This is a genomic window from Streptomyces tateyamensis (assembly GCF_003205575.1).
In the GTDB taxonomy this organism is placed as follows: Bacteria; Actinomycetota; Actinomycetes; order Streptomycetales; family Streptomycetaceae; genus Kitasatospora; species Kitasatospora tateyamensis.
Genome location: NZ_PYBW01000018.1, coordinates 1 through 53,481, shown reverse-complemented (window position 1 = coordinate 53,481; position 53,481 = coordinate 1). Strand labels below are relative to the sequence as shown.

49 protein-coding genes are annotated in these 53,481 nt (G+C 72.1%); 32 read left to right on the top strand and 17 right to left on the bottom strand.

Annotation, left to right across the window (positions count from 1 at the left end; translation table 11 throughout):
- Nucleotides 1-23 precede the first annotated feature (23 nt).
- Nucleotides 24-470: a hypothetical protein gene (locus C7C46_RS05485; RefSeq protein WP_110666277.1), complete on the bottom strand. Its 447-nt coding sequence runs from the start codon at nt 468-470 to the stop codon at nt 24-26.
- A gap of 71 nt (nt 471-541) precedes the next feature.
- A complete protein-coding gene (locus tag C7C46_RS05480; RefSeq protein WP_110666275.1) occupies nt 542-943 on the bottom strand; it encodes an HAD family hydrolase in 402 nt (133 codons plus the stop codon).
- Nucleotides 944-1,443: 500 nt separating this feature from the next.
- On the opposite strand from C7C46_RS05480, the gene C7C46_RS05475 reads away from it, so the two are divergent.
- From C7C46_RS05475 to C7C46_RS05455, 5 genes are all read left to right on the top strand, one after another.
- Entirely contained in the window at nt 1,444-2,772 is a 1,329-nt protein-coding gene (locus C7C46_RS05475) for a nucleotidyltransferase family protein (RefSeq protein ID WP_110666273.1), read from the top strand.
- 50 nt (nt 2,773-2,822) lie between these two features.
- Nucleotides 2,823-3,521, top strand: a complete 699-nt coding sequence (locus C7C46_RS05470; protein ID WP_110666271.1) for an NAD(P)H-binding protein — start codon at nt 2,823-2,825, stop codon at nt 3,519-3,521.
- A 141-nt stretch (nt 3,522-3,662) separates the two neighbouring features.
- On the top strand, nt 3,663-5,813 hold the full coding sequence (gene glgX / locus C7C46_RS05465; protein ID WP_110666269.1) for a glycogen debranching protein GlgX: 2,151 nt from the start codon (nt 3,663-3,665) through the stop codon (nt 5,811-5,813).
- Nucleotides 5,810-7,972 (top strand): AGE family epimerase/isomerase, encoded by a 2,163-nt coding sequence (locus tag C7C46_RS05460; protein ID WP_110666267.1) that lies wholly within the window; start codon nt 5,810-5,812, stop codon nt 7,970-7,972. Before glgX ends, C7C46_RS05460 begins: the two co-directional genes overlap by 4 nt.
- 73 nt (nt 7,973-8,045) lie before the next feature.
- Nucleotides 8,046-9,380, top strand: a complete 1,335-nt coding sequence (locus C7C46_RS05455) for an IS701 family transposase (RefSeq protein WP_281278522.1) — start codon at nt 8,046-8,048, stop codon at nt 9,378-9,380.
- Between the two features lie 256 nt (nt 9,381-9,636).
- On the opposite strand, the gene C7C46_RS05450 is transcribed toward C7C46_RS05455, so the two are convergent.
- The 3 genes from C7C46_RS05450 to C7C46_RS05440 are packed head-to-tail and all read right to left on the bottom strand — an operon-like array spanning nt 9,637 to nt 12,031.
- Complete coding sequence (locus C7C46_RS05450; RefSeq protein WP_110666266.1) at nt 9,637-10,065, bottom strand: VOC family protein; 429 nt, start codon at nt 10,063-10,065, stop codon at nt 9,637-9,639.
- Entirely contained in the window at nt 10,058-11,641 is a 1,584-nt protein-coding gene (locus tag C7C46_RS05445) for a GMC family oxidoreductase (protein ID WP_110666264.1), read from the bottom strand. Before C7C46_RS05445 ends, C7C46_RS05450 begins: the two co-directional genes overlap by 8 nt.
- A gap of 18 nt (nt 11,642-11,659) precedes the next feature.
- Nucleotides 11,660-12,031, bottom strand: coding sequence for a nuclear transport factor 2 family protein (locus C7C46_RS05440; RefSeq protein ID WP_110666263.1), 372 nt, complete (start codon nt 12,029-12,031; stop codon nt 11,660-11,662).
- Between the two features lie 313 nt (nt 12,032-12,344).
- Here C7C46_RS05440 and C7C46_RS05435 point away from each other — a divergent pair, with 313 nt between their 5' ends.
- Nucleotides 12,345-12,791: a nuclear transport factor 2 family protein gene (locus C7C46_RS05435; protein WP_110666261.1), complete on the top strand. Its 447-nt coding sequence runs from the start codon at nt 12,345-12,347 to the stop codon at nt 12,789-12,791.
- Nucleotides 12,792-12,861: 70 nt separating this feature from the next.
- On the opposite strand, the gene C7C46_RS05430 is transcribed toward C7C46_RS05435, so the two are convergent.
- Nucleotides 12,862-14,109 carry a low temperature requirement protein A gene (locus tag C7C46_RS05430; RefSeq protein WP_110666259.1) on the bottom strand — a complete coding sequence of 416 codons (1,248 nt, stop codon included), beginning with the start codon at nt 14,107-14,109 and terminating at the stop codon, nt 12,862-12,864.
- A gap of 414 nt (nt 14,110-14,523) precedes the next feature.
- Here C7C46_RS05430 and C7C46_RS05425 point away from each other — a divergent pair, with 414 nt between their 5' ends.
- From C7C46_RS05425 to C7C46_RS05395, 7 genes are all read left to right on the top strand, one after another.
- A complete protein-coding gene (locus C7C46_RS05425; RefSeq protein WP_245984196.1) occupies nt 14,524-15,363 on the top strand; it encodes a type 1 glutamine amidotransferase domain-containing protein in 840 nt (279 codons plus the stop codon).
- 117 nt (nt 15,364-15,480) lie between these two features.
- Nucleotides 15,481-17,157 (top strand): thiamine pyrophosphate-binding protein, encoded by a 1,677-nt coding sequence (locus C7C46_RS05420; protein ID WP_110666255.1) that lies wholly within the window; start codon nt 15,481-15,483, stop codon nt 17,155-17,157.
- Nucleotides 17,158-17,191: 34 nt separating this feature from the next.
- On the top strand, nt 17,192-17,788 hold the full coding sequence (locus tag C7C46_RS05415) for a DJ-1/PfpI family protein (RefSeq protein ID WP_110666253.1): 597 nt from the start codon (nt 17,192-17,194) through the stop codon (nt 17,786-17,788).
- A gap of 23 nt (nt 17,789-17,811) precedes the next feature.
- Nucleotides 17,812-19,827: an alpha-1,4-glucan--maltose-1-phosphate maltosyltransferase gene (locus tag C7C46_RS05410; protein ID WP_110666251.1), complete on the top strand. Its 2,016-nt coding sequence runs from the start codon at nt 17,812-17,814 to the stop codon at nt 19,825-19,827.
- Between the two features lies 1 nt (nt 19,828).
- Complete coding sequence (locus C7C46_RS36240; protein ID WP_110666249.1) at nt 19,829-21,334, top strand: maltokinase N-terminal cap-like domain-containing protein; 1,506 nt, start codon at nt 19,829-19,831, stop codon at nt 21,332-21,334.
- Between the two features lie 47 nt (nt 21,335-21,381).
- Entirely contained in the window at nt 21,382-23,658 is a 2,277-nt protein-coding gene (gene glgB / locus C7C46_RS05400) for a 1,4-alpha-glucan branching protein GlgB (protein ID WP_110666247.1), read from the top strand.
- Nucleotides 23,648-25,006, top strand: a complete 1,359-nt coding sequence (locus tag C7C46_RS05395; RefSeq protein WP_110666245.1) for a phosphomannomutase/phosphoglucomutase — start codon at nt 23,648-23,650, stop codon at nt 25,004-25,006. Before glgB ends, C7C46_RS05395 begins: the two co-directional genes overlap by 11 nt.
- 58 nt (nt 25,007-25,064) lie before the next feature.
- Here the strand turns inward: C7C46_RS05395 and C7C46_RS05390 are convergent, their stop codons facing one another.
- Nucleotides 25,065-26,423: a helix-turn-helix domain-containing protein gene (locus C7C46_RS05390; protein ID WP_110666244.1), complete on the bottom strand. Its 1,359-nt coding sequence runs from the start codon at nt 26,421-26,423 to the stop codon at nt 25,065-25,067.
- Nucleotides 26,424-26,707: 284 nt separating this feature from the next.
- Here C7C46_RS05390 and C7C46_RS34815 point away from each other — a divergent pair, with 284 nt between their 5' ends.
- Complete coding sequence (locus C7C46_RS34815; protein WP_181442206.1) at nt 26,708-26,881, top strand: hypothetical protein; 174 nt, start codon at nt 26,708-26,710, stop codon at nt 26,879-26,881.
- A 41-nt stretch (nt 26,882-26,922) separates the two neighbouring features.
- The gene (gene glgA, locus C7C46_RS05385) at nt 26,923-28,107 is read left to right on the top strand and encodes a glycogen synthase (protein WP_110666242.1); all 1,185 of its coding nucleotides are present in this window, start codon (nt 26,923-26,925) and stop codon (nt 28,105-28,107) included.
- Between the two features lie 62 nt (nt 28,108-28,169).
- Here the strand turns inward: glgA and C7C46_RS05380 are convergent, their stop codons facing one another.
- Complete coding sequence (locus C7C46_RS05380) at nt 28,170-29,465, bottom strand: cation:proton antiporter (protein WP_181442205.1); 1,296 nt, start codon at nt 29,463-29,465, stop codon at nt 28,170-28,172.
- A gap of 367 nt (nt 29,466-29,832) precedes the next feature.
- On the opposite strand from C7C46_RS05380, the gene proC reads away from it, so the two are divergent.
- The 7 genes from proC to C7C46_RS05345 all read left to right on the top strand — a co-directional run bounded on the left by proC (nt 29,833) and on the right by C7C46_RS05345 (nt 36,054).
- Nucleotides 29,833-30,660 (top strand): pyrroline-5-carboxylate reductase, encoded by an 828-nt coding sequence (gene proC, locus C7C46_RS05375; protein ID WP_110666238.1) that lies wholly within the window; start codon nt 29,833-29,835, stop codon nt 30,658-30,660.
- 128 nt (nt 30,661-30,788) lie between these two features.
- Complete coding sequence (locus C7C46_RS05370; RefSeq protein WP_110666236.1) at nt 30,789-31,997, top strand: MFS transporter; 1,209 nt, start codon at nt 30,789-30,791, stop codon at nt 31,995-31,997.
- A complete protein-coding gene (locus tag C7C46_RS05365) occupies nt 31,978-33,177 on the top strand; it encodes an acetoin utilization protein AcuC (protein ID WP_110666234.1) in 1,200 nt (399 codons plus the stop codon). The genes C7C46_RS05370 and C7C46_RS05365 overlap by 20 nt, the downstream gene beginning before the upstream one ends.
- Before the next feature lie 213 nt (nt 33,178-33,390).
- Nucleotides 33,391-33,600 carry a helix-turn-helix domain-containing protein gene (locus tag C7C46_RS05360; RefSeq protein ID WP_035847941.1) on the top strand — a complete coding sequence of 70 codons (210 nt, stop codon included), beginning with the start codon at nt 33,391-33,393 and terminating at the stop codon, nt 33,598-33,600.
- Nucleotides 33,601-33,720: 120 nt separating this feature from the next.
- Entirely contained in the window at nt 33,721-33,819 is a 99-nt protein-coding gene (locus C7C46_RS05355; protein ID WP_003948845.1) for a 30S ribosomal protein bS22, read from the top strand.
- A 172-nt stretch (nt 33,820-33,991) separates the two neighbouring features.
- Nucleotides 33,992-35,059: an NAD-dependent epimerase/dehydratase family protein gene (locus C7C46_RS05350; RefSeq protein ID WP_110666232.1), complete on the top strand. Its 1,068-nt coding sequence runs from the start codon at nt 33,992-33,994 to the stop codon at nt 35,057-35,059.
- Nucleotides 35,059-36,054 carry a lysophospholipid acyltransferase family protein gene (locus tag C7C46_RS05345; RefSeq protein ID WP_181442204.1) on the top strand — a complete coding sequence of 332 codons (996 nt, stop codon included), beginning with the start codon at nt 35,059-35,061 and terminating at the stop codon, nt 36,052-36,054. Before C7C46_RS05350 ends, C7C46_RS05345 begins: the two co-directional genes overlap by 1 nt.
- Nucleotides 36,055-36,098: 44 nt before the next feature.
- Here the strand turns inward: C7C46_RS05345 and C7C46_RS05340 are convergent, their stop codons facing one another.
- The 3 genes from C7C46_RS05340 to C7C46_RS05330 form a co-directional block, all read right to left on the bottom strand.
- Nucleotides 36,099-37,307: a DUF5667 domain-containing protein gene (locus C7C46_RS05340; protein WP_146258994.1), complete on the bottom strand. Its 1,209-nt coding sequence runs from the start codon at nt 37,305-37,307 to the stop codon at nt 36,099-36,101.
- A gap of 279 nt (nt 37,308-37,586) precedes the next feature.
- Nucleotides 37,587-38,375, bottom strand: a complete 789-nt coding sequence (locus C7C46_RS05335) for an ECF subfamily RNA polymerase sigma factor, BldN family (RefSeq protein ID WP_245984195.1) — start codon at nt 38,373-38,375, stop codon at nt 37,587-37,589.
- Nucleotides 38,376-38,861: 486 nt separating this feature from the next.
- Complete coding sequence (locus tag C7C46_RS05330; protein WP_110666228.1) at nt 38,862-39,791, bottom strand: HAD family hydrolase; 930 nt, start codon at nt 39,789-39,791, stop codon at nt 38,862-38,864.
- A gap of 62 nt (nt 39,792-39,853) precedes the next feature.
- Between C7C46_RS05330 and C7C46_RS05325 the strand changes: the two genes are divergently transcribed.
- The 7 genes from C7C46_RS05325 (at nt 39,854) to hemB (ending at nt 47,002) form a co-directional block, all read left to right on the top strand.
- On the top strand, nt 39,854-40,132 hold the full coding sequence (locus tag C7C46_RS05325) for a glutaredoxin family protein (RefSeq protein ID WP_110666226.1): 279 nt from the start codon (nt 39,854-39,856) through the stop codon (nt 40,130-40,132).
- Between the two features lie 93 nt (nt 40,133-40,225).
- Nucleotides 40,226-40,855, top strand: a complete 630-nt coding sequence (locus C7C46_RS05320; RefSeq protein ID WP_110666224.1) for a 3'-5' exonuclease — start codon at nt 40,226-40,228, stop codon at nt 40,853-40,855.
- A gap of 161 nt (nt 40,856-41,016) precedes the next feature.
- The gene (locus C7C46_RS05315; protein ID WP_110666222.1) at nt 41,017-41,832 is read left to right on the top strand and encodes a redox-sensing transcriptional repressor Rex; all 816 of its coding nucleotides are present in this window, start codon (nt 41,017-41,019) and stop codon (nt 41,830-41,832) included.
- Nucleotides 41,833-41,932: 100 nt separating this feature from the next.
- Nucleotides 41,933-43,297, top strand: coding sequence for a glutamyl-tRNA reductase (locus tag C7C46_RS05310; protein WP_110666220.1), 1,365 nt, complete (start codon nt 41,933-41,935; stop codon nt 43,295-43,297).
- Nucleotides 43,298-43,371: 74 nt separating this feature from the next.
- Entirely contained in the window at nt 43,372-44,343 is a 972-nt protein-coding gene (gene hemC, locus C7C46_RS05305) for a hydroxymethylbilane synthase (protein ID WP_281278521.1), read from the top strand.
- Entirely contained in the window at nt 44,343-45,998 is a 1,656-nt protein-coding gene (locus C7C46_RS05300; RefSeq protein WP_110666217.1) for a bifunctional uroporphyrinogen-III C-methyltransferase/uroporphyrinogen-III synthase, read from the top strand. The genes hemC and C7C46_RS05300 overlap by 1 nt, the downstream gene beginning before the upstream one ends.
- 32 nt (nt 45,999-46,030) lie before the next feature.
- Nucleotides 46,031-47,002, top strand: coding sequence for a porphobilinogen synthase (gene hemB / locus C7C46_RS05295; RefSeq protein WP_281278520.1), 972 nt, complete (start codon nt 46,031-46,033; stop codon nt 47,000-47,002).
- Between the two features lie 59 nt (nt 47,003-47,061).
- Here hemB and C7C46_RS05290 read toward each other — a convergent pair whose 3' ends face one another.
- From C7C46_RS05290 to C7C46_RS05280, 3 genes are all read right to left on the bottom strand, one after another.
- Complete coding sequence (locus tag C7C46_RS05290) at nt 47,062-47,343, bottom strand: hypothetical protein (RefSeq protein ID WP_110666214.1); 282 nt, start codon at nt 47,341-47,343, stop codon at nt 47,062-47,064.
- A 253-nt stretch (nt 47,344-47,596) separates the two neighbouring features.
- A complete protein-coding gene (locus C7C46_RS05285; protein ID WP_110666213.1) occupies nt 47,597-47,935 on the bottom strand; it encodes a rodlet layer protein in 339 nt (112 codons plus the stop codon).
- A gap of 55 nt (nt 47,936-47,990) precedes the next feature.
- Nucleotides 47,991-48,329 carry a rodlet layer protein gene (locus tag C7C46_RS05280; RefSeq protein ID WP_110666211.1) on the bottom strand — a complete coding sequence of 113 codons (339 nt, stop codon included), beginning with the start codon at nt 48,327-48,329 and terminating at the stop codon, nt 47,991-47,993.
- A gap of 406 nt (nt 48,330-48,735) precedes the next feature.
- Between C7C46_RS05280 and C7C46_RS05275 the strand changes: the two genes are divergently transcribed.
- Entirely contained in the window at nt 48,736-49,404 is a 669-nt protein-coding gene (locus tag C7C46_RS05275; protein ID WP_110666209.1) for a hypothetical protein, read from the top strand.
- A gap of 99 nt (nt 49,405-49,503) precedes the next feature.
- Here C7C46_RS05275 and C7C46_RS05270 read toward each other — a convergent pair whose 3' ends face one another.
- The 3 genes from C7C46_RS05270 to C7C46_RS05260 all read right to left on the bottom strand — a co-directional run bounded on the left by C7C46_RS05270 (nt 49,504) and on the right by C7C46_RS05260 (nt 50,521).
- The gene (locus C7C46_RS05270; RefSeq protein ID WP_110666207.1) at nt 49,504-49,875 is read right to left on the bottom strand and encodes a hypothetical protein; all 372 of its coding nucleotides are present in this window, start codon (nt 49,873-49,875) and stop codon (nt 49,504-49,506) included.
- A gap of 87 nt (nt 49,876-49,962) precedes the next feature.
- Entirely contained in the window at nt 49,963-50,235 is a 273-nt protein-coding gene (locus tag C7C46_RS05265) for a chaplin (RefSeq protein ID WP_110666205.1), read from the bottom strand.
- Between the two features lie 43 nt (nt 50,236-50,278).
- Nucleotides 50,279-50,521: a chaplin gene (locus C7C46_RS05260; RefSeq protein WP_110666203.1), complete on the bottom strand. Its 243-nt coding sequence runs from the start codon at nt 50,519-50,521 to the stop codon at nt 50,279-50,281.
- Between the two features lie 344 nt (nt 50,522-50,865).
- Between C7C46_RS05260 and C7C46_RS05255 the strand changes: the two genes are divergently transcribed.
- Nucleotides 50,866-51,105 (top strand): chaplin, encoded by a 240-nt coding sequence (locus C7C46_RS05255; protein WP_110666201.1) that lies wholly within the window; start codon nt 50,866-50,868, stop codon nt 51,103-51,105.
- Nucleotides 51,106-51,330: 225 nt separating this feature from the next.
- Entirely contained in the window at nt 51,331-52,974 is a 1,644-nt protein-coding gene (locus C7C46_RS05250; protein WP_245984193.1) for an RICIN domain-containing protein, read from the top strand.
- Nucleotides 52,975-53,481 lie beyond the last annotated feature (507 nt).

Genomic DNA, 53,481 nt, shown 5'->3' with positions numbered 1-53,481 from the left:
ACGTCTATAGGAGCATCCCGCATTCAGCGGCGCCGGGCGGCCTTGACCGAGCCGACCACGCCGGCCACCAGCAGCAGCATCCCGGCCGGCAGCAGCGAGAAGAAGACCGCGCCGAACAGGCCCCAGCCGCCCAGCAGGGTCAGTGCCAGGGTGTTGAGGACCAGCAGCGCGCCGCTCGCCGGGAGGGCGGACTGCCAGGGGTGGGCGTCGGCCCAGCGGCGCAGCCGGCGGTCGCCGGTGTCCTTGCGCAACTGCCCGCCGACGGTGCCGACCAGGAAGAAGAAGAACAGTGCCCAGCCGGCCGGTCCGGCCAGGATCGAGGTGGACCAGTGGCCGGTGACCAGGTCCACACCCAGGGCGGCGGCGCCGACCACCGCGCCCACGCCCGCGGCGGTCCGCCACGGGCCCGCGGTGGCGTTGGCGACGGCCAGTTGGCTGTTCTCGCGTCGCGTCAGATCTCCGTGTTCCATGCCTCCACGGTGCTCCTCGGCGGGCTCCGGGGCCAGGGGCGGCGCCCCTGAGTTTTCCCTGCCGCCGCCCCCTACGGGGCGGGGGGCACCCGGGTGCAGGAGTCCAGGATCGGCCAGCCCCGCTGGCCGGCCTCCGCGGTGAGCCGGGAGTCGTCGCCGACCACCCGCGGGTTGCCGACCACGGTGAGGGTGCGCAGCCCGTCGGCGTGGTCGGCGTAGCCGAAGCAGCGGGCCGGGTCCAGGCCGAGCCGGCAGATCGCCTCGACCACGGTGACCGGTGGCGACTCGCTGCGGTCCTCGGGGGCCTCCAGCACCAGGACCACGTCCGGGCCGATCTGCATGGGGTCCCGGTCGACCTGCCGCTGCGGCCGATCTTCGGCGCCGGGTCTGGATTCGCTGACCACCAGCACCAGCAGGTCGCCGACCGAGCGGTGGTTGTCCGCCCGCTCCAGGAGTGCGGTGTGATACTCCACCGCCCGACTGATTCCGTGGAGATCGAAGAATGCCGCGCGCATGGGCTCAACCATGATCCCGCCGTTCCCCCTTACGACACCCGCTGCAAGGTCCGAACATATCTGCTTTCCCGCGCGAGTCTGGAAGCGGCCGTAAGTAATTGCGGTCACGGCTACCGCCCGTCACGTGCTGCAGGCCTTTCCGCGACGGAAGGTGACTGTCCGTCAGTCTGACGGCCCGTCTGATCGCACCAATGGCCCGAATCGCGCCGAGCGGGGGACTTGGGGGCCATCGTCCCGGGATCGAGGCATTCGAGACGCGCGTTTCAGGACGCTGTGTCACTTTTTTCATTGACGCGGACATGTCCCAAGCTCTGGCGCCGGTGTTCGAGGACCTGACGACAAGCCGAGCCCTCCAATCGCAGATTTGACTGGACCGTTGACAGGTTGTGACTCATGTTGTTGAGTCATTCTGGAGAAGGTCGCCAAGGTTGTGGTGAAGAGGGATGGGTGGCTCAGACATGGGGACCGTGGGGATCATCCTGGCGGGGGGACGCGGCGAGCGAGCCAAGCCGATCACTCTGGAATCCGCCGACTACATCAGAAGCAAGGCGCTGATCCCGTTCGTCGGCCGCAGGCTCATCGAATGGGTCGTCGACGCCTGCCGTGAACAGGGCATCCACAAGTTCTACGTGGTGGCGCAGGGCCTGGAGAACCGCAGCCAGATCATGCTCCTGCTGGGCCACGGGGAGCGGTACGGGGTCGAGGTGCGCTACTCCCGGCCCAGTTTCGACCGGTACAACGTCGGGTCCGGCGCCGCCACGCTGCACAACCTGGAGGAGTGGGACCTGCGCGAGCAGGCCCTGGTGCTCCCGGTCGACTCGATCTTCGACTTCTCCCTGCCCGAGCTGGAGGCGACCCACAGGGCCAACAAGGCGGTGGTCACGGTGGCGGCGGTGGCCCGCACCCCGGCCGAGGTGGCCGGCAAGTACGGCGCGATGCAGACCGACGCCCAGGGTTTGGTGAACGGCTTCGTCGAGAAGCCGGGGCTGGACCGGATCCACGATCTCTTCCCCGAGGTGCGGCACGACAACTGCGCGATGATCCCCACCAACGCGGGGATGTACCTGGTGGACTGCGACCGGCTGCGCCAGGCGGCGCGCGAGCCGGAGCTGATGCGCAAGGCGCAGCAGCGACTCGACTGGGGCGGCGACCTGCTGCCCGAACTGGTGGCCCGCGGGCTGCCGGTGGGTGCCCACCACATCGCCAGGCTCGGCGACCTGGGCAACGTCGAGGACTACCTGATCACCCTGAAGGACGTGCTGGCGGGCGACTACCCGCTGATGAACCAGCTGATGACGGAGCCGGCCAGCGCTTCGCCGCGGTACTGGATCCACGAGAGCTCGCTGGCCACCCGGGACGACATCACCGGCACCACGCTGGCCGACAAGATCGAGGACGGCAGCGTGGTGATCGGCCCCGGCGTGCGGATCGGCCGGCACGTCGCGGTCGGCAGCGACGTGCACCTGGAGTACACCGACGTCGGCGACGGCGCGGAGCTGCGCGCCGGAGCCCGGCTGAGCCGCAGCTCCTGCGGCGACGCCTCGGTGATCGGTTCCTACGCCGACATCAGCGACACCTATGTCGGCCCGATGGTCGAGATCCAGTCGGACCGGCAGAACCCGGTCCGGCTGGAGGGCTACACGGCGATCGGGGACGGCGTACAGCTCTGGCCGGGCTCGCGCCTGTCGGGGGTCAGCATCTACCCCCGGCTGCGCGTCCCGGCGATCGCAAATCTTCCGTCGGGCACCAGGCTGACCAGCTCGGACGACATCCTGCGCTGGATCTGACGGTTCCTGAGCCACGCACCACAGCAGCTGACGCTTAAGGAGACGAAGCGATGGAGAGTCCGGTGGTGGTGGTCGGAGGCGCAGGACGCGTCGGTCGGATCATCGTGCAACGCCTGCTCGAACGGCGGGAGAGTGTGCGCGTCATCGGCCGCAGTGTCCAGCACGCCCGCCGGCACCTCGCCCCGGGCGCGGTGTTCAGCCAGGGCGACGTCCGGGTGCCCCAGACCCTGGCGACGCCGCTGGCCGGCTGCGCGGCGGTGGTCTACTGCGTCGAGCCGGGCACCGACGACCGGGGCCCGGACCGGCCGGAGACCACGCTGCACCAGGGCGTGCGCAACGTGCTGGCAGCGGCCACCGCGGGCGGCAACCGTCCGCAGGTGGTGCTGGTCAGCCAGTTGCACGCGACCCACCAGGGTCACCCGCTGAACGCCTACGGCCGCATGCTGGTCTGGCGCTTCGCGGGCGAGGAACTGCTGCGCGAGTCGGGCCTGCCGTACACCGTGGTGCGGCCCGGCTGGCTGGTCGACGACCGCACCGCGGGCGAGCGGGTCAGGTTCGAGCAGGGCGACCAGGGCACCGGCTGGGTGTCCCGGGACGACGTGGCCGAGGCCTGCGTCCAGGCCCTGTACATACCGGCGGCGCGGGGCGTCACCTTCGAGATCTTCAACGAGCCGGGCCCGGCGATCCCGTCCTGGAGCGAGGCCTACGGGTCGCTGGTCTGGGACCGGACCCCGGTGGGTCTGACGTAGTAAGCCACACACGGTCCGCCGCCCGCACCCGTGCGCGCGTCTGCGTCGGCGGAAGACCCGGTCGGGCAAATTCCGGGGAGCCGGAAACCGGCCGGAATCATCCATTCCGGGTGCAGTATGGGTTGGGAGTTGACTGGCGACATGACTCAGAGTAAGACGGAGGCGACCGTAGTAGTCGGAGCCGACATCCTCGCGAGAGCAGAGGTCACCGCGGGACGCCCGCAGCCACTGGGCGCGACGCTGGACGACACCGGCGTGAACTTCTCGCTGTTCGCCGAGCGAGCGAGCCAGGTGGAGTTGCTGTTGTTCGACACCTTCGACGCCCTGGCGCCGACCCGGGTGATCCAGCTCGACAAGGAGCAGCACCGCAGTTACCACTTCTGGCACTGCCATGTCTCCGGGCTGAAGTCCGGCCAGGTGTACGCGTACCGGGTGGGCGGCCACCCCGACCCCAAGGGCGTCGGGACCCGGTTCAACGAGCGCAAGGTGCTGCTGGACCCGTACTCGCGGGCCAACGTGAACACCCTGTGGGACCGGTCGCGCGCGGTCGGGCCCGAGGACAACTGTGCCTACTCGATGCGCAGCATGGTCGTCGACCTGGAGCGCTACGACTGGGAGGACGACCGCCCGCTGCGCACTCCGCTGGCGGACACCGTCATCTACGAGATGCACGTGAGCGGCATGACCTCCTCGCCGACCTCGGGAGTGGCCCACCCGGGCACCTTCGCCGGCGTGATCGAGAAGATCCCGTACCTCAAGGAGCTCGGCGTCACCGCGGTCGAGCTGCTGCCCGTCTTCGACTTCGACGAGCGCGAGGTGCTGCGGACCGGCCCGAACGGGGAGCCGCTGCGCAACTACTGGGGCTACGACCCGTTCAGCTTCTTCGCCCCGCACAGTGCCTACTGCGTGGACGCCTGCGGCTGCAAGCACATCTCCGAGTTCCGGGACATGGTCAAGGCGCTGCACCAGGCCGGGATCGAGGTGATCCTGGACGTGGTCTTCAACCACACCTCGGAGGGCAACGAGCACGGCCCGACGATCAGTTTCCGCGGCCAGGCCAACGAGGTCTACTACCACCTGTGGCCGCAGGACCGCCGGCACTACATGGACTTCACCGGCTGCGGCAACGCGATCAACGCCAACCACCCGGCGGTGGCGAAGTTCATCATCGAGTGCCTGGAGTACTGGGTCACCGAGATGCACGTGGACGGCTTCCGGTTCGACCTCGCCTCCGAACTCTCCCGGGGCGCCGAGGGCTACGAGATGGACACGCCGCCGCTGCTGTGGGCGATCGAGCTGTCCGGGATCCTCTCCGAGACGAAGATCATCGCCGAGCCGTGGGACGGCGGCGGCCTGTACCAGGTCGGCCGGTTCCCCGGGCGGCGCTGGGCGCAGTGGAACGGCCCGTTCCGGGACGACGTGCGGCGGTTCGTCCGCGGCGACGGCGGCCTGGTCGGCACCCTGGCCACCCGGATCGGCGGCTCCCGCGACCTGTTCGGGCGGACCGGCGAACTGCCCACCAACAGCATCAACTTCCTCACCTGCCACGACGGGTTCACGCTCAACGACCTGGTCAGCTACAACGGCAAGCACAACGACGCCAACGGTGAGGGCAACGCCGACGGCAGCCACGAGAACTACAGCTGGAACTGCGGCTTCGAGGGGCCCAGCGACGCGGACGACGTCGAGCGGCTGCGGGTCCGTCAGATCAAGAACTTCGCCGCCATCCTGATGCTCTCGCGCGGGGTGCCGATGATCCTGGCCGGCGACGAGTTCCGGAACACCCAGTTCGGCAACAACAACGCCTACTGCCAGGACAACGAGATCTCCTGGCTGAACTGGGACCAGGCGGCGAAGGAGAGCGAGGTCCGGGAGTTCTTCCGGGGCATGATCGCCCTGCGCAAGGAGCACCCGGCGGTGCGCCGGCCGCGGTTCTTCGACGGCCGCACCAACGAGCGCAACATGCCCGAGGTGACCTGGCACGGGGTCAAGTTGGAGCAGCCCGGCTGGGAGGACACCAATGCCCGGGTCCTCTCGTTCACGCTGGCCGGCTTCGACGGCGACCCTGACCTGCACGTGATCCTCAACATGTACCACCTCGGCCTGGACTTCGAGCTGCCGCACGTGGCCGACCGCCAGTGGCACCGGCTGGTCGACACCGCCCAGGGCAGCGGGGCCGACCTGCTGCCGACCGACCGGGCGGAGCTCGTACCGGACTACCAATTCCACGCCCACGGGCGCAGCGTCGTCGTCCTGGCGGCGCTGCCCGAAAACGGAGGCAGCACCCGATGAGCGCATCCGAGGTCCGGCGGACCTACTCGGACAGCATCGCCGGCTACATCACCTCGTACGACCCGTCGAACGACCGGTTCGGTCTGCGGACCACCGACGGGCGCGAGTTCACCATCCACCTGGACGGCCTGCTCGGCTCCGAGATCGTCCGCAACCTGGGCGACAAGGACCGCCGGGACACCAGCGGGTCCACCCGGGACATGCTGGCCGAAGGCCGGTACGTCTTCGTCTACGGCCTGTTCCACCAGTGGGCCGGCGGCGAGCGGATCGACGCCCGCCAGATCGTCTTCGCGGAGCAGCGCCGCGGCGCGTACGTCTTCGAGCAGCCCAACTGGTGGGTGCAGCAGGCGGCCGAGATCGCCGACTTCTACCTGCGCGGCCACTTCCCCGACGGGGTCTACGACTGGCGCGGCTTCCGCACCCGGCTGACCCTGCACGGCTCCCACGTGGCCGACCACCAGGCGCAGGACCTGCGCCAGGAGACGGACACCATCTCCCGCCTGGTCTACGGCCTCGCCACCGCCTTCATGCTGACCGGCGAGGAGCGCTTCCTGGCCGCGGCCGAGTCCGGCACCGAGTACCTGCGCGAGCACATGCGGGTCTCGGACGAGCGCGAGGGCGTCGCCTACTGGTACCACGCGATCGACATCACCCCCGGTGCCCAGCGCAAGGTCTTCGCCTCGGAGTTCGGCGACGACTACAACGCGATCCCGATGTACGAGCAGATCTACGCGCTGGCCGGTCCGACCCAGACCTACCGGATCACCGGCGACCCGCGGATCCTGGACGACATCGACAAGACCGTCGCCCTCTTCCACAAGTACTTCAAGGACGAGGAGCGCGGCGGGTTCTTCTCGCACATCGACCCGATCACCATGGACCCGCGGGCCGACTCGCTGGGCCACAACCGGGCCCGGAAGAACTGGAACTCGGTCGGCGACCACGCTCCGGCGTACCTGATCAACGCCTACCTGGCCACCGGCCGGGAGGACTTCGGCGAGCTGCTGGAGCTGACCGCCGACACCATCGCCCGGTACTTCCCGGACGAGCCCGGCAGCCCGTTCGTGCAGGAGCGGTTCCACGAGGACTGGAGCCCGGACCGCACCTGGGGCTGGCAGCAGAACCGCGCGGTGGTCGGCCACAACCTCAAGATCGCCTGGAACCTGACCCGGATCCGGGCGCTCAAGGACAAGGCGGAGTACTCGACCCTGGCCGAGCGGATCGCCGAGATCATGCCGCCGGTCGGCAGCGACCAGCAGCGCGGTGGCTGGTACGACGTGGTGGAGCGGGTCGCCGACCCGGACAGCGGTGCGCACCGGCTGGTCTGGCACGACCGCAAGGCCTGGTGGCAGCAGGAGCAGTCGATCCTGGCCTACCTGATCCTGGCCGGCGTCACCGGCGACCCGGAGCACCGGCGGCTGGCCCGCGAGGCGGCGGCGTTCTACAACGCCTTCTTCCTCGACTACGACGACGGCGGCGTGTACTTCAACGTGCTGGCCAACGGCATCCCGTACCTGCTCGGCACCGAGCGGCTCAAGGGCAGCCACTCGATGGCCGGCTACCACGCGCTGGAGCTCTGCTACCTGGCGGCGACCTACACCAACCTGCTGCTCACCTCGCAGCAGCTCACCCTGCACTTCCGGCCGCGTCCCGACGCGTTCCCGGACCGGGTGCTGCGGGTCTCCCCGGACCTGCTGCCGGCCGGGTCGATCCAGATCGACCAGGTGACCGTCAACGACCAGCCGTACCACGACTTCGACGCCAAGGCGCTGACCGTCAACCTGCCGGAGAGCGACGAGCCGCTGCGGGTCAAGGTCGTGGTGGAGCCGGCCGACATGCGGCTGCGGATCAACAGCGAGTTCGACGGCGAGACCGCGCACATACACCTGGAGGGGATCCTCGACCTCCAGGAGCTGGAGAACTTCCAGCGCGGCCTGCGCGAGGCCCTGTCGGTCAACCCCCGCCGGGTCGAGTTCCACCTCTGCAAGGTCACCGACATCAGCCGTCCGGTGATCAACGAGCTGCTGTTCCAGCGCACCAAGATCGGCGCCGACGTCGACTTCGTGATCGTCGGCTCGGTCGAGCCCGAAATCGCCTCGATGCTCGTGGCGACCGACGCCTTCGTACTCGACATGGACCGCGCCTGCACCGACGAGTGACCCCGCTCGGCCGTGCACCGGCCCCGTTCCGACGGGGCCGGTGCTCGGCCCTCCGATAGTCGAAGGACCTGCTGTGGCTAAGGTTTCGCACCTCCGTGATTCGTACACCGGGGATCGGCAGGACGGAATCTCCGATTACTGCCGAGACCTCTTCTCCAGCTTCGCCCGGTCCGACCAGCGCCGATGGGGCGAGGTCTACCTGCGTGGGCTGATGCACGCCGATGGCCGCCGGACGCCGGCCAACATCACCGAGAAGGTGCTCGGTCGGAAAGCGGTCCAGCCGATCCAGCAGTTCGTCAACCAGAGCACCTGGGCCGCCCACACCGTGCGCCGCTCGCTGGCCGAGCGGGTCGCCGACCTGGCGGTTCCGCAGGCCTGGGCGATGGACGAGGTGGTGTTCCCCAAGAACGGCACCCGGTCCGCCGGGGTCGGCCGACAGTTCGTCGGCTCCGCCGGACGAGTCGTCAACTGCCAGCTCGCGCTGGCAACTTCGCTGGTTCACCAGGACGCGTGCCTGCCGGTGAACTGGCACCTGATGCTGCCCAGGCACTGGGACGGTGACGAGGAGCTGCGCAGTCAGGCGCACGTGCCCGAGGAGGAGCGCCACCGCCCGCGCTGGCGCTACGCGCTGGAGTCGCTGGACGAGATCCTCGAATGGGACGTGCCGCCGGCCCCGCTGCTGGCCGACTGGACCTACGAGCCGGAGATCGAGGCGCTGCTGCTCGGTCTGGAGGACCGCGGCTTCGGCTACCTGGTGGAGGTCGGCCCGAGCACCCTGCTGCCGGTCCGCCAGCTGCCCGGCCGCGCCCCCGGGCACCGCAACCCCGCCGTCGAGGTGGCGCTCGCGCTCGGCAACCGGGGCGAGCGGGTGCGGCTCTCCTGGCAGGACGGCCCCGAGGCGCGCACCCGCCAGTCGCAGTTCCTGGTCGCCCAGCTGGGCGTCGGGCCGGTCGGCGCGGTCGGCCAGCACACCCCGCGGCCGCTGCGGCCCACCCACCGGCCGCCGCGCCAGCTGGTCGTGGAGTGGCCCTTCGGCCGCTCCCGGCCGCGCACCTACTGGCTGACCAACCTGCCGCCCGACCGGCTGGCGGACACCGTCGCACTGGCCGAGCTGCGCCACCAGGCCACGCTCAGCCACGAGCGGCTGCGCCAGAGCTACGGGCTGGGCGACTTCGAGGGCCGCTCCTTCCGCGGCTGGCACCACCACGTGACGCTGGCCTCGGCGGCGCTGGGCTTCCACACCCTGCAGGAGCTGCAGCTGGCCCAGGCGCTGGAGGACGACGACCAGCTGGAGGCCGAGCTCGAGGCGGAGCTGGAGGCCGAGTTGGAGGCCGAACTCGAGGAGGAGTTCGAGGAGGACTTCCAGGAGGAGTTCGAGGTCGAGCTGGGCCGAGCGGCCGAGGGCTAGCCGGCCGACCCGACCACCTCTCAGGACAGGGTCCCGACGCCACCCGGCGCCGGGGCCCTTGCGTTGTGCCCGGGCCGGGGGCGGCCCCGCCCGACGGGCGGCGGCAAAGCTTTGCGGCAGGTCCGCTGCGGCGGCGGAGCTGTGCGGCACGTGTACTGCGGGGGTGGGACACAGAAGCGACCGCCGGCCGGGGCGGTGGCCCCGGCCGGCGGGTCGCGGGTGGTGCTGGGTGGTGCTGGGTGGTGCGCGGGTGGGGTCAGGCGGTGCTGCCCGCGTCCTGGTAGCCCTGGCTGACCTCGACCACCACGCCGTCGGGGTCGGTCACCCAGACGGTCTTCCAGCCCTCGATGAAGTCGTCGAACTCCAGCGGGCCCAGGGAGAACGGCAGCACGCCCTCGGCCTTGGCCAGGAAGCCGTCGATGTCGTCGGTCTGGAAGGCCAGGTGCCGGATGGTGCCCGGCTGCTGGGGGCCGTCGGCGCCGGCGGCGGGCGCGGCGGCGCTGGTCGAGTGGAACAGCTCCAGGTAGGCCGGCCCCTTGCGCAGGAAGACGATCCGGTCGTCGCCCAGGTCGACCACCCGGGCCCGCTCGAAGCCGAACCAGGTCCGGTAGAACTCCTCGGTCCGGTCCAGGTCACTGCAGTTGAGCCCGACGTGCGACCAGCGCAGTCCGGTGGCCTCAGCCATGGCGCTCCTCCTTGATCAGGTCCGCGGCCCGCTCGGCGATCGCGACGATGGCGGTGTGGCAGTTGCCCGACACCACCGCCGGCATCACGCTGGCGTCGACGACCCGCAGGCCCGCCACACCGTGCACCCGCAGCCGGGGGTCGACCACCGACAGGTCGTCGATCCCCATCCGGCAGGAGCCGGCCTGGTGGTGGTAGCTGTCCGCGTGCGCGCGGACGTAGTCGGTCAGTTCGGCGTCGGTGCGCACGTCCGGCCCCGGCGCCAGCTCGCCCTTGAGCGCGCCGGCGAAGGCCGAGGTGCCGAAGATGTCCCGGGACAGTTTGACGGCCTGGACCATCCGCTCCAGGTCCGAGCGGTCGCCGAGGTAGTTCGGGTGGACCAGCGGCTTGGCCAGCGGGTCGGCACTGGCCAGCCGGATCCAGCCGCGCGACTGCGGCCGGACCACGCCGGGCAGGATGCTGACCGCGTTGGGGTGCTGCTGTCCGATGATGATGTCGAACGGCGCGTGCACGAAGGCCAGCTGCAGGTCCGGCGCGATCATCCCCGGCTGCGAGTTGGCGAACAGCGCCGCCTCGGAGAGGTTCTGCCGGGGTGCCTCCACCGGCTCCACGGTCTCCGCGATCAGACCGGTGAGCACGTGGTTGTGGAAGTTCTCGCCCACCCCGGGGACCTCGGCGACCACCGGGATCCCGAACTCGCGCAGCTGGGCGGGGGCGCCGATGCCGGAGAGCAGCAGCAGCTTGGGCGACTCGATCGCGCCCGAGCAGACCAGCACCTCGGCGGTGGCCCGCACGGTGTACTCGCCCGGTTCGGCGGGGGCGGCGGTGGCCAGCGTGCGGCCCTCGCCCTCGGGCTGCGCCGGGGCCTCCTGACGGTACGTCACCCCGGTGCAGCGCCCGTTCTCGACGATCAGCCGGGTGGCCTGGGTGTTGGTCCGCACGGTCAGGTTGGGACGGCCCAGGGCCGGCTCCAGGTAGGAGCGCATCGCCCCGCGCCGCTCGCCGTCCGCGACGTCGATGTGGTGCCAGCCGGTGCCCAGCATCTGCTCGCCGTTGAAGTCCGGGGTCTCGGGGTGGCCGAGCTCCAGGCAGGCGTCGATGAAGGTGCGCGACAGCGGGTTGGGGTCGTGCAGCCCGGCGTTGGTGACCCGCTGCGGGCCGCCGGTGCCGCTGATCCCGGGGACCGGGTCCTCCTGGTCCTCCAGCTTGCGGAAGTACGGAGCCAGGTCGGCGGCGGACCAGCCGGCCGCGCCCTGGTAGGCCCAGTCGTCGAAGTCCGAGGCGTGGCCCCGGATGTGCATCATGATGTACAGGTTGCTGCTGCCGCCGGGCATCCGGCCGCGCGGCTCGTAGGTGGTGCGGCCGTTCAGGCCGGGCTGCGGGACGCTCTGGTAACCCCAGTCGACCGAGCTGCCGAGCAGGGTGAACCAGGCCTGCGGCGCGTCCACCGCCGCCGGGATCCACGGGCCGCCCGCCTCCAGCACGAGCACCCGCACCTGCGGGTCCTCGGTCAGGCGGTTGGCGAGCACCGATCCGGCGGTGCCGCCACCGACGATGACGTAGTCGAACTCGTCCATGCTGTGGCTCCGATCGGGTCAGCCGCCCAGGACGGGCCGGAACGGGACCGTGTCGTGGAAGTTGGCCATGTAGGCGATCTGCCCGTCGACCACCTTGAAGTAGTTGGCGACGTCGGCCTCGATGGTCTCGTCCTTGTGGGTGCGGGCCGAGATGTGGGAGACCACGGTGGCCTGCTCGCCCTCGACCACGATGTGCCGCGGCACGTTCTGGAACTGGGCGTACACGTCGGGGAAGCCGACCACCATGTCGCGCAGGGTCTGGCGGCCCTCGACCCGGCCGGCGAGCTGCTCGTCCATGACCTGGTCCTCGGCGAACAGGTCTGCCCAGCCCTGCCAGTCACCCTTGTTGGCCAGCTCGTAATACCTTTCGATGACACTCCTGGTGTCCACTGGCGCCTCCCGGCTCCGTTGCGTCGGTGGGGACTCGGGACCCCCCGAAGATCCGCTCGCTCCAGTACACGAGCCGGGCAGAACCCCCGGCAAGCGGCCCGACCTCGGGCGCGGGTACTTCCGGACGTTGTCGGTCCGCCCCCGGCTATTGCGTGCAGTCCCCCGCCAGTCCCGTGCGCGGCAACGGAGTTGGCGCAGTACCGGCAGGGAGTGCCACGAGTGCGCCGAGGCACCGGCGGCGGCCCGGCGCGGCGGCTGCCCGGGGGCTCCAATGGGATGGCTACGCCCTGTTCTCGATCGAGGGAGACACCCCATGACCACCACTGTGGAGACCGAGGTCCAGCAGATCAAGCAGTACGTCGCCGACTGGTACGTGGCGCTCGACAACCACGTGCCGTGGGACGAGGTCACCGAGTACCTGGTGTCCGAGGCCGACGGGATCCGCTTCATCTTCCCGGAGGTCACCGTCACCGACTACGCCGGCCTGAAGAACTGGTACGACACCGTCACCAATCGGTTCTTCGACGAGGCGCACACCGTCGAGCTGTCCGACGTGGAGGCCGCGGACGGCTTCTACAAGGTGCACGTGATCGTCCGCTGGCAGACCCGGATCTGGAACCCGCCGCAGCCCAAGAGCCAGGCGTTGGACTTCCGGGCCGACCAGTCCTGGGAGATCGTGTTCGTGGACGGCAAGCCGAAGCTGCGTACCTACGACGTGACCTCGTTCGTCCCGCTCGGCGACACCCCCGAGCTGTTCTGAGTGGCCCCGCACGCATGCGCAGAGGCCCCGTCCGCGGACGGGGCCTCTGCGCATGCGCGCTGACGCGGACTCAGGGAGCCGAGTGCTCCCGCCAGCTCTGCACCAGGTGGTGCGGGACGTAGTGGCGCTTGGAGCGGCAGCCGCAGGCGCACGGTTCCTTCGGGAGCATCCTGCTGGTCTCGGCCCAGCTGGTCACGGCGACCAGGGCGGCCAGCAGCCCGATCAGCAGCACCCCGGGCAGCCGGCCGCCGAGCAGGCCCAGCAGCAGCCCGGCGGCGGCCACCGAGAGCCGCAGCACCACCAGCCGGCGGCGCAGGCCCCAGCGGGGCCAGGCGAAGACGGCCAGGAAGAGCGCGGTGCCGCCGCAGGCCAGCCAGGTCAGGCCGGTCGGCAGCGGCGGCAGCGGGGTCGCCACCACCCGGCCGGTGGAGACCGAGATGACGATGATGGCCAGGGTGAGCAGGTAGTGCCCGTAGGCGAGCAGCTCGCGGACCACCTGGCTCTGGTTGTCGCGGGTGCGCAACTGGTGCTCGATGGCCGCGTTGGAGAAGTGGAAGTAGATCCACCACAGCCCGCAGCAGAGTACGAAGACCTCGATCAGCGCGAGCAGTTGCAGCGGCTGGATGCCCTCGCTCATGGCCCGGCCGACGGTCCCGATCGACTCGCCCAGCGAGATCATGATGACCAGGCCGAACCGCTCGGGCAGGTGGCTCGGTTCGACCCGGATGCCGGCCAGGCGGGCCCGCAGCAGGTAGGTGGTGGACAGCTCGGCGACCATCAGCACCCCCCAGACCAGTACCCGCTGGTGCTCCGGCAGGCGGGAACTGAGCAGCACCAGCGGCGAGATGACGAAGGCCGACAGGGTGAACGGGTTCAGCCGAAGCCGCTGGAAGGCGTCCTTGGACCACCAGACCAGCAGCCCGCGCAGCACCACGAAGCTGACGGCGAACAGGGTCCCCTCGCCGTTCAGCGCGTGCGGGATCATCGTGGTCATCATCAGGGTGGCCAGCACGATGCCGAACAGCCGCAGCCGGTCCCGGGTGCGGTCCACGTCGGTGAGGTTGGCGAGCACCGAACTGCCGACCCAGGACCACCAGAACGGGGTGAAGACCACCCAGGCGGCCAGCAGGCCGGTCCAGCCGCCGTGGTGGGTGAGCAGGCTGGTCACCTGGGTGACGGCGAAGACGAACACCAGATCGTAGAAGAGCTCGACCCAGCTGACCGGTTTGGCCACCTCCAGCTCCAGCCGGGGGGCGGGCGAGGGGCGCGGGGGCGGCGGCGCCGGGGTGGCGGCGGCCGCTCGCGGGTCCTGCTGCATCGGCGGAATCTCCTCGAAATCGCGGGCGCCGAGCGGGGGGACCGCCTCGGGCGCCGACTGGTCCCTCGCGCGGTCGGACGCCTGCGCGCACGGAACGAGGTAATGCGATTCGGCAATTCGAGGCTAGTCCCGCAGCGGTGCTACCACCTGACAATCGCGGAAGAAAGCATGCACTGTGGCAAGTCGGAATGAGGTGACTGAATGTCACATGACGTCCTTTGACCAGGACTTGACGGTATCCCGGAGGGCCTCTGAGATGCGTTGACACCGCTGCGACCGAATCTCAGGATGCTTATAGCAGGAATCGGCGCGTCGACTTCCGCGACGGTACTCCGAGCCAGAACTCCTGCCCCCGACCGAACAACCGCAACGGCGTCACGCGTCGCCGTGCCCACGATGGAGGGAACACCGCCCGTGGCGAAGAAACGAGTCCTCATCGTCCTGTCCGAGTACGGCTACTGGGGCGAGGAGCTGATCGGTCCGCTGGAGACCTTCGACAAGGCCGGCTACGAGGTCACCTTCGCGACCCCGACCGGCAAGCGCCCGGTCGCGCTGCCGCCGAGCTACGACCCCGAGTACATCGACCCGCCGCTCGGCAAGCCGGTGACCAGCGCCGAGGTGGCCGAGAAGGTCAAGGCGGTCGAGGCCTCGGACCGGCTGGACAACCCGATCAACATCTCCTCCTGGCTGCCGGACCGGCCCTACCGCAGCCGGCCGGACTTCCTGCGCGCCTTCGAGACCTACCACACCCGCCGCGACCACGTGCAGGAGCAGGTCGCCGAGCGCTACGACGCGCTGCTCATCGTCGGCGGCTCCGGCCCGATCGTGGACCTGGCCAACAACTGGCGGGTGCACGACCTGATCCTGGCCTTCCGCAACGCCGGCCTGGTGGTGGCCGCCGAGTGCTACGGCGTGACCTGCCTGGCCTTCGCCCGCGAGATGGACGACCGGGTCAGCATCATCAAGAACAAGCACGTCACCGGTCACTGCATCGAGTACGACTACAAGGACAGCACCGGCTTCATGGGGACCGACTTCGTGATCGGCCCGCCGCCGTACCCGCTGGAGTACATCCTGCGCGACGCGACGGCCCCGAACGGTGCCTACCACGGCAACTTCGGCCACGAGACCTCGGTCATCGTGGACTTCCCGTTCATCACCGGCCGTTCCACCCCCGACTCCTACCTGACCGGCCAGAAGGTCGTCGAGGTGCTGGAGCACGGGCTGCGCCAGTGGGGCTTCCACACCAGCTGAGCCCCGGCGCCCTCTGACCGGGCGGGCGGTCGCTCCGGCGCGCACCGCGCGACCGCCCGCTCGTTCCACACCATTGATCGGCATGCAGACGATCCGTCTTGCAGAGGAGAGGCTGAGATGGCCAGCAGCAGGCCCGCGCGGGTCGCGATGCTCGAACAGTTCAAGGCCGACGGCGTGCGCTACATGTTCGGCAACCCCGGCACCGTGGAGCAGGGCTTCCTGGACGAGCTGCGGGGCTTCCCCGAGCTCGAGTACATCCTGTCCCTGCAGGAGGCCGTGGTGGTCGGCATCGCCGACGGCTACGCCCGGGCCACCCGCGAGCCCACCCTGCTCCAGCTGCACTCCGGGGTGGGCCTGGGCAACGGCATCGGCATGCTCTACCAGGCGATGCGCGGCCACGCCCCGCTGGTCGTGGTGGTCGGCGAGTCCGGCCTGGCGTACGACAGCATGGACGCCCAGATGGCCGCCGACCTGGTCGGCATGGCCAAGCCGGTGACCAAGTGGGCGACCCGGGTGGTGGACCCGCAGTCCACCCTGCGGGTGCTGCGGCGCGCCTTCAAGGTGGCGGCCACCCCGCCGTACGGCCCGGTCCTGGTGGTGCTGCCGGCCGACGTGATGGACGCCGAGACCACCGAGGACGCCGTCCCCACCTCCTACCTGACCACCACCTCGGTGCCGACCGCCGAGTCGCTGGAGCAGGCCGCCGGCCTGCTGGCCGGCTCCCGCCACCCCCTGGTGCTGGCCGGCGACGGCGTGCACTTTTCCGGCGCCCAGGCCGAGTTGGCCGAGTTCGCCGAAACCTGGGGCGCCACGGTCTGGGGCGCGGACTGGGCCGAGGTCAACCTGCCGGCCGCCCACCCGCTGTTCGGCGGCCAGCTGGGCCACATGTTCGGCGAGGCCAGTGCCAAGGTGATCAACCCGGCGGACGGGGTGCTGATCGTCGGCACCTACACCCTCAACGAGGTCTACCCGCTGCTGGACGGGGTCTTCTCGCCCGGCACCAAGGTGGTCCACCTCGACCTGGACCACGGCGCGATCGCCAAGAACTTCCCGGTCGACCTGGGCCTGCTGGCCGACCCGAAGAGCACGCTGCCGCTGCTCACCGAGGCGCTGCGCCGCCGGCAGACCGCCGAGCAGAAGGCCGACGCACTGGCCCGGCTGACCAAGGCCCAGCAGGACAAGCAGGCCGCGGCCGCCGCGGTGAGCGCGCCCGACACCGCCGCCCTGGAGCAGGGCCCGCTCTCCGCCGAGCTGTTCGGCTGGGAGCTGGCCAAGCAGTTGCCGGCCGACTCGGTGCTCTTCGACGAGGCGCTGACCAGCTCGCCCGGCCTGTTCAAGCACCTGCCGCCGAACGTGCCCGGCCAGTGGCACCAGACCCGCGGCGGCTCGCTGGGTGTGGGCATCCCCGGCGCGATCGGCGCCAAGCTGGCCCACCCCGAGCGCACCGTGTTCGGCTTCACCGGCGACGGCGGCAGCATGTACACCGTGCAGGGCCTGTGGACCGCGGCCCGCTACGACATCGCGGCCAAGTTCGTGATCTGCAACAACGGCCGCTACCGGCTGCTCGACCTGAACATCGAGGAGTACTGGAAGACCGTCGCGGTGGAGCACCACGAGTTCCCCGAGCCGTTCGACCTCTCCCAGCCGGAGATCGACTTCGTCCGGCTGTCCGAGTCGCTGGGCGTGCGCGCCACCCGGGTGGACAAGCCCGAGCAGGTCGCGCCGGCCATCGCCGAGGCGCTGGCCCACCCCGGCCCGTTCCTGATCGACCTGGTGATCGGCCGCTCATCCTGACCCGGAGTCGAGCCCTAGCTAAGGAGAGTGCCCGGTGACGCTGAACGGCCAGAAGATCGCAGTGCTGATGGAGAGCGACTTCTACGAACCGGAGATCCTGTACTACCAGCGCCGGTTCGCGGAGGAGGGCGCCGAGGTCCACTTCATGACCCGGATGTGGGGCAACGACCGGCTGGTCTTCCGGGGCCACGAGCACCGGATGCCGTTCGAGGTGAGCGAGTCCTTCGAGGACCTGGACGAGTACGCGCTGCGGGAGTTCGCGGCGCTGATCGTCCCGTCCGGGATCGTCGCCGACCGGCTGCGCTACACCGAGACGGTGGGCGAGCTGCCGCCGGCCTCCCAGCTGCTGCGGCGGGCCTTCGCGGACCCGGCGATCATCAAGGGGATCATCTGCCACGGCATGTGGCTGGCCGCGCCGATCCCCGCGGTGATCCGCGGGCGGCGCGCGGTGGTGCACAACAACCTGCTCGGCGACCTGGCCAACATGGGCGGGGTCTACGTGGACCAGGACGTGGTGGTGGACGAGGACCTGGTCACCGCCCGGACCGGCAACCACTGCCACCAGTTCGCCCGCCAGATCATCGAGGAACTCGCCAAGCGGAGCAGCCGGCGCCACGCCGTGCTGTCCTGACGCGCCGACATGGGGAGACGACTATGACGGACACGGTCTCGCACACCGCCGCGAGGCACACCGAGCCAGTCGCCGAGGCACTGGTGGGCCGGATCCCCGTGCTCGACCTCAGCCCGGTCGTGGAGGACGGACGGCGCCCGGCCAAGGCGGTGCTGGGGGAGACGTTCCTGATCAGTGCCACGGTGTTCCGGGAGGGCCACGGCAAGCTCGGCGCCAACGTGGTGCTGCGCGATCCCGAGGGCCGCCCCGGGCCGTGGACGCCGATGCGGGAGCTGGCCCCCGGCACCGACCGGTGGGGCGCCGAGGTGACCGCCACCGCGATGGGCCACTGGAGCTACACCGTGGAGGCCTGGAGCGACCCGGTGAGCAGCTGGCTGGACCGCGCCTCGGTCAAGGTGCCGGCCGGTCAGGACGTGGAGCTGGTGCTGGAGGAGGGCGCGCTGCTGCTCGAGCGGGTCGCCGCCGGGGTGCCGCGGGGCAGCGGCCGGACCGCCGTGCTGACCGCGGTGGACACGGTCCGGGACCGGACCCGGCCACCGCTGACCAGACTGGCCGGCGCGATGCTGCCGGCCGTGCTGGCGGTGCTGGCCCGCTACCCGCTGCGCGAACTGGTCACCTCCTCGCGGACCTACGCCCTGCAGGTGGAGCGGCACCGGGCGCTGTACGGCTCCTGGTACGAGTTCTTCCCGCGCTCGGAGGGCGCCACCCCGGATCCTGCCTCCGCGCCCGGCGACGGGCAGGAGGGGCCCCTGCGCTCCGGCACCTTCCGCACCGCGGCCGAACGGCTGCCCGCCGTCGCGGCGATGGGCTTCGACGTGCTGTACCTGCCGCCGATTCACCCGATCGGCCACTCCTTCCGCAAGGGCCCGAACAACACGCTGACGGCCGGCCCGCAGGACGTCGGGTCGCCGTGGGCGATCGGCTCCGCCAAGGGCGGGCACGACGCCGTCCACCCGGACCTGGGCACCATCGAGGACTTCGACGCCTTCGTGGCCCGGGCGAACGAGCTCGGCCTGGAGATCGCCCTCGACTTCGCCCTGCAGGCCTCGCCCGACCACCCCTGGGTGAACAAGCACCCCGAGTGGTTCAGCCACCGCATCGACGGCAGCATCGCCTACGCCGAGAACCCGCCGAAGAAGTACCAGGACATCTACCCGATCAACTTCGACCAGGACTTCGACGGCCTGGTGGTCGAGACGCTGCGCCTGCTGCGCCACTGGATGGCGCACGGCGTGCGGATCTTCCGGGTCGACAACCCGCACACCAAGCCCGTGCACTTCTGGGAGAAGGTGATCGGCGAGCTGAACCGGACCGACCCGGACGTCGTCTTCCTGGCCGAGGCCTTCACCCGCCCGGCCATGCTGCAGACCCTGGCCAAGATCGGCTTCCAGCAGTCCTACACCTACTTCACCTGGCGCACCAGCAAGCAGGAACTCACCGAGTACCTGACCGAGTTGACCGAGGAGACCGGGGCGTACCTGCGACCGAACTTCTTCGTCAACACGCCGGACATCCTGCCGCGCCACCTGCAGCAGCAGGGCCCGAGGGCCTTCGCGGTCCGCGCCGTGCTGGCCGCCACCCTGTCGCCGAGCTGGGGCGTCTACGCCGGCTTCGAGCACGCCGAGTCCGCTCCGGCCGGCCCGGACACCGAGGAGTACCTGGAGTCGGAGAAGTACCAGCTGCGCCCGCGCGACTGGACCCGCACCGACACCCTGGCCCCGCTGCTCACCAGGCTCAACGAGCTGCGCCGCGCCCACCCCGCGCTGCAGGAGCTGCGCAACCTCAGCTTCCTGCCCACCGACAACGACCAGGTCATCGCCTACGCCAAGCGCACCGGCGAGGACCAGGTGATCACGGTCGTCAACCTCGACCCGCACCATGTCCAGGAAGCCACCGTCACGTTGCCCGACGCCACCGGACCGGTCAAGGTGCACTGCGAGCTGACCGGCGGCGACCACCTGTGGCACCAGCACAACTACGTGCGGCTCGACCCCGCGGTGGGACCCGCCCACGTCCTGACGATCCGCCAGGAGGAGTGAGATGCCCGCGATACTCTGCGCCACCTGCCTGGACGCCGAGCACGTCACCGCCCAGCCCGAGGAGGACCTGCTCGGCCCGCTGCTGCCGGTGCTGATGCCCTGGCTGGTGACCCGGCGCTGGTTCACCCACGAGCGCGGCCACCTGGAGCGGCTGCGCACGGTCAGCCTGTCGGTGCTGGAGGAGCCGGGGCGGGAGGCGGTGCTGCTGCACGCCCTGCTGGACGCCCGGCACGAGGGTTCCGGCACCCACCACTACCAGCTGCTGGTCGGGCTGCGCCCCCGGTTGCCCGCGGCGCTGACCGGTGCCCGGATCGGGCAGGCCGAGAGCGGCCGCTGGGCCGGCTGGACGCTCTACGAGGGCACCGAGGACCACGAGTTGATGGAGCGCCTGCTGGCGCGCACCGAGCAGGGCGCGGGCGGCGCACTGCAACTGTCGCTGACTGGCTCCGAGCCGCTGCCGAGCGGGCTGAGCGCCCGGGCCCTGGCCGTGGAGCAGAGCAACAGCACGGTGGTCTTCGGCGACCGGCTGCTGTTCAAGCTGTTCCGCCAGCCCGAGCCCGGCGAGCACCCGGAGACCGACGTGCTGCGCGGCCTCACCCGGGTGAACTGCGACCGGATCCCCGGCCTGGTCGGCTGGATGCACACCGAGGGCACCGCCCAGGAGTCCGTGGTGCTCGGCATCCTGGAGGAGTTCCTGCCCGCCCGGGGCGACGGCTGGGACCTGGCGGTGCGGCAGGCGGCCGACTGCGTCAGCGGCAGTTGCCGGGTGGTCCCGGCGCTGGACGGCTTCACCGGGGAGGCCCAGGAGCTGGGCCGGGCGGTGGCCGAGTTGCACACCGCGCTGGGCGAAGCCTTCGGCCGGCAGGAGCTGGGCCCCACCGAGATCGTCGGCCTGGTCGACCGGATGCGCCTGGACCTGCGCACCGCACTGGAGCAGGTGCCCGAACTGGAGCCCTACGGCGGCCGCTTGCAGGCGCTCTACGAGGACTTCGGCAAGCTCGCGGTGCGCGGGCGCGGGCGCGGGCTGCCGGGCCAGCGGATCCACGGCGACCTGCACCTGGGCCAGGTGCTGCGCACCGAGGACGGCTGGAAGGTGATCGACTTCGAGGGCGAGCCGAGCCGGCCGGTGGCCGAGCGCCGGCTGCCGCAACCGGTGCTCAAGGACGTGGCGGGCATGCTTCGGTCCTTCGACTACGCCGGGCGCCAGGCGCTGGCCACCCTAGCGGCCGAGGAGGAGGCGAGCGAGTCGGAGCGGGAGAGCGCCGAGCAGACCGCGGCGCGGCTGCGCCGGCTGCGCCGGGCCTACGCCTGGTCGGTGCGCAACCGCCGGGCCTTCACCGCCGGTTACGCGGCGGCGGGCCTGGTCGATCCGCACTGCCACCCGGTGGTGCTGCGCGCCTTCGAGGCCGAGAAGGCGGTCTACGAGGCGGTCTACGAGTCCCAGCACCGCCCGGCCTGGCTGCCGATCCCGCTGGCCGCCGTACAGCGCCTGGTCTCCGGCCGCTGACCCGCCGTCAGTCCCTTCCCGCTCACCGACGACAGGATCACCGACCCGTGACTTCCCGCCTCGCCCCCGAACTGGATCGCCCGGTGCTGCAGCTCGCCCCGGCCCGGCCCGAGCCCGAGGAGACCGCCCGGCTGCTGGCCGGGCGGCACCACGACCCGCACGCCGTCCTGGGTGTCCACCCGGTGCGCGGCGGGACGGCGGTGCGGGTGCTGCGGCCGGGAGCCGACGCCGTGCTGCTGGACACCCCGCTCGGCCAGGTCGCCCTGGCCCCGGCCGAGGACGGGCTGTTCACCGGCCTGCTGGCCCCGGAGTGGCCGGCCGAGTACCGGCTGCTGGTGCACGACGCCGGCGGGGTGCGGGAGGAGGCGGACGGCTACCGGCTGGCGCCCACCCTGGGCGAGCTGGACCTGCACCTGATCCGGGAGGGCCGGCACGAGCAGCTCTGGCAGGTGCTCGGGGCGCACCCGCGCGAGGTGGAGGGCCTGGCCGGCACCGCCTTCGCGGTGTGGGCGCCGAACGCGGAAGGGGTGCGGCTGGTCGGCGACTTCAACTTCTGGGACGGCACCGGGTTCCCGATGCGCTCGCTGGGCGCCAGCGGGGTCTGGGAGCTGTTCGTGCCCGGGATCGGCGAGGGTGCCCAGTACAAGTTCGAGATCGCCGTCCGGGGCGGCGAGCTGGTGCAGAAGGCGGACCCGATGGCCCGGCGCGCCGAGGCTCCGCCGTGCACCGCCTCGGTGGTGGAGGCCTCGCAGTACCGCTGGGGCGACGCCCAGTGGCTGGCCCGCCGGGCCGGACACGGCACCCTGGACCGGGCGATGTCGGTGTACGAGTTGCACCTGGGTTCCTGGCGACCGGGGTTGAGCTACCGGCAGCTGGCCGAGGTGCTGCCGGCGTACCTGCGGGAGCTGAACTTCACCCATGTGGAGTTCATGCCGGTGATGGAGCACCCGTTCGGCGGGTCCTGGGGCTACCAGGTGACCGGGTTCTACGCCCCGACCGCGCGGTTCGGGTCCCCGGACGACTTCCGGTACCTGGTGGACGCCCTGCACCAGGCGCAGATCGGGGTGATCGTGGACTGGGTGCCGGCCCACTTCCCCAAGGACGGGTTCGCGCTGGCCCGCTTCGACGGGCAGGCGCTGTACGAGCCGGCCGACCCGCTGCGCGCCGAGCACCCGGACTGGGGCACCCTGACCTTCGACTACGGGCGGGCCGAGGTGCGCAACTTCCTGGTCGCCAACGCCGTGTACTGGTGCGAGGAGTTCCACGTCGACGGGCTGCGGGTGGACGCGGTGGCCTCGATGCTCTACCTGGACTACTCGCGCGAGGACGGCCGGTGGACGCCGAACCAGCACGGCGGGCGGGAGAACCTGGACGCGGTCGGCTTCCTTCAGGAGATGAACGCCACCGTCTACCGCCGCTGCCCCGGCGTGGTCACCATCGCCGAGGAGTCCACCGCCTGGAGCGGGGTGACCCGGCCCACCGACACCGGCGGCCTGGGCTTCGGCCTCAAGTGGAACATGGGCTGGATGCACGACACGCTGCGCTACTTCGGCCGCGACCCGATCCACCGCCAGTACCACCACAACGAGTTGACCTTCTCGATGGTCTACGCGTACTCGGAGAACTACGTGCTGCCGATCTCGCACGACGAGGTGGTGCACGGCAAGGGCGCGCTGGTCTCGAAGATGCCGGGTGACTGGTGGCAGCAGCGCGCCAACCACCGCGCCTACCTGGGCCTGATGTGGGCCCACCCGGGCAAGCAGCTGCTGTTCATGGGACAGGAGTTCGCCCAGGGGGCCGAGTTCGACCACGAGTCCGGCCCGCAGTGGTGGCTGCTCGACGAGGACTGGCCGGCCGCCGCCGAGCACCGCGGCGTGCAGCGCCTGGTCGGCGAGCTCAACCGGATCTACCAGGACAGCCCGGCGCTGTGGGAGCTGGACACCTCGCCGGCCGGCTTCAGCTGGCTGGACGCCGACGCGGCCCAGGACAACGTCTACTCCTTCGTCCGCCGCGACGCCGCGGGCCGCAGCCTGGTGGCGGTCAGCAACCTGTCGCCGACGGTCCGCAGCAACTACCGGATCGGACTGCCCGCCGCGGGCCGGTGGGTGGTGGTGCTGGACACCGACCAGCCCCGGTTCGGCGGTTCCGGCGCCGGTCCCACCACCCCCTACCAGGCCGAGGACGTGCCCTGGCAGGGGCAGCAGTTCAGTGCCGAGCTGACCCTGCCGCCGCTGGCCACCGTGTGGCTCTGCCCGCCGGGCAGCGCGCTGCCGCTGGCGCCGGCCGACCCGGACCTACTGGAGATGACCGACCATGACGCCTGAACTCGCCGCCAGACTGGTCAAGGCCTACGACATCCGGGGCCTGTCCCCGCAGGAGCTGGACGAGTCGGCGGCGCACCTGCTCGGCGCCGCCTTCGCCGAGCTGACCGGGGCACCGGAGGTCGCGCTGGCCCGCGACATGCGCGACACCTCGCCCGCGTTGGCCGAGGCCTTCGCCCGGGGCCTGCGCGAGCAGGGCGTGGACGTGGTGGACGCCGGCCTGGGCTCCACCGACTACCTCTACTTCGTCTCCGGCCGGCTCGGGGTGCCCGGGGCGATGTTCACCGCCAGCCACAACCCGGCCGGCTACAACGGCATCAAGCTCTGCCGGGCCGGCGCGGTGCCGGTCGGCGAGGGCACCGGGCTGGAGGTGCTGCGGGCCGCGCTGACCCGGCCCGCACCGGCGCCGGCCGCGGGGCGCCGGGGCGGGCGGCGCGAGGTGGCGCTGCTGGACGACTACGCGGCCCACCTGCACAGCCTGGTCGACCTGTCCGGCCTGCGGCCGCTCAAGGTGGTGGTGGACGCGGGCAACGGGATGGCCGGGCTCACCGTGCCGCTGGTGCTCGACCAGCCCGCGCTGACCGTCGTGCCGATGTACTTCGAGCTGGACGGCAGCTTCCCGAACCACGAGGCGGACCCGATGAAGCCGGCCAACGTGGCCGCGCTCAAGGAGCGGGTCCGGGCCGAGGGCGCGGACCTGGGCCTGGCCTTCGACGGGGACGCGGACCGCTGCTTCGCGGTGGACGAGCGGGGCGAGGCGGTGCCCGCCTCCTCGGTGGTGGCCCTGGTGGCCAAGCGGCTGCTGGCCCGCGAGCCGGGGGCCGCGGTGGTGCACAACCTGATCACCTCGCGCGGCACGGTGGAGCAGATCGAGGAGGCCGGCGGCAAGCCGGTGCGCTCCCGGGTCGGGCACTCGTTCGTCAAGCGGCTGATGGCCGAGCACCAGGCGGTCTTCGGCGGCGAGCACTCCGGGCACTACTACTTCCGCGACTTCTGGTTCGCCGACACCGGCCTGTTGGCGGCGCTGCACATCATCGCCGAGCTCTCCGCGGCACAGCACCCGCTGTCCACCCTGGTGGACGGGCTGAAGCGGTACGAGAGCTCCGGCGAGGTGAACCTGCCCACGCCCGACCCGGCGGCCGCGGTGGTCGCCGTGGAGCACGCGCTGGGCGATGCGGCGGCCCAGCTGGACCACCTCGACGGGCTGACCGCGAGCTTCGCGGACGGCTCCTGGTTCAACGTGCGGCCCTCCAACACCGAGCCGGTGCTGCGGCTGAACGCCGAGGCCGGCGACCCCGCGACCCTGGCGGCGCTGCGTGAACAGGTGCTGGCGGCGATTGCGCGGGCCTGAACCGGGACAGGCCCTGTTCGGGGCGGACGGCCCCCCGCCGTCCGTCCCAACCCGCGGCTCAGGTCTGCGGGCTGGTCACCATCGCGATCGCGGGCGAGGTGCTGTGCAGCGGCACCAGGCCGGCGCCGCACAGCGCCCGCTGGTAGAAGGTCATCGCCTCGCCCTGGTGGCCGTTGGCCAGCCAGACGTCCCCGGCCTGGCGCCAGACCGTGGCGCTGGAGCGGTTGTCGGGCAGCCGCAGCAGCTCGCGCTCCACCGCCCGCATGGTCTCCCGGGCCTGCCGCTCCTCGCCGAGGTCGAACTGGGCCTGGGCGAGCAGGGTCCGGGCGAAGGCGGAGTCCCAGGGCGCCTCGTTGCGCAGCAGGCCGATCGCCCGGCTGGCCCGGCCCAGGGCATCCTGCGGCGCCCCCTGACGCAGCGACAGGCGGGCGAACTCGACCTCCACCTTGGCCTGCTCGACCGCGGTGCCGGCCTCCACCACGGCCTCCTGGGACTCGGTCAGCAACTCCTCGATCCGCTCGTGCTCGCTGCTCTCGGTGTCCAGCAGGAAGGACGCGCAGTTGAACTTGAGGATGCCCAGGTGCCGGACGTTGTCGGTCTCCGCCATCAGCATCAGGGCCCGCTCGGTGAGGGCCAGCGCCTCCTTGAACTGCCCGCGGCTGCGGGCCACCAGGGCGGCGTTCCAGTAGACCGAGCCGCGGGCGACCCGGGAGCCGGTCTGCTCGGCCACCGCGGTGAGCCGGTTGACCAGCAGCTGGGCCTGGGTCAGATCACCGCGCTGGAAGTAGCAGGTGATCAGGGTGGCGCCGAGCTGGATGTGGTCGTCGGTGTAGTCCAGGCCGAGCTGGTCGAGCTTGCGCAGCGCCCGCTCACCCACCTCGACGCTCATCATCTGGTCGCCCGAGTCGCGGTACGCCCGGCAGAGCGCCACGGCCAGCTGGGCCCAGTCACTGGTGCCCGGGACCGTGCCGGGGTCCTCGAACAGCGTGGTGAACAGCTGGATCGCGGCCTCCAGCCGGCCGAGCTTCTCGAAGGCCAGCGCCTGGCCGAGCCGGGCCCGGCGCACGGTGGCCTCCTGCAGCAGCGGAGCGTTGGCCAGCGCCTCGCTGTAGGACTGCAGGGCTTCGCCGTTGGCGCCGTTGCGCAGGGCCATGTCGCCGAAGGCGACCTTGAGCTCGAGCTCTTTGACCCGGGCGTCGTCGCGCCCGGTCCGCAGGTAGTCCACGGTGCAGCCCACGCGTTCGGCCAGCGTCTTGAGGACGGTGTCCGAGGGCGCGCGCTTGCCGGTCTCGATCAGCGAGACGTAGCTCACCGAGACGTCGTCCGAGGCAAGGTCCTGCTGGTTAAGTCCGCGCTTCTGGCGCAGTTCGCGCAGCCGCTGCCCGATGCCATTCGTCTCACTCTGCGATTGGTCCATGGTTCTCCGGTCAACGGGGAGGGAGGGCTGGTCGAGCCTTACCTCAGTGGTGCCCATTTGACTCCATCTTTTACACCACATGCGGTCGGTCGCCAAGGAGCTGTGCCGGTCTTCCGGCGTCGCCCTAGGTAGGCAACGTCGGGGACATATAGGTCCTTCCCCAGGCTTCCATGGTCACTCTCCGTACCGTAAACCTGTTGAGAAAGATGATCATTGACAGCTTGGGTCAACTCGGATTGACTCTCCTTGTCAACGAAATCTGACTCGGCGAAAGGCCCCCTGCCATGCGCACGCTCCTTCCGCTCGCCCTCGGCGCGGTCGTTCTTGCCCTCGGCGCGATGTTCGCGCTGGCACCGAGCGGCTCCGCCGCTGACAACTCTCCGATGGACGGCGGCACTTCCGTGGTGGCCCCGCAGGGCACCGCCTCCCCGCTCTCCCCGAGCGGCGGCTGTTGCTGACCCGCCTGACCGGCTGATCTCGCGAAGGGACCCACACGGACATGCGCGTCGACCTGCTCACCCGCGAGTACCCGCCGGAGGTCTACGGCGGCGCCGGCGTCCACGCCGCCGAGCTCACCCGGGCCCTGCGTACTCTGGCCGAGGTCCAGGTGCGCTGCCTGGGTGAGCCGCGCACCGAGGCCGGCACCACGGCCTACCAGGTGCCGGCCGACCTGGCCGGGGTCAACCCGGCGCTGCAGTTCCTCGGCGCGGACCTGCGGATCGCGGCCGACTGCGCCGGGGCCGACCTGGTGCACAGCCACACCTGGTACGCCAACGCCGCCGGGCAGCTGGCCAAGCTGCTGCACGGGGTGCCGCACGTGATGACGATGCACAGCCTGGAGCCGCTGCGGCCTTGGAAGGCCGAGCAGTTGGGCGGCGGGTACGCGCTCTCCAGCTGGCTGGAGCGCTCCGCCGCCGAGGCGGCCGACGCGCTGATCGCGGTCTCCGGCGCGATGCGCGAGGACATCCTGCGCGCCTATCCGGCGGTGGACCCGGAGCGGGTGCACGTCATCCACAACGGAATTGACAGCGAGACCTACCGAGCCGACCTGCGGGTGGACGCGCTGGAGCGGTTCGGTATCGACCCGAGCCGTCCGATGGTGCTGTTCGTCGGCCGGGTCACCCGGCAGAAGGGGCTGCCGCACCTGCTGCGGGCCGCCTTCGAGCTGCGGCCGCAGGCCCAGCTGGTGCTCTGCTGCGGTCAGCCCGACACCCCGGAGATCGCCGCCGAGGTGGCCGGGCTGGTCGACGAGCTGAGCCGCGCCCGGGACGGCGTGATCCGGATCGACGGGATGCTGGACCCCGCCTCGGTGCGCCAACTGCTCACCCATGCCGCGGTCTTCGTCTGCCCCTCGCTCTACGAGCCGATGGGCATCGTCAACCTGGAGGCGATGGCCTGCGGCACCGCCGTGGTGGCCACCCGGGTCGGCGGGATCCCCGAGGTGGTGGTGGACGGCGGGACCGGCCTGCTGGTCCCGTACCGGGCCGGCGAGGACGGTACCGGGGAGCCGGCCGACCCCGCCGAGCTGGCCGGCGGCCTGGCCGCCGCGGTCAACCGGATGCTGGACGACCCGGACCTGGCCGAGCAGTACGGCCGGGCCGGCCGGCAGCGGGTCGAGCAGCAGTTCTCCTGGACCGGCGTGGCCGAGCGGACGCTGCGGGTCTACGAGAAGCTGGTCGGCTGAGCCGGCCTCAGGGGGGCGTCTTTCGGATCAGGCGGTCGGTCGCCGTGATCCGGAAGGCGCCCCTAGCCGTGGTCGCGCCCGGCGGCGGTCCGAGCCGGCTCGGCCGTCCGCGCCGCCGGCTCGGCCGGCACCACCTCGGTCCGCTCGGCCCGCTCCAGCAGGCTCAGCGCCGGCCCGGCCGCCGCGGTGGCCAGCAGTGCCACCACCAGCAGCGCCTCGAACAGCCGGTGCCCGATCAGGCCGGCCTGGTAGCCGGTGGTGAGCACCACGATCTCGGTCAGCCCGCGGGTGTTCATCAGCACCCCCAGCCGCAGCGCCGCCGTCCGCCCCAGCCCGTCGCGCCGGCCGACCAGGGCGCAGACCGCGAACTTCGACCCGGTCGCCAGCACCAGCAGCAGGGCCACCAGCAGCAGGAAGTTCCGGTCCGTCAGGTCGGCACCCAGGTCCACCTGCTGACCGGCCCCCAGGAAGAAGCAGGGCAGCAGGACCGCGGCCAGCTGCCCGATCACCGCGGACGGTCCGCTGCGGGCGGCCGTACTGCCCGGCTCCCGGTGGTCCGGCCAGGCCAGGCCCAGCATCAGTCCGCCGAACAGCGGGTGCAGCCCCAGCCCGGAGGAGACCGCCGCGGCCAGGCAGATCGCCCCGGTGGTGGCCACCACCCCGATCTCCCGGCCGGGCCGCAGCCCGGGCCGCCGGTGGGCCACCAGGCCGGCCGCCCCGGCGCCCAGCAGCGCGGCCAGCAGCTGCGGCCAGCCCATCCGCCCGGCCAGCCAGAGCGCCAGGCCCAGCACGCACCAGCAGGCCGCGTCGCCGATCGAGGCGGCCACCAGGCTGAGCCGGCCCACCGGGGTGGCCGCCAGCCCGCGGTCCTGCAGGATCCGGGCCAGCACCGGGACGGCGGTCACCCCCAGCGCGCAGGCCAGGTAGAGCGCGAAGGCGGGCAGGCCGGTGCCGCCACCGGCCAGGTGGTGCCGGTACAGCGGTACGGCCACGGCCAGCCCGGCCACCGCGGGCGCCAGCAGCGAGGCGGCGGCCAGTACCAGCGGGGTCCGCCCGCCCCGGCGGCCGCTGCCCGGGCGGTCGGCGGCCAGGTGCCGGCCGATCTCGAAGGCGTACAGCGCCACCGCGAGTTGGGCCAGCCCGCCGAGGACGGTGCGCACCTCCTGGGTGAACAGGCCCCGGTGCACCGAGGGCAGCAGCCGGCCCAGCAGGGTGGGCCCGAGCGCCACCCCGACCGCGATCTCGGCGAGGACGGCGGGCTGCCTGAACCGGGTCGCCAGCCGCCCGGCGGCCCTACTCAGGACGAGGGTCAGGGCCAGGGCGGCCAGCAGCAGGGTGGTGCCGTCGAGGTGTCCCACGGTCGACCTCCGGGGTTCGGTCACCCAGCGTGGTCGGGCAGGTGACGTTCCGTGGCGGCCCGCGCGGGTGGTCGGCGGCGCCGGCGCCACCGTTCTGGGGGCGGCTGTCGAATGGCATTTATCATCTAACTGACTGTCAGAAATATGCCTTGTCAAATCCCGGTGCCCCTCATCGGCGGTCGGTTCGCCCCTACTGCGTGAGGTGCTGACGCCTCGAATCCGGCCTGGGCGCTGCCACAGCTGGTGACTGTGGGGAATATGAGGTCTCGTTCACCGACTGTCCGCCCGCTGGACGGCTCCCCGGCGGGGCGGCCCGCTGGTGCGAGGATGACGGCAGTACCGTCGCGGTGAGCAAGGGAGACCTGCCATGGCCAGCAGCGCCGTCCACCCCCAGCGGATCGCCTTCCTGGGCACCGGAAAGATCGGGGAAGCGCTGCTCTCCGGCCTGCTGCGGGCCGGCAAGCGCCCGGCCGAGGTACTGGTCACCGCCCGGCGGCCGGAGCGGGCCGCCGAGCTCGCCGACCGCTACGGGGTGACGGCCTGCACCAACGCGGAGGCCGCCAAGCTCGCCGACACCCTGATCCTGGCGGTCAAGCCGCAGGACATGGGCGCCCTGATGGAGGAGCTCGGGCCGCACCTGGTGCCGGGCCGGCTGGTCATCTCGGCCGCGGCCGGCATCCCGACCCGCTGGTTCGAGGCCCGGCTGCCGGCCGGCACCGCGGTGGTCCGGGTGATGCCCAACACCCCGGTGCTGGTGGACGAGGGGATGAGCGTGATCTCGGCCGGCTCGCACGCCACCGAGGAGCACCTGCGCCGGGCCGAGGAGATCTTCGCCTCGGTCGGCAAGGCACTGCGGCTGCCGGAGGCCCAGCAGGACGCGGCCACCGCGCTCTCCGGCTCCGGCCCGGCCTACTTCTACTACCTGGTGGAGGCGATGACCGACGCCGGGATCCTGCTCGGGCTGCCCCGGCAGGTGGCGCACGACCTGATCGTGCAGTCCGCGATCGGCGCCTCGGTGATGCTGCGCGACTCCGGCGAGCACCCGGTCAAGCTGCGCGAGGCGGTCACCTCGCCGGCCGGCACCACCATCGCGGCCATCCGGGAGCTGGAGAACCACGGGGTGCGGGCCGCGCTGCTGGGCGCCCTGGAGGCGGCCCGGGACCGGTCCCGGGAGCTGGCCTCCGGCGGCAAGTGACGATCAGGTCAACTGTCCAACTCGGTGGCGGCCGACCCCTCCCCAAACGGCTGCCCACCACCTACGCTGCCGCCAACATCTTCCGTACCGGGCAGTAGGTGCTGCGCCGGTGGTGAGCGAGGTCCCGGATGACCACCGACGTCACGGCTGTCCCGGCACGGCTGCGGCAGGCCCGTACCGCCCTGCTGGTCAGCTTCCTGCTGCAGGGCACCACCTTCGCCCTGCTGGTCACCCGGATCCCGGGCATCCAGCGGCAGTACGGCCTGTCCGACGGCACCCTGACGATCTTCCTGGCCGCGGTGCCGATCCTGGCCGGGGCCGGCTCGATCGGGTCCGAGCAGCTGGTCAGGCGGACCACCCCGCGCGCGGTGCTGCGGATCGTCCAGCCGCTGGTCTGCCTGACCCTGGTCGGGGTGGGCCTGGGCCACCAGCTCTGGGCGCTGGGCCTGGCGCTGGCCGCCTTCGGGCTGCTGGTCGGCGCGCTGGACGCCTCGATGAACATGCTCGGGGTCGGCCTGCAGCACCGCTACGGCCGCTCGATCATGCTCGGCTTCCACGCCGCGTTCAGCCTGGGCGGCATCCTCGGCGCGCTGCTGGCCAGCGCCGGCGCCCACCTGAGCCTGCTCACCCTGTTCGGCGCGAGCGTGGCGGTGCTGATCCCGGCCGCGCTGGTGGCCGGCCGGTTCTTCGCCGGGCCGGCCGAGCTGGGCGACTCGGTGCGCGAGGCCGCGGCCGCCGCCGCCCGGTCGATCCCGTGGAAGCCGCTGCTGCCGCTGTGCGCCGCGATGGCCTTCGCCTACATCGCCGACTCCACCGTCTCCAACTGGAGCGCCAAGTACCTGACCGAGACCCTGCACAGCACCGACCGGGTGGCCGCGCTGGCCTACGCCGGCTACATGGTGGCGCTGTTGCTCGGCCGCACCTTCGGCGACCACGGCGTGCAGCGCTTCGGCGCGGTGGCGGTGGTGCGCACCGGCGCCCTGGTGGCCGCCCTGGGGTTCGGCATCGCCGCGCTGGCCCCGGCCGCCTGGGCCGGGATCGCCGGCTTCACCGTGCTGGGTCTGGGCATCTGCGCCGTGATCCCGCAGGTCTTCGCGGCCGGCGGGCGGCTCTTCCCGAGGGACTCGGACGCCGCGGTGGCCCGGCTCAACCTCTTCAACTACGTCGGCTTCCTGGTCGGCTCGCCGCTGGTCGGCGCGATCGCCGGCGCCTCCTCGTTCCGCTGGGCACTGTGCGCCCCGATGCTGCTGGTCCTCGCGGTGGTGCCGCTGGCCGGGCACTTCGCTCTGGCCGCGCAGCAGCCGCTAGCGTTGGACCATGCCCCGACCCGACGCTGACCAGGCCTGCGAGCTCCGTCTCTTCTGGGACGAGGGGGTCACCGCCTACGACTTCGGTCCGCAGCACCCGATGGACCCGACCCGGCTGGCGCTGACCATGCGACTGGTCGAGGCCTTCGGCCTGGACCGCGCCCCGGGCGTCACGGTGGCCGCCGCCCCGCCGGCCGGCGAGTCCACGCTGGCCCTGGTGCACCGCCCGGAGTACGTCGAGGCGGTTCGCCGGGCCGCCGCCGACCCCGGGACCGTCGACCTGCGGCACGGCCTGGGGACCGAGGACAACCCGGCCTTCCCGGCCATCCACCGGGCCTCCGCGCTGATCGCCGGTCAGTCGGTGGCCGCCGCCGAGGCGGTGTGGCGCGGCAGCGCCCGGCACGCCGTCAACTTCGCCGGCGGCCTGCACCACGCGATGCCCGGCCAGGCCTCCGGCTTCTGCGTGTACAACGACGCGGCGCTCGCGGTGGCCCGGCTGCTGGAGCTGGGCGCCGAGCGGGTCGCCTACGTGGACGTGGACGTGCACCACGGCGACGGCGTGCAGCAGGCCTTCTGGGACGACCCCCGGGTGCTCACCGTCTCGCTGCACGAGCACCCCAGCACGCTCTTCCCGCAGACCGGGTGGACCACCGAGACCGGCGGCGAGGCGGCCCCGGGCTCGGCCGCCAACCTGCCGCTGCCGGCCGGCACCGGCGACGCCGGCTGGCTGCGCGCCTACCACGCGCTGGTCCCCGAGCTGCTGGCCGGCTTCCGGCCGCAGGTGATCGTCAGTCAGCACGGCGCCGACACCCACGTGGAGGACCCGCTGGCCCACCTCGCGGTCACCGTGGACGCCCAGCGCGCGGTCGCCGCCGACCTGCACCGCCTCGCCCACGAGCTCTGCGAGGGCCGCTGGGTGGCGCTGGGCGGCGGCGGGTACGCGGTGGTGGACGTGGTGCCGCGGACCTGGACCCACCTGGTGGCGATCGCCGCCGGACAGCCGGTGGACCCGCAGGCCCCGACGCCCGAGCAGTGGCGTGCCGAGGTGTTCCGTCAAGCCCGCAGACCCGCGCCCTTGCGGATGACCGACGGGGCCGACGCGCGCTACCGCGACTTCGCCGAGACCGGCTACGACCCCGCCGACCGGCTCGACCAGGCGATCCTGGCGGCCCGGCGCGCGGTCTTCCCCCAGCACGGGCTGCTGCCGTAACGTCGTAGCACGGCGACGGAGCGCAGCGAACCTGCTACAGAACGCCGATGCCGCGGCTCCTGCAAGCGGCGCAGATCCGACCGTACAAGCAGTGGCCATCTCCCTCTTCCCACTGGTACCACCCGCAACTACTCTGGGGATACGCGTGTGTCGGTCGAGTCACCGGAGGGGAAGCCGGTGCCTTGCACACGGATTTTAGGGTCGGGTGAGGTCATGAGTTCCGGCGAACGCCCCCTGCAAGAGGTCAACTTTCTGACCGTGGCGGAAGTCGCCTCGGTCATGAGGGTGTCCAAGATGACGGTCTACCGGTTGGTGCACAGCGGAGAGCTGCCCGCCATCCGGGTCGGCCGGTCCTTCCGGGTGCCCGAACAGGCGGTCCACGACTACCTCAAGGACTCCTACGTCGGGCGGCAGAGCGCCTGAGCACGCCGCTCGGTCGGCCCCGATTACAGGTGGGGCCGCTCGGACGGTAGGCTAGGCCCTCCGTCAGTCGTATGGACTCCGTCTCTCACGGGCGGCAGTCTCAGTGAGCGAGGGTTTTCCGTGGGCTCTGTCATCAAGAAGCGTCGCAAGCGTATGGCCAAGAAGAAGCACCGCAAGCTTCTGAAGCGGACCCGCGTGCAGCGTCGCAACAAGAAGTAACACCTGCGGAGCCGCGCTCCAGGTGAAACGGCAGTGCCCGTTCCGGCCGTCACGGCCGGAACGGGCATTGCTCATTTACCGGCCCGTCACGCGCTGCTTCGCCGCAGCGGGCGGGTGCCGCGATACGGTGCAGGCAGTTCGAGCGCACGGCGGCCGGAGGGTGGCGACACAGGTGGGCAAGGTGGTGCTGGTCACCGGCGTGGCCCGGCAGCTCGGCGCCCAGTTCGCCGAGCGGATCCGCCGCCAGCCGGGGGTGGAGCTGGTGGTCGGCGTCGACCTGCGGCCGGCCCCGCAACTGCCGCCGCCGCAGCCCGGCGACCCGGTGGCCGACTACGTCTTCGCGCCGGTGGACCTGCGCCGCCCGGCGATCGCCGGGGTGCTGGCCGAGTACGGCGTGGACACCGTGGTGCACCTCAACGTCAGCGCCACCAATCCGGGCGCGGTCGGCCGGGCCTCCGTCAAGGAGATCAACGTCATCGGCAGCATGCAGCTGCTCGGCGCCTGCCAGCAGTCGGCCCAGCTGCGCCGCCTGGTGGTGAAGTCCACCACCGGCGTGTACGGCGCCACCTCGCGCGACCCCGCCGTCTTCACCGAGCGCACCCAGGCCAAGACGCTGCCCAGCGGCGGCTTCGCCAAGGACGCCGCCGAGGTGGAGGGCTACGTGCGCGGCTTCGCCCGGCGCCGCCCGGACGTGGCGATCTCGGTGCTGCGGTTCGCCAACCTGGTCGGCCCGGGCGCCGACACCCCGCTCGCCGAGTACTTCGCGCTGCCGCTGCTGCCCACCGTGCTCGGCTACGACCCGCGGCTGCAGTTCCTGCACGTCGAGGACGCGGTCGAGGTGCTGCGCCGGGCCGCGCTGGAACCCGCGCCCGACACCGTCAACACCGGCACCTTCAACGTGGCCGGCGAGGGCGTGCTGCTGCTCTCCCAGTGCGCCCGGCGGCTGGGCCGGCCCACCCTGCCGATGCTCGGCCCGGCGCTCGGCTGGGCGGCCGCGCTGGCCAAGCAGACCAGGGTGTCGGACTTCTCGGCCGAGCAGATCGGCCTGCTCACCCACGGCCGGGTGGTGGACACCACCGCCCTGCGCGAGGTGTTCGGCTACCGGCCGCGCTACTCCACCACCGAGGCGTTCGCCGACTTCGCGGCCGGCAGCGGCCCCGGCCTGCTGCCGCCCGGGAGACTGGCCGCGGTCACCGACCGGCTGGCCGACCTGCTCAAGCGCCCACCCGAGGAGTCCTGATGACCGCCGGCCAGGCCAAGGTGATCCCGATCGAGTCCGCGCCCAGCTGGAGCGGCCCGGAAGCACCGTCGATCCCGCTGGCCGACCGGCTGGCCCGGTCGGTGGCCACCCTGCTGGCCGGCCGGGCCGGCCCGATGGCCGAGGCGGTGCTGGGCAAGGACTGGGAGGACCGGGCCGCCAACGGCCTGGCCTTCCTGCGCCGCCGGATCACCGGCGACTACCAGGTGGACGAGTTCGGCTTCGACCAGGAGCTGACCGAGGAGGTGCTGCTCACCCTGCTGCGCCCGCTGGCGGAGAAGTACTTCCGGATCGAGGTGCGCGGGATCGAGAACATCCCCACCGAGGGCGGGGTGCTGGTGGTGGCCAACCACTCCGGGGTGCTGCCGCTGGACGCGCTGATGACCCAGTGGGCGATCCACGACCACACCCCGGGCCACCGCCACCTGCGGATGCTCGCCGCCGACCTGGTCTTCGTGCTGCCGGTGCTGGGGGAGCTGGCCCGCAAGGCCGGGCACACGCTGGCCTGCAACGAGGACGCCCAGGCGCTGCTGGAGCGCGGCGAGGTGGTCGGGGTCTGGCCGGAGGGGTTCAAGGGGATCGGCAAGCCGTTCGCCGACCGCTACAAGCTGCAGCGGTTCGGCCGCGGCGGCTTCGTCGCCTCGGCGCTGCGGGCCCGGGTGCCGATCGTGCCCTGCTCGATCGTCGGGGCCGAGGAGACCTACCCGATGCTGGGCAACGCGAAGACGCTGGCCCGGCTGCTCGGGGTGCCGTACCTGCCGCTCACCCCTACCTTCCCGTGGCTGGGCCCGCTCGGCGCGATCCCGCTGCCGACCAAGTGGACCATTCAGTTCGGCGCGCCGATCCCGACCGACCAGCACCCGGCGGAGGCGGCCGAGGACCCGATGCTGGTCTTCAACCTGACCGACGAGGTCCGCGAGACCATCCAGCACACGCTCTACCGGCTGCTGGTGGAGCGCCGCTCGGTCTTCTTCTGACCCGCGGTGGGGGCTCCGGTCGCGGAGCCCCCACCGACGGTGTGTCAGCTGCCGCCCAGGTCGAGCCCGGGCAGCAGACCCGGGATCAGCGGCGGCAGGTTCAGCCCCTGCTGCGGGGCCGGGCTGCTGGGCGCCGCGCTGGACGAGCCGTCCGGGGTGGCCGCGGGGCTCTGCGGAGCGCCGCTGGGCGCCCCGGCCCCGCCGTTCTGGCCGGTCAGGCTGCCGGTGAGGCCGTTGACCAGGCCGCCGACCGGGTTGCCGCCGACCGGACCGGTGCCGCCGGAGGAGCCCTGGCTCGGAGCGCCGTCGCCCGCCCGGTCGCCGCCGTGCCCGTCCGCCCCCTGGGAGGCCGCCGACCGGCCGGAGCCGCCGCTGCTCGGGCTGCCGCTCGCCCCCGCACTGCCGGGCGCGGGGGAGGCCGGCTTGGCGCCGGCCGGGCCCGGGTGGCCCTGGTCCAGGTGGAGCGGGGCCACCTCGGCGCTGAAGTCGCCGAACAGCTCGTCGACCTGGCCGGCCTCGGGGGTCAGCTGGGAGGGCAACTGGGGCTGCAGGTTGCTCCAGTGGCCGTCCTGCGCCTCGGTGAAGGCGGCCAGCTTGCGCATCGGGGCCAGCGAGCCGTTCGCCCGGTAGACCGAGCGGAGCAGGTCGCGGCCCTTGGCGGCCTCGGCGTGCATGTCCCGCAGGGCGTTGCCCAGCCGGCTGACGGTCTGCGGGCTCAGGCCCCGGCCGTTCGCCTGGCCGATCAGCGAACGGGCCTCCGCCAGCCGGGTGGAGGCCTGGTCGAGCAGCAGCGAGCCGCGCTCGGCGTCGGAGTCGGCCAGGTCGAGCCGCAGGCCCTCCAGGCCGCGCTTCATGCCGTACAGCGAATCGCCCGGCAGCGCGCCCGAACTGGCCGAGGCCACCCCGGCGAAGCTGCCCACGGTGACCCCGGCGACCAGCCCCGTGATGGCGAACCGGCGGCCCCAGCGGCGCCGGTGGCCCACCCGCTCGGCGCGGTGCCGGCGCGGCACGGGGGCCGCCAGGCCGCCCCCGGCCACCGTCTGCTCGAACGCCGCCAGCAGCAGCGCCCGCTGCTCGGCGCGCTTCTCCGCCCCCAGGCCGGGCACGCCCAGCGCGCCCAGGGCATCGGCGGTGTCGAGGAGTTGCCCAAGCGGTGCACTGCCGACCGCAGTGGGTTGCTGTCCTGTCCGGTGGGCCTCCAGCGCCTCGGCGAAGGCCTTCGCCCGCCGGTGCTCCAGCACGTTAGCCGTCACGGGCCACACCTCCCTTCGTCGTTGTCGACTCCCCGGCCTGCCGGACGGTTGCCACGGCGGGCCAAATCCACTCCTTCGGGTGACTGAACGCGGCTTTGCTTGACCGCGGCGCCCGAGGGGGTTTGCACGCTGGGCAACGAGTGGTGCCGGTGGTCGGTTACGCACGAGTGATCATGTGACCGCATTCTCACCCGGACGTGTGGGAACGGTCCTCGGGGTGACTTTTCCCCAGCCCTCGGCCGGGAGCTGTCCCCACCAGCTGTGTTCATTGGGCTCGAGTCATCGCGCGTCCGGGGGCAGCAGCCGGGCCAGGGTGCGCACCGCGCGGTACTGGAGGGTCTTGATCGCGCCCTCGTTCTTGCCCATGATCCGGGCCGTCTCGGCCACCGAAAGCCCCTGCAGGAAGCGCAGGGTGACGCACTCCTGCTGCTGCGGGTTGAGCCGGCGCACCGCGTCCAGCAGGGCCGCGTTGGAGAGCGACTCCAGCACCGAGTCCTCGGGGCTGCGCTCGCACTCGTTGGAGTCGAGCATCTCCCCGGTGGTCACCTCCAGCCGGAACCGGCTGGACTTGAAGTGGTCGGCGACCAGGTTGCGGGCGATGGTGACCAGCCAGGCGCCGAAGTCGCGGCCCTGCCAGGTGAAGGTGCCGATCCGGCGCAGCGCGCGCAGGAAGGTCTCACTGGTCAGGTCCTCGGCGGTGGCCCGGCTGCCGACCCGGTAGTAGATGTACCGGTAGACCGTGTCGCAGTAGTGGTCGTAGAGCCGGCCGAAGGCCTCGCTCTCGCCGGCCTGGGCCCGCTCGACCAGCTCCATGATCGGGTTCTGCTCGGCCTCGCCGCCCTGGTGCGGCACGGAGCGGGAGCGGGTGCGCGAGCTGCCCGCGGTGCCGCCGGCCCGGCTGCGGGTGCCGGGGCCGGTGGTGGTGGAGCGCAGGACCGGGCCGCCGGGCATGCCGCCCACCCCGGCCGGCACCAGCCGCACCGGGGCGATCTGCTGCGCGAGTTGGGTGCGCAGCAGTTCGCGCAGCAGCCGCAGGTTGCGCGCGGCGGGGATCACGAGCTCGGCCACCGGGCGACTCACCTGGTGGCTCTTGGCGGTGGGCGGCGACGGGCGGGAGGGAGCAGGCGCGTCGTTCCGGACGGGTGGGTACACGGGACTCCCAGAGGCAGAACTGTGGACGGATCACCTCCGCCTGCGCGGAGAGCACGCTCCCCGTCACCCGCCAAGGGGACGCCTGGGGTGGGCGTGCATCCAGGAGAGAATAACGCTTTGTGCAATGACAGCTACACCGTGTGGCCGAAGTGGTCGATTGGGATCCACTTCGCGTGGTATATGACCCGAAACTGACCGAACAACCCGCCGTACTGAGTGCCATCCGTGACCGTGATCGTGCGCAGTGTGACCGATTGGGAGGTCGGGCGGGCCTTTTCCCGGCAACCGTCGTTGCCAATCGCCGAGTTTCCGGAGCGTCCGAACGATCAGAACCGGTCAGTCGAAGGCCGTTACGGGGCCACCGGTTTGACGCCTGGTCAGCCGGCCGCGGCCGGGCGGCCGTCAGCGCCGGCGGCGGCGCAGCGCCATGCCGGCCAGCGCGGCACCGGCCAGCGCGCCCACGGCGACCGCGGCGGGCACCCCGATCCGGGCCGCCTTGCGCCCGGTGCGGAAGTCCTGGACCCGCCAGCCGTGCGCCCGGGCGTGCCTGCGCAGACGGCCGTCAGGGTTGACCACGAACGGGTGGCCGACCAGCGAGAGCATCGGGATGTCGTTGGCCGAGTCGCTGTAGGCGGCGCAGTGGTCCAGGTCCAACTGCTCGCGGCGGGCCAGTGCGCGCACCGCGGCGGCCTTGGCCGGGCCGTGCAGCATCTGGCCGACCAGCCGGCCGGTGTAGGCGCCGTCCACCTCCTCGGCCACCGTGCCCAGCGCCCCGGTCATGCCGAGTTGGCGGGCGATGATCCGGGCCACCTCCACCGGCGCGGCGGTGACCAGCCAGACCCGCTGCCCGGCGTCCAGGTGCATCTGCACCAGGGCGCGGGTGCCCGGCCAGACCTTGGCGGCCACGATGTCCTCGAAGATCTCCTCGCAGATCGCCGCCAGGTCGGCGGTCCGCTTGCCGGCCACCAGCGAGAGCGCGGTGTTCTGGGCGTCCGCGATGTGCGCCGGGTCCTCGGCGCCGGCCAGCCGGAACCAGGCCTGTTGCCAGGCGAACCGGGCCACGTCGCGGCGGTTGAAGAACTTGCGCCGGTACAGCCCGACACCCAGGTAGAAGACCGCGGCGCCCTGCAGGATCGTGTTGTCGCAGTCGAAGAAGGCGGCGGCCTGCGGGTGGTCCACGGGGCCGGCGGCGGCCTCCTCCTCGGCCGCGGGCTTCAGCGGCCCGGCCGCGCGCAGGGCCTGCTCCGCCGCGTCGGCGGCGGCCTCGCCCGCGAGGGCGGTCCGCTCGGAGGGGGAACGCCTTGCCTGGGTGAGCCTTCGCAGCGCGGCCATGGCACCGAGCATAGTCAGCCGGGCTGAGCAGTGGGCATGCGGTGGCGGCGCACAATGGTGCGGTGAGTCCACTGCTGCGCCGCGGCGCCACACCCGATCCCGCCTCCCGCACCGTCACCCTGGTCGGCAAGCCGGGGTGCCACCTGTGCGACCAGGCCCGGGAGGTGATCCTCAAGGTCACCGGCGAACTGGGCGCCGCCTTCGAGGAGAAGGACATCACCCAGGACGAGGCGCTGTACCGGGCCTACTGGGAGCAGATCCCGGTGACCCTGGTCGACGGGCGCCAGCACGACTTCTGGCGGGTGGACGAGCAGCGCCTGCGCAAGGCGCTCACCGCCTGACAGGGGTCTTTCGGCCTCTGGACCGGGCCACAGCCTCCGCCTACGATCTAACCCGTTCCGTGCCGTCGGGGGTCAGGTCGTTGGAGGTCCGCGATGCCCCCTGGCGGATTCGCCGTGGTCGATGTGGAGGCCACCGGTCGCAGCCCCTGGCGGCACCGGGTGGTCGAGGTCGGCGTGGTGCTGCTGGACGGGGCGCTGGGCGTGCAGCGGGAGTTCAGCAGCCTGCTCGATCCGGGCGGCCCGGTCGGGCCCACCCAGGTGCACCGGATCGCGCAGGCGGACGTGGTGGGAGCCCCTAGGTTCCGCGCACTGGCCCCGCTTCTGCGCGAACTGCTGGCCGGCCGGGTGCTGGTGGGTCACCATGTCAGCTGTGACCGGGCCTTCCTGGAGCGCGAGTTCGCGCGGATCGGAACGCCGCTGTCGCCGGTGCCACAGGTCTGCACGATGCGACTGGCCCGCCGCCACCTGCCGGGGGCGACCGGTTTCGGGCTGGCCGCCTGCATGGCCGCGGCCGGCCTCGGCGGCTTCGCGGCGCACACCGCGCTCGGCGACGCGCAGGCCAGCGCCGCCCTGTTGCGGTACTGCTGGGGCGAACCATCCAGCGCCGCCAAGGGCCACCCGTCCACCCGGGGTGCGGCGCTGCGGCTGGCGGCCGATCAGCACTGGGCCGAGCTGGCCCGGCCCCGCTCCGACCCGCAGGAGTGCGCGCGCGTTCGAGCGTGATGCGCATCACTGTGGCCGGACAAAACGGACACCATCTTTGTGCACACGTTCACAAACGCATAGCCTGGCAGCCAAAGCCCAGCTTCACCCACAGGAGCACCGTGGCAATCGGCCGTTCCACCCCCAAATCCACGCCCCCCAGCCCTGCCGACGGAGGCTCCATGCGCCGCACCCCTGTGGGACGTCAGACGCGTGCTCGCGGCATCCCCGAGGCGACCGTCGCCCGGCTGCCGCTGTACCTGCGCGCACTGACCGCGCTCTCCGAGCGCTCGGTGCCCACCGTCTCCTCCGAGGAGCTGGCCGCGGCCGCCGGGGTGAACTCGGCGAAGCTGCGCAAGGACTTCTCCTACCTCGGCTCGTACGGCACCCGCGGCGTGGGCTACGACGTCGAGTACCTCGTGTACCAGATCTCGCGTGAGCTCGGTCTCACCCAGGACTGGCCCGTGGTGATCGTGGGGATCGGGAACCTGGGCCACGCGCTGGCCAACTACGGCGGCTTCGCCTCCCGCGGCTTCCGGGTCGCGGCCCTGCTGGACGCCGACCCCTCGGTGGTCGGCAGCACCGCGGCCGGCCTGCCGGTGCGCCACATGGACGAGCTGGAGTCCATCGTGGACAGCCAGCAGGTCTCCATCGGTGTGATCACCACGCCGCCGGGCGCCGCCCAGCAGGTCTGCGACCGGCTGGTCGAGGCCGGGGTGACCAGCATCCTGAACTTCGCCCCGACGGTGCTGACCGTGCCGGACGGGGTGGACGTGCGCAAGGTCGACCTGTCGATAGAGCTGCAGATCCTGGCCTTCCACGAGCAGCGCAAGTCCGGCGAGGAGCCGGAGGAGGGCCGCCCGGCCGAGGAGCCGGCGCGCGAGCGCGCGCCCGGCCCCGTGCGGGCCGCCGCCGCCAAGCTGCGGCGCGCCGCCGGCGCGGCCAAGGACGCCAAGGAGCTGGGCGAGAACGACCGGCAGGCGGTGCTGCCGGCATGAGCGAGCGAAGCATGGGGGTCACCCCGGCCGAAGGCTTGGGGAGAATCGTCCGGGAGGGCGCGTCCGGCTCGCCGGCCGCCGAACTCTGCGAGGTGGGCGCGTGAGTCTGCTGGTCGTGGGTCTCTCGCACCGCACCGCACCCGTCACCGTCCTGGAGCGCGCCGCGCTGACCGGGGACGTCCCGGTGCGGCTGCTGCACGACGCGGCCGCCTCGGCCACCGTCTCCGAGGCCGCGCTGCTCAACACCTGCAACCGGATCGAGCTCTACGCCGACGTGGACAAGTTCCACGCCGGGGTCGCCGAGCTGTCCCAACTGCTCGCCGAGCACAGCGGGGTGGACCTGGAGGAGCTCACCGGGCACCTCTACGTGCACTACGAGGACCGGGCCGTGCACCACCTCTTCTCGGTGGCCTGCGGACTGGACTCGATGGTGGTCGGCGAGGGCCAGATCCTCGGTCAGCTGCGCGACTCGCTGGCCCGGGCGCAGGAGGAGCACACCGCGGGCCGCGGCCTGAACGAGCTCTTCCAGCAGGCGCTGCGGGTCGGCAAGCGGGCGCACAGCGAGACCGGCATCGACAAGGCCGGCCAGTCGCTGGTCAGCTTCGGCTTGGAGCTGGTGGCCGCCGGGGCCGGCGAGATCGCCGGCAAGCGGGCGCTGGTGGTGGGGGCCGGCTCGATGAGCTCGCTGGCCGCCGCCACGCTGGCCCGGGCCGGCGTGGCCGACCTGGTGATCGCCAACCGGACCAGGGAGCGGGCCGAACGGCTGGCCGCCACCCTGGGCGCCCGCACCGCGGACTTCGCCGAGGTCGGCCGGGTGCTGACCGAGGTGGACCTGGTCATCTCCTGCACCGGCTCGGCCGGCGTGGTGATCGCGGCCGACCAGGTCGCCACCGCGCTCGCCGAGCGCACCGCCACCACCCCGCTGGCCTTCCTCGACCTCGCGATGCCGCGGGACGTGGACCACGCGGTGCACGAGCTGCCCGGCGCGCTGCTGGTCGACCTGGAGTCGCTCTCCCAGGCCGACGCCGCGCTGCCCGGGGCCGGCGACGTCGACGCGGTCGGCTCCATCGTGGCCGACGAGGTGGCCGCCTTCGGTGCCGCCCAGCGCGCCGCGCGGATCGCCCCCACGGTGGTGGCGCTGCGCGCGATGGCCTCCGAGGTGGTCGGTGCCGAGCTGGCCCGGCTGCAGGCCAGGCTGCCCGACCTGGACGAGCGGACCAGCGCCGAGATGGCGCAGACCGTGCGCCGGGTGGTCGACAAGCTGCTGCACGCGCCGACGGTGCGGGTCAAGCAGCTGGCCGCCGAGCCCGGCGGGGCCTCCTACGCGGAGGCGCTGCGCGAGCTCTTCGACCTCGATCCGGGCGCGGTGCGCGCGGTCTCGGGTACGCCGGTGGCCCTCGGCGAACAAGCAGGGCCCACGAAGCAGCCCGCCAGCGGTAGTCTCGCGGGCGGAGCGGCGCGATGAACCAGCCTCTCGACCACCAGCACGACCGGGACGAAAGCCTTATGAATGGGCAACTGAGCATGCAGCAAGGCCAGTTGGACGCTGAAACGATACCGCTGCGCCTGGGCACCCGGCGCAGCCCGCTGGCCATGGCGCAGTCCGGCATGGTGGCGCGCGAGGTCAGCAGGGCCACCGGCCGCCCGGTCGAGCTGGTGGAGATCACCACCTACGGGGACACCTCGCGCGAGCACCTGGCGCAGATCGGCGGCACCGGGGTCTTCGTCTCCGCGCTGCGCGACGCGCTGCTGGCGGGCGAGATCGACTTCGCCGTGCACTCGCTCAAGGACCTGCCGACCGCGGCGCCCGAGGGCCTGCTGCTGGCGGCGATCCCCGAGCGCGAGGACGTGCGCGACGCGCTGGTGGCCCGCGAGGGGCTCGACCTGGAGACCCTGGTGGAGAAGTGCGCCGGGCGCCCGGTGCGGATCGGCACCGGCTCGCCGCGCCGGATGGCCCAGCTGAACGCCTGGGCCCGCAGCCGCGGCCAGGAGATCGAGACGGTCCCGATCCGCGGCAACGTGGACACCCGGATCGGCTACACCCACTCCGGTGAGCTGGACGCGGTGGTGCTGGCCACCGCCGGCCTCAACCGGCTCGGCCGGTCGGCCGAGATCAGCCAGCACTTGGCGCCGGAGCTGATGCTGCCGGCCCCCGGCCAGGGCGCCCTGGCCATCGAGTGCCGGGCCGACGCCCCCGAGTTGGCCGCCGCCCTCGGCGCGCTCGACCACCTGCCCACCCGGGCCGCGGTCGCCGCCGAGCGTGCGCTGCTGGCCGCCCTCGAGGCGGGCTGCTCGGCCCCGGTGGCCGCGCTGGCCCGGCTCGAGGAGCACGAACTGCGGCTGGAGGGCGTAATCGGCACCACCGACGGCGCCACCCTGCTGATGATGTCCACCACTGGTCCGCTCCCGTTGGACGGGACGGCCGAGCAGACCGCACGGGCCCTGGGCCACGCGCTGGCCGCCCGGCTGCTCGACGGCGGCGCGGCCGGTCTGATGGGGGAGCGAGTCTGATGAGCCCCACCGCTACCGCCGACCGTTCCGGACTGTGCACCTTCCTGGGGGCCGGTCCGGGCGACCCCGGACTGCTCACCCTGCGGGCCGTCGAGGTGCTGGCCACCGCCGACGTGCTGATCGCCGACCCGCTGACCGCCAACGCGGTGCGGGCGCACTGCCCGGACGGGGTGCAGCTGCACAGCCCGGCCGCCACCGGTGACGGCGAGGTGCTGGACATCGGCGGCGACGACGCCGGTTCGGTGGCCAAGCTGATCGCCGACGCGGTCCGGGCCGGCCGACACGTGGTCCGCACCGTCGACGGCGACCCGGGCCTGGACGGCCGGGCCGCCGAGGAGATGCTGCTCTGCGCCAAGGCCGGGGTGGCCTTCGAGCTGGTCCCGGGCGTGGCCCAGTCGGTCGGCGTGCCCGCCTACGCCGGCGTGCCGCTGCGCGGCAGCCAGGGCGCGGACGTGCGCTTCGTGGACGGCGACGCGCTGGTGGCCGGCGCGCTGGTCGACCTCGGCGCCCCCGAGACCACCCTGGTGGTGCGCACCACCCTGGGCCGGCTGCCGGCCACCGCGAGCGCGTTGGTCACCCACGGCCGCAAGCCGGACGCCGCGCTCTGCGCCACGCTGTCGGGCACCACTACCCGCCAGCGCACCTTCACCTCCACGCTGGCCGGGATCGCCGCCGACCTGAAGGCGGCCCGGGTGCTGCCCTCGCCGGTCTCGGCGCCGGTCGACCCGGCCACCTCGGTGATAGCCGTGGTCGGTGAGCAGGTCCAGCACCGCTCCTCGCACTCCTGGTTCGAGACCAAGCCGCTGTTCGGCTGGAACGTCCTGGTGCCGCGCACCAAGGAGCAGGCGCACGGGCTCTCCGAGCAGCTGCGCTCCTACGGCGCGGTGCCGCAGGAGGTGCCGACCATCGCCGTGGAGCCGCCGCGCACCCCGCAGCAGATGGAGCGGGCGATCAAGGGCCTGGTCACCGGCCGGTACGAGTGGATCGCCTTCACCTCGGTCAACGCGGTCCGCGCGGTCCGGGAGAAGTTCGAGGAGTACGGCCTGGACGCCCGCGCGTTCGCCGGCATCAAGGTCGCCGCGGTCGGCGAGACCACCGCGCAGGCGCTGGTCGACTTCGGCGTCAAGCCCGACCTGGTGCCCTCCGGCGAGCAGTCCGCGGCCGGGCTGCTGGACGACTGGCCGCCGTACGACCCGGTCTTCGACCCGATCGACCGGGTGCTGCTGCCGCGCGCCGACATCGCCACCGAGACCCTGGTGGCCGGCCTGGTCGAACTGGGCTGGGAGGTGGACGACGTGACGGCCTACCGGACCGTGCGCGCCTCGCCGCCGCCGGCCGAGACCCGGGAGGCGATCAAGGGCGGCGGGTTCGACGCGGTGCTCTTCACCTCGTCCTCGACCGTGCGCAACCTGGTCGGCATCGCCGGCAAGCCGCACAACGTCACCATCATCGCCTGCATCGGTCCGGCCACCGCCAAGACCGCCGAGGAGCACGGCCTGCGGGTGGACGTGATGGCACCCGTGCCGTCCGCCTCCGCGCTGGCCCAGGCGCTGGCCGAGTTCGGCGCCGGGCGCCGGGACGCGGCCACCTCGGCCGGCGAACCGGTCTACCGGCCCAGCGAGCGTCGCCCCGGCTCCCGTCGCAAGGCGCGCTGATCGTCGCTGCTGATCCCCGCTTCGGAGGAATCGTGGAGTTCCCTGCTGTCCGCCCCCGTCGGCTGCGCAACAGTCCGGCCATGCGCCGACTGGTGGCCGAGACCCGGCTGCACCCGGCCGAGCTGATCCTGCCGCTCTTCGTGCGCGAGGGGATCAGCGAACCGCGGCCGATCTCCTCGATGCCGGGGGTGGTCCAGCACACCCGCGAGACGCTGCGCAAGGCGGTGGTCGAGGCGGCCGAGGCGGGTCTCGGCGGCGTCATGCTGTTCGGCGTGCCGGCCGTACAGGACGCCACCGGCAGCGAGGGGACCAACCCGGACGGCATCCTGCAGCAGGCGATCCGGGACACCGTCGCCGAGGTCGGCGACCAGCTGGTGGTCATGTCCGACCTGTGCCTGGACGAGTACACCGACCACGGCCACTGCGGGGTGCTCGCGGCCGACGGCTCGGTCGACAACGACGCCACCCTGGAGCGGTACGCCGAGATGGCCCGGGTGCAGGCCGACGCCGGGGTCCACCTGGTCGGCCCGTCCGGGATGATGGACGGCCAGATCGGCGTGGTCCGCCGCGCCCTGGACGAGGCCGGGCACCAGCAGGTGGGCATCCTGGCCTACACCGCCAAGTACGCCTCGGCCTTCTACGGGCCGTTCCGCGAGGCGGTCGGCTCCTCGTTGCGCGGCGACCGCAAGAGCTACCAGCAGGACCCGGCCAACGCCCGCGAGTCGCTGCGCGAGCTGGAGCTGGACCTGGCCGAGGGCGCTGACCTGGTGATGGTCAAGCCGGCCATGGCCTACCTGGACATCCTGCGCCAGGTGGCGGACGCCTCCCCGGTGCCGGTGGCCGCCTACCAGGTGTCCGGCGAGTACGCGATGGTGGAGGCCGCCGCCGCCAACGGCTGGATCGACCGGGACCGGATGATCCTGGAGACGCTGACCTCGATCCGCCGGGCCGGGGCCGAGCAGATCCTCACCTACTGGGCGATGGACGCGGTCCGGATGCTCTAGCGCGACACAGCGCCGAGGGGGCGCCGGCCGAAGCCGGCGCCCCCTCAGTCGTCCGCGGCTCAGCCGTGGTGGTGGTGGTGCCAGCCGTCGATGTCGACGTGGTGGCTGCCCTCGCCGCCGGTCGCCTCGTCGGTGGCCCAGAACGCCTTCATCCAGTCGGTGTGCACGTGGTCGGTGCAGGCGAAGCCCTCGCCCCAGCCGGCCACGAACGGCTCGTCGGCGCTGACCACGCCGCCGCCCTCGCCGCCGGTGGACACGTGGGCGTAGGCCGGGGCTGCGACACCGGCGATCATCAGTGCACCGACCGCGACTGCGGCGGCCTTGCCGAGCATCTTCTGCATGAGGTGGGTCCTCTCTCCAGATCAGACGCGGCGCCCGGGGAGGGGGCGCCTATTTCCAACTGATCACACCGGAGGGGCCGACCGGCCCCGGCACACGGTGCGCTGACGCGCCGTCACCCGAAGGAGGGCACGGCGCGGGTCACGACTGAGCGGGGTCGGCGGAGCACTGCTCCACCGACCCCGCTCGGGTACTGCTCCGTCGGGTCAGGTACTGCTCCGGAGGGTCAGGGGTACTGCGAGCGACCGGGGAAGGTCAGCCGATCAGGTGCGACAGCGCGCCGTCGCCGTTGGCCTGGGTGGTCTGGCCCACGTTGCAGATCTGGTGCTGCTGCTGGTTGAGGACCGGCACGTCGACCTGGACCGGCACGAGGCCGACCTGGACGTGGTGCACCTCGGGCAGGCAGATGTTCGGGTTGTCCAGGGTGTGGAAGTTCGGGCTGTGGTCGCCCACGGTGCCGGTGTGGTTGGTGCCGCCGTCGCCGGAGACCGAGGCGGCGGAGCCGTCCGCGTCACCGATCGCGAAGGACGGGGCGGCGGCCATGGTGAGGGCGGCGGTGGCCAGGCCGGCGGTGGCGAAGACCTTCTTCAGCATGGGAGTGCTCTCTCTCGTACGGGCTTGCTGGTAGTGCGGGAAAACTGACGGAAGGTCAGCCGATCAGGTGCGAGGCGACGCCGTCACCGTTGCTCTGGGTCGGCTGGCCGACGTTGCAGACCTGGTGCAGCTGCTGGTTGCCGACCGGGATGTCCGCCTGGACCGGCACGAGGCCGACCTGGACGTGGTGGATCTCCGGCAGGCAGATGTTCGGGTTGTCCAGGAAGTGGAAGTTGGGGCTGTGGTCGCCCCAGGTCCCGGTGTTGTTGGTGCCACCGTTGCCCTGCGCGGAGGCGGCGGAACCGTCCGCGTTGCCGATCGCCATGGCGGGGGTGATGCCGGCGGCGACGGCGGCGGCCGCGAGGCCGACGGTGGCCAGGGTCTTCTTGATCACGAGAATTCCTCTCTGGATTACTGCGTCTGCTGCGTCTCGGTGCAAAACGTCTCAACGAATTGACCTGGTCTGCGGTCACCCGGGCATTCGGGGCCTATTCAGGAATGCCGTCGTGGTCGGCAGGATCTCCGGCTGCCGACGCACGGCACCCGAACCGGCCGCCGCCCTGCGGTGACACCGATATCAAAGAACGGCGGCCGGGAAAGTTACGCCAGGCTGGCCGGAAAAATTGAAGGTCGCGGCAATCGGGCGGCGTGTCGGTCTGACTAATGGGCCGCCCGGGTTAATTCGGGCCCGGCGAACAGCTTCCGCTTCGCTCCCGGCTCGTTGATCCGGTCGGGGTGGCTGCTCTCAGCTGCCCGTACAGCTGACTCAGACGACTCCTATGATCGGATCAGGTAAGAAGATGAAGTTCTCCAAGCGGACCGGAGCCCTGCTGCTCGCGGCGGTCGGGGCATCGGCGGTCGCCGGCCAGGGGGCCGCGCAGGCCGCCCCTGCTTCCCCCATGACGCCCGGTCAGGTGGCGGCGCTGGAAGACGGACTGGCGACCCGGACGGTGCCGCTGCGGGTGCCGCTGGAGACGGTCACCCAGCACGCGCCGATGCTGCCGCTGGGCGGGGACATCAACGGGGCGCTGCCGGCCTCCCCGGTGCTGCCGCCGGTCCCCTCCGAGCAGGGCAAGCACGAGATGATGCCGGACCAGGTGGTGCCGCCGCTGAACTTCAGCAAGGTCGGACCCAGCCTGGACACCGCGGTGCCGCTGCCGGCGCTGGCGGACGGGGTGCGCCCCGGCAGCCTGGGCCTGGACTCGCCCGCGGCGCCGCTCAAGGCGGTCGGCCCGGCGGTCGGCGTGGGCCACCCGCTGAGCTTCGTGGAGGGTGCGGACGGCAAGCTGCAGGACGGTGCGCTGTCCACCGGTGACCTGGACCCGCGACTGGTTCCGGCCGCCGTCTCGGCACTGCCCGGGGCCGACGCCAAGCTGGGCGGTCCGGACAAGCAGACCCCGCTGACCGACCAGGCGCAGAAGCTGCTCGGCACCGCCTCGGCGGCGCTGGACGAGGCCACCGCGGAGTGACCCGCGCGCGGTGACCGCCCGAGGGTGCGGCGAGCGGGGCCCGGTACTGGCGTACCGGGCCCCGCTCGCCGTGACGTCTGCTCAGCCGGTGACGCCGGTTCAGCCCGGCAGCGCGTGCAGCAGCAGGCCGGCCACCGGCAGGTCCTTGGCGCCGCCCCCGTTGCTCAGTGCACCGGTGGCCGCGGTGGTGGACACCTTCGGCACGCCGTTGTCCGGCTTCAGCGACAGCGCGTTGTTCAGCGGGTCGGCGGCGGACTGGGCGAACGGGTCCAGCCGCAGGTCCTTGGCCGGCCCGAGCACGTAGCCGGTGGTGTCGCCCAGCGCGCCCATCGCCGGGGCGACCCGGGCGGGCTGCAGGGCGGTGGTCGGGGCGGCCAGCGGGGCGGCCTGGGCGACGGCGGTGCCGGCCGGGGCGAGCAGCAGCGCCGCACCGAGCGCGGCCAGGGCGCCGGTGGCGGGGGAGGAGGTCACAGCGGGTCCTTTCGACGGTGCTTCACGCGGCGCTGCCCCCCGGACCAGGGAAGTCCGGGGGGCAGCGGCTCACGAGACTTCGGCTGCTCAGCAGTCGTCGTCGTCGTGGTGCTGCTGGTGCTCGGTGTTGATGCAGGTGTTGCCGAAGGCCGGGTTCAGCACGCCGATCACGTTGACGGTGTCGCCGCAGAGGTTCACCGGGATGTGGATCGGCACCTGGACGGCGTTGCCGGAGGCCACACCGGGGGAGTGGGCGGCGACACCCTCCGCGCCCGCGCTCGCCATGGCGGCGCCGGCGCCGCCGAGCACCAGGCCGAAGGCAGCGGTGGACAGGACCGCGAGCTTCTTCGCGTTCTGCATGGTGATTCTCCTAAGAAGGGTCGGACCGGTCGGAGGACCAGGTTCAGCCGTGGTTGATGCAGGTGTTGCCGAAGGCCGGGTTCAGCGCGCCGATCACGTCGACGGTGACGCCGCAGACGTTGACCGGGATGTGGATCGGCACCTGGACGTTGTTGCCGGACAGCACGCCGGGGGAGCCGGCCGCGACGCCCTCCGCACCCGCGCTGGCGGCGGCCACACCCGCACCGCCGAGCAGCAGGCCGGCAGCGGCGGTGGTGAGCACGAGGGACTTCGAGAACTTGCGCATGGTGGTATTCCTCCGTTGACTTCCGGGCTGGTTATCCACCCGGGGCACCGAACGAAACAGGAATGACGGCCTCGAGGTTCCGGCCGGTGGGCCGATATCACTCGGGCGGACCCGTCATCACCGAGTCGGATCCCGTCGCCGTGGGTCGGCGTGCGGTTTCTGCTTCGGCGAGTACAACGAGGTGCCACGGCTGCGGAAACGGGTGCGTCCGACAGTCACCCGATCGCCTGTCCGGCGCCTGGCGTTCGTACGAACGGGTGATTCTCGGGGCTGCGCCGCAACCACCGGGAAAGGGGTTCGTTCCTGATCATGCACGCATCGTGCTCAGCTACAAGGAGACTCTTATGAGCGTCAAGAAGGCTGCCGCTGTCGGCGCCGCTGTGGTCGGCATCGTGGCCGCTGGTGCCGGTACCGCCCTGGCCAGCGCTGGTGCCGAGGGCGCCGCGGTCGGTTCGCCGGGTGTGCTGTCCGGCAACCTGGTCCAGGTTCCGGTGCACGTTCCGGTCAACGTCTGCGGTGACAGTGTCAACGTGATCGGCCTGCTGAACCCGGCGTTCGGCAACACCTGCGTCAACAACGGCTGAGCCGACTGTCCGCAGCTGAGCCGCCGCCCGGCACCTCTCCTCCTGGGGAGCCGGGCGGCGGCTTTTGCGTGCCGGCGGCCCGTGCCCCAAAAGTGCCCGACGGGGCGAGACATGAGTATCACTCAAGTTTATTGGCCCGCAGCCTTGTTGACATACTTGTCAGTACCTACGATGTGAACCCGCTCACAGCACTGCTCCGCACCCCCACCCAGCTAGGAGTCATGCGTGATCAGGAGACTCATCGCAGGTCCCCCCGGCGCACTGCTCGCCGTCGCCGGACTGATCGCCACCCTCGGCCTGGCCGCCGGAGCCCCGGCGGCCCAGGCGAGCACCGCCTCCGCCGCCCGGACCGCCCTGCCCGCCGCGATCGTCTCGCTGGGCGACAGCGCGATCTCCGGCGAGGGTGCCGGGACCGACACCAGCGACGGCTACTTCGCCGGCACCGACGGCCCCAAGAACTACTGCCACCGGCACCCCCAGTCGGAGATCTTCGACACCGGGCTGACCGGGCTGACCCCGATCGACCTGGCCTGCTCCGGCGCGCAGACCGGTGACCTGGTCAGCGACCCGAGCCTGGCCAAGATCACCGGCGGCGGCAGCGGCGACTTCGGCGAGCCGAAGCAGGACGCCCAACTCGCCCAGGTCGCAGGCCAGTACAACGTCAAGATGGTGGTCGTCACGATCGGCGCCAACGACGACTTCGACTTCAGCGGGATCATGGAGAGCTGCCTCGGGCAGTACTTCCCGATCCCCAAGGGCACGGGCTGCCGGGACACCATCGGCAGTGCCGCGATCACCCAGCGGGCCGCCAAGGTGATCCCCAAGGTGACCGCCGCGATCACCGACGTCCGCAACACCATGCGGGCGGCCGGCTACGCGGACGGCGACTACCAGCTGGTCTACCAGTCCTACTTCACCCCGATCACCCCTGACATCCGCAGCAACGACTACGCCACCAAGATCGCCCAGGGCTGTCCGGCCTACCCGGAGGACCTGGCCTGGGGCCACAACTGGGTGGTGCCCACCTTCGACGACGCGCTGCGGCAGGCCGCCGAAGGGGTGCCCGGGGTCCGGTTCCTGGACCAGCGGCGGGTCACCTACGGGCACGAGGTCTGCGCGGAGTGGACCAGCTCGCCGTACGAGTACACCAACGGCGACGTGATCGACCTGTCGGAGAACACCCGCAACGGCTGCGACTACCCGATCGGGATCCTGTCCCTCTGCGAGAACGAGATCCGCCAGTCCTACCACCCGCGAGTGGCCGGCTACCGCGGTGAGGGCGCCTGCCTGGGGGCCTTCTTCCAGCAGAGCCAGGCGGAGGGCTTCTGCACCCTGAACCAGTCCGACGGCACCTCGGTGCTGCCGCTGCCCCCCGGCCGGCCCTTCCCCGACACCCCGGAGGACGGCGCCTGGTACCAGCTGACCAACCAGGCCACCGGGCAGGTGCTCGACCTGGCCGGCGGCGGCAGCTACGGCGACAGCACGAACGGCCGGGCCGCCATCACCTATCCGGCGGGCGGCAGCCTGAACCAGTCCTTCGTGCTGGAGGCCAAGTCGGGCGGCTCCTACGAGCTGGACTTCAGCGGCAACCGGAACATGTGCCTGGATGCCACCGGCGCGGCCACCGGCGCCGGCACCCGGCTGGAGCAGTGGGGCTGCAACGGCGGCGGCAACCAGCACTGGATCTTCAGCCCGGCGGGCAACGGCACCTACACCCTGGCCGACAGCCAGGCCCCGGGCATGGTCGCCACCGTCAGCGGTGACCGCGACGGCCAGAACAACCCGCTGGTCGAGCTGGCCGCCAACACCGGCGCGGCCGCCCAGCAGTGGCGGCTGACCAAGCTCGGCATCGTCTACCTGCACGGCTGACCGCGGCCCGAGTCGACGCGAGCCCGCCGCGGTGACCGGCCCACCGGCCGCTGCGGCGGGCTCGTGCGTGTGGTGCGGGCCACCGACGGCCCGAATTGTGACGCTCGGTGATGCGCTGCTGCCCCGCTGCTGACCGTTTCCGCTCCTCTTGGGGTGGTCTCAGTCACAGTTGGGGCTCTTTGGCGTGCCCGGAATGCCGATTTTGCAGTGGTTCAGACCACTGTGGAGGGCTGGGTTTCCGGGGGTAACGGGGGCTGACCTGCGGTTTTCCCGAAATGGTTGATACCGGACATCGGGGTCCGTACGTTCGATGTCAGCGCAGCAAGCGCTACCCGGGACGGCCCGGGGACGCACCACTGCTCACGCGGTCGGTACGCCCCAGGCAGCCGGGACGGCAGCGCCGGCGTCCGTACGCCGCCGCCCGTCCCAGGACGCGGGACCACGAGCCACTTCACCGCCCTTCGGGGCTGTGGTTCCGTGCGCCCACCGGGACCTTGTCGAGAGGGA

Coding starts and splice junctions, on each gene's coding strand:
- C7C46_RS34815 (WP_181442206.1), top strand. CDS start 26,708: ATGCGCACGCTCCTTCCGCTCGCCCTCGGCGCGGTCGTTCTTGCCCTC.
- C7C46_RS05430 (WP_110666259.1), bottom strand. CDS start 14,109: ATGCAGCAGGACCCGCGAGCGGCCGCCGCCACCCCGGCGCCGCCGCCC.
- C7C46_RS05390 (WP_110666244.1), bottom strand. CDS start 26,423: ATGGACCAATCGCAGAGTGAGACGAATGGCATCGGGCAGCGGCTGCGC.
- C7C46_RS05435 (WP_110666261.1), top strand. CDS start 12,345: ATGACCACCACTGTGGAGACCGAGGTCCAGCAGATCAAGCAGTACGTC.
- C7C46_RS05395 (WP_110666245.1), top strand. CDS start 23,648: ATGACGCCTGAACTCGCCGCCAGACTGGTCAAGGCCTACGACATCCGG.
- C7C46_RS05410 (WP_110666251.1), top strand. CDS start 17,812: ATGACGGACACGGTCTCGCACACCGCCGCGAGGCACACCGAGCCAGTC.
- C7C46_RS36240 (WP_110666249.1), top strand. CDS start 19,829: ATGCCCGCGATACTCTGCGCCACCTGCCTGGACGCCGAGCACGTCACC.
- C7C46_RS05275 (WP_110666209.1), top strand. CDS start 48,736: ATGAAGTTCTCCAAGCGGACCGGAGCCCTGCTGCTCGCGGCGGTCGGG.
- C7C46_RS05290 (WP_110666214.1), bottom strand. CDS start 47,343: ATGCAGAAGATGCTCGGCAAGGCCGCCGCAGTCGCGGTCGGTGCACTG.
- C7C46_RS05420 (WP_110666255.1), top strand. CDS start 15,481: ATGGCCAGCAGCAGGCCCGCGCGGGTCGCGATGCTCGAACAGTTCAAG.
- C7C46_RS05485 (WP_110666277.1), bottom strand. CDS start 470: ATGGAACACGGAGATCTGACGCGACGCGAGAACAGCCAACTGGCCGTC.
- C7C46_RS05255 (WP_110666201.1), top strand. CDS start 50,866: ATGAGCGTCAAGAAGGCTGCCGCTGTCGGCGCCGCTGTGGTCGGCATC.
- C7C46_RS05330 (WP_110666228.1), bottom strand. CDS start 39,791: ATGGCCGCGCTGCGAAGGCTCACCCAGGCAAGGCGTTCCCCCTCCGAG.
- glgX (WP_110666269.1), top strand. CDS start 3,663: ATGACTCAGAGTAAGACGGAGGCGACCGTAGTAGTCGGAGCCGACATC.
- glgA (WP_110666242.1), top strand. CDS start 26,923: ATGCGCGTCGACCTGCTCACCCGCGAGTACCCGCCGGAGGTCTACGGC.
- C7C46_RS05320 (WP_110666224.1), top strand. CDS start 40,226: ATGCCCCCTGGCGGATTCGCCGTGGTCGATGTGGAGGCCACCGGTCGC.
- C7C46_RS05345 (WP_181442204.1), top strand. CDS start 35,059: ATGACCGCCGGCCAGGCCAAGGTGATCCCGATCGAGTCCGCGCCCAGC.
- C7C46_RS05470 (WP_110666271.1), top strand. CDS start 2,823: ATGGAGAGTCCGGTGGTGGTGGTCGGAGGCGCAGGACGCGTCGGTCGG.
- proC (WP_110666238.1), top strand. CDS start 29,833: ATGGCCAGCAGCGCCGTCCACCCCCAGCGGATCGCCTTCCTGGGCACC.
- C7C46_RS05265 (WP_110666205.1), bottom strand. CDS start 50,235: ATGCAGAACGCGAAGAAGCTCGCGGTCCTGTCCACCGCTGCCTTCGGC.
- C7C46_RS05370 (WP_110666236.1), top strand. CDS start 30,789: ATGACCACCGACGTCACGGCTGTCCCGGCACGGCTGCGGCAGGCCCGT.
- C7C46_RS05285 (WP_110666213.1), bottom strand. CDS start 47,935: ATGCTGAAGAAGGTCTTCGCCACCGCCGGCCTGGCCACCGCCGCCCTC.
- C7C46_RS05365 (WP_110666234.1), top strand. CDS start 31,978: ATGCCCCGACCCGACGCTGACCAGGCCTGCGAGCTCCGTCTCTTCTGG.
- C7C46_RS05450 (WP_110666266.1), bottom strand. CDS start 10,065: ATGGCTGAGGCCACCGGACTGCGCTGGTCGCACGTCGGGCTCAACTGC.
- C7C46_RS05475 (WP_110666273.1), top strand. CDS start 1,444: ATGGGGACCGTGGGGATCATCCTGGCGGGGGGACGCGGCGAGCGAGCC.
- C7C46_RS05300 (WP_110666217.1), top strand. CDS start 44,343: ATGAGCCCCACCGCTACCGCCGACCGTTCCGGACTGTGCACCTTCCTG.
- C7C46_RS05360 (WP_035847941.1), top strand. CDS start 33,391: ATGAGTTCCGGCGAACGCCCCCTGCAAGAGGTCAACTTTCTGACCGTG.
- C7C46_RS05445 (WP_110666264.1), bottom strand. CDS start 11,641: ATGGACGAGTTCGACTACGTCATCGTCGGTGGCGGCACCGCCGGATCG.
- C7C46_RS05460 (WP_110666267.1), top strand. CDS start 5,810: ATGAGCGCATCCGAGGTCCGGCGGACCTACTCGGACAGCATCGCCGGC.
- C7C46_RS05260 (WP_110666203.1), bottom strand. CDS start 50,521: ATGCGCAAGTTCTCGAAGTCCCTCGTGCTCACCACCGCCGCTGCCGGC.
- C7C46_RS05315 (WP_110666222.1), top strand. CDS start 41,017: ATGCGCCGCACCCCTGTGGGACGTCAGACGCGTGCTCGCGGCATCCCC.